This is a genomic window from Citrobacter sp. MGH100 (genome assembly GCF_001034465.1).
Classification (GTDB): domain Bacteria; phylum Pseudomonadota; class Gammaproteobacteria; order Enterobacterales; family Enterobacteriaceae; genus Citrobacter; species Citrobacter youngae.
This window is the reverse complement of sequence record NZ_KQ089800.1, coordinates 1-57,671: the sequence shown is the minus strand read 5'-3', so window position 1 is coordinate 57,671 and position 57,671 is coordinate 1. Positions and strand designations below refer to the sequence as shown.

Genomic DNA, 57,671 nt, shown 5'->3' with positions numbered 1-57,671 from the left:
TCTGCATGCGCTTATTAACCTCTGTTCCCGGCGCTTACAGAAGCCGTTTGAGTGTCGTGACATCCACTTCCTGCGCCTGTATTTACAATATTGCCTGCTACAGCACCACGCGGGGATCACCCCGGAATTTAACCCACTCCAGCAACGGTGGGCGCAATCCTGCGCTGAGTATCCGCTCGCCGAGGAAATTGGCCGCCACTGGCAGCGCCACGTCATGCAACGTGCGCCGCTGGGCGAATCGCTGTTTATGGCGTTGTTATTCTCAATGATTCGCATCCCCGATCCTATCCGCGATAATCACCAGCAGGATCGCCGCTTGCGCCTTGCTATTGCGCGGCTGGTGCTGCGTTTTCGCGAGTATGGCAACGTGCGCTTCAGCGACGAGCAAGGGCTGCACGACCAGCTTTATATTCACCTTGCCCAGGCGCTTAACCGTAGCTTGTTTGCCATTGGCATTGATAACACGCTACCGGAGGAGTTCAGCCGACTTTACCCCCGGCTGGTACGTACCACCCGTGAGGCAATACACGGCTTCGAAGCGGAATATGACGTGCAGTTTTCAGAAGAAGAGATCGGCCTGGTTGCGGTTATTTTCGGTGCCTGGCTGATGCAGGAAAAGGATTTGCACGAGAAGCAGATTATCCTGCTGACCGGTAGTAACGAACAACTTGAAGCGCATATAGAGCAACAACTGCGCGAACTGACGCTGCTGCCGCTCAACGTAAAGCATATGCCGATGCAGGATTTTCAAAAAGGAGGTGCGCCGCGCGGGGTAACGCTGATTATTACGCCATACACCACGCCGCTACCGCTGTTTTCTCCCCCGCTGATTCATGCGGATCTGGCGCTTACGCCGCATCAACAGCAGCAGATCCGCAAAATCCTCGAATCATAACATCGCAGGCTGCGCCGCCACCTTCGGGCGCAGAAAGATTGCCGGGAGCGCCACCAGCGCCATCACCCAGAATACGCCGCTGCCCAGATTCTGGTACAGGTATCCTGCGAATACGGTCATGATGGCAATGCTGCCGCCCATCGCCACCGCCGAGTACACCGCCTGGAGACGAATCACTTCGCTGCCCTGTCGCGCAGCAATGTAGCGCATCGCCGCCAGGTGGCAGACGGTAAACGTGCCGCAATGCAGGATTTGCACTACAATCAGCCACGGCAGCTCTGTGCTCCAGCCCATCAGCCCCCAACGCGCAACGCCGCAAACGGCGGAAAGCAGCAGAAGATCGCGAGCGCTAAAGCGGCGGAACAGCTTGTGGCTGAGCGCAAAAATAATCACTTCCGCCACCACGCCTAATGACCATAAATAGCCCACCGCCGAAGCGGAATAACCGGCAGACTGCCAGTAAATGGCGCTGAAACCGTAATAAGCGGCATGTGCGCCCTGCAGCAGACTCACGCAGGCCAGAAAACGCCAGCTTTGGGTTATTAGCGCGCGCCAGGCGGGCCATCCCGCGCTCTCCTGCTGACGGTTCTCCCCCGCTGGCTGTACGCTTGGGCGGATCATCATCCCCAGCAGCATTGATGCAACGCCAAGCGATAGCAGGACCAGGATAATCCGATAGTCGAACAGGCTCACCAGTTTGCCGGTCAACGCAGAGCCGATCACAAAGGCCACGGATCCCCACAGCCGTACCCGACCGTAATCCATGGTTATCTGTTTTTGCCAGGTGTTGGCCAGTGCGTCGGTCAGCGGCACCAGCGGCGAGAAAAACAGGTTAAAGCCGACCATCACCACCATCAACCACGCCACGTTGGTCCCCGCCCAGAAGGCCAGCGCAAACACCAACGTCAACAGGGCCAGAATACGTAACGCTGAGATCAGCCGAGAGGGATCGCTTACGCGCGGCGCAATCAGCAAGCTACCGAGAAAACGGGCAATCAGCCCCGCGCCCAGCAGTAAACCGATGGTTTCCGGCGTCAGCCCTAACCCTTCGAGCCAGACGCTCCAGAAAGGCAGAAAGATACCGTAGCTAAAAAAGTAGGTGAAATAACCGAGCGCCAGCCAGCGCGTGGAATGCAAAGCCATGAATCCCTCCCGTTTGGAGGCGATAGTCTGGCGACAAACGCAGGCTGGCGCAAGAGAGCACTAACAGGCAGATAACATGATTTTTGCCCTATTCGACGCTAATTTGCATCGCAAAATGGCAGCGTTCTTCTTGCGCTAAAACCTGCAATCCCGGCTGCCCCTGCATGTTGTGGGCATTCACCGGATGCGTTTGCGGCTCCAGGCACAGGAACTCCTCACCCGACATTCTGAACAGCATCAACCACGGAGTTTGCGCTAAAATCGTGACTTTCATCACATCCCGCTGAATAACGGCCCGCCCGCTCCAGCCGGAATAGCCGACATTCAGCCAGCTATCCTCACCGTATTGCGCATGCATGAAATCCGCCGCTGAAGGGATATCGCGTTGCCATTCCAGCGGCAGATGCTGTTCCCCCTCCGGCCAGTAACCGCTGGCGGTGAACTGCACCGTACTGCGTTTATCAAAGGCGAAAAACGGATGAAATCCACAGCCATAGATCATCGGCTGCTCACCGCAATGGGTAAGCGTCAACGAGGCGTGTAGACTCGTGGTTTCCAGTTGATAGCAAAGCTGCGCCGTATAGTCATAGCCACAGGGATGCCAACTGCGCAACTGCAGCAGACAACCGCTTTGGGTGACGGTGATAACCTGCCAGCGTTGCAGCCAGCCGTCACCGTGCAGGAAAAAGCTGTCGTCTGCGCCATGTCGAGGTAACACGACCTCTTCACCGCGCAGCATAAAACGATTTCCCGCCACCCGATTCGCGACCGGCATCATCGGGAACAAGCCGCAATCACCAGGCTGCTGACCATGACCTTCGCGTAAAATGGCCTGTTGATGTTGTAACGAAACCAGGCTTAATAGAGAACCGCCCTGCGGATCGACGCACATCCGCAGATGTGCGTTTTGTAGCGTCAACAGACCCTCCATTAGCGGGCGCTTCGCGGTTGGGTTGATGCACCGACTTTCGTATGCTGCGCCGCCAGCTGTTCTTCCAGTGCTTCCAGCGTCACGCCTTTGGTTTCCGGTACATTACGCAGAACATAGATGAAGCCCATCGCGCAAATCACACCGTATAGCAGGAAGCTTCCCGACGCGCCCAGACTCGCATTGAGCAGCGGGAAGGTATAGGTCAGCAGGAAACAAGCAATCCACAGCGCCAACGTCCCCAGCGACATTGCCAGCCCGCGCACGCGGTTGGGAAAAATTTCTGATAGCAGCACCCAGGTCACCGGCGCCAGCGTCAGAGCATAAATCGCGATTGCCGCCAGCACCAGAACCAGAACCGGCCAGCCCATAATGCCCAACCCGTACGCCCCGGCAATCAGTACGTAGATAACCGTCAATCCTGACGCGCCGAACAGCATCAGTTTACGACGGCCAATTTTGTCCACTAACGGCAGAGCGGCAAGGGTAAAGACCAGATTGATGATCCCTGTCGCCACGATCGATTTTAACGTACCGTTGATGTCGAATCCGGCAGAGGCGAAGATCTCCTGCGCATAGTTGAAAATAACGTTGATCCCACACCACTGCTGGAACACTGCCAGCACCATGCCAATAATCACGATCGGTTTGATCTGCGGTTGTAACAGCGTTGACCACGCGACCTTGTGATTATCTTTTTGCAGCGTATGTTCAATCTCTTTCAGCGTTTGCCCGGCATATTCCGCCGAACCAATGCGCTGCAGCATGGCACGCGCACGATCGGCTTTGCCCGCTTTCACCAACCAGCGCGGCGATTCAGGTACAAAGAACATCAGCACCAGGAAAATTACCGCAGGCACTAATTCAGCACCAAACATCCAGCGCCAGCCTGTCTGACCGTTCCAGCTTTCAACAATTGCCTGCTGCGTAGCGCCTGTAGCAACAGGTTCGGCAATCATCAGGTTGATAAGCTGCGCCGCCAGCACGCCAATGACGATGGTGAGCTGGTTAACGGCCACAAAGCGACCACGCTTTTCAGCGGGGCTAACCTCGGCGATATACAGTGGGCTTAGCGCAGACGCCAGACCAATACCCACACCGCCAACGATGCGATAAATAATAAACATATCGAAGTTACTGGCGACGGCGGTTCCCCAGGCGGAAGCGCTAAAGAGGATCGCTGAGAGAATCAGCGGCATTTTTCGGCCAAATTTATCGGCGCACCAGCCGGAAATCAGCGCGCCAAAGATACAACCAACCAGCGCGGAACTCATCGCCCAGCCGGATTGCGCCGGATCGGTAATCGAGAAATATGCTTCATAGAAGGGTTTTGCCCCGCCGATCACTACCCAGTCATAGCCAAACAGTAAACCTCCGCAGGCCGCAACCAGGCAGATAGTCCAGACGTAACCAATCTTCAAATGTGTCTGCGCGTTATTCATTATGATTCCTCTTTCAGGGAAACGCAGGGTACAGTAGGTTTCGGGTGAGGTTACCCCCACCCGTTTCGGGTGTTACTGGAAAAGCCTTACGTTAATGGCGTGACGCAGCAGTAATGCCTTGTCATGTGCCGGATTGAGTTGCAGGAGTTCATCAAGTTCACGCTGACAGGCGGCGCTATTTCCTAGCCCCAGATGCCCGAGCGCATTGATAAACAGGCAGTGTTGCTGGTGTTTTGCTTGTGCTGAGGTATCCAGCACCACCAGGTCGGGTAGCGATACGGCAAAGAAATCGACATCCGGCACGTTGTCGTGATGCGACTCAACCCATTGCAGGAAGCTATTGAACAGAGCGTCCGCCTCTGCATCATCGCCAAGTTTTCTCTGCGCCATACCCTGCCAGAAGAGATAGTCCACTGGCTGGTCGTTATAGTAACGTCCGGCATCCAGTGAGCTTCCGCCGCGCGTCGCACGGGAGAAGTAGCGCTGAGATTCTTCGAAATGGCCTTGCAGCTGCGCGCAATACCCCAGCAAATACCAGATGTCGTTATCCGTTTGCCCTGGCAAACGGCCTTCCCCGAGGTTTTGCGGATAGTGCAGCGCCTGTTGCAGTTGCGTAATAGCAGTTTGCGGGTCGCCGGACTGCACGGCAGCCAGCGCGCGATGTAATTGATTAAGCAGATATTGCCCGGTGGCTTTACCTTCACCGCCTTCCCACGGATGGAACACCCGCTCACGTAATACTGCGGCGGCATCGTCATAGCGCCCCAACCCATTCCACAAGCTGAGCAGTTCCACCGTCAGATCATCACGCAGGAAGACAATCTCTTTGCTGGCTTCCAGCCGCTGCAGGCGCTGTTCAGCCGGTTGTGCCATCAGCTTGTTGAGATAGTCGAGTTCAAACAGGAAACGGGCATTTTGCGGCTCCAGCGCCACGGCCTGCGACAGATACTGTTTCGCCTGCTGCGCATCGTGCAGTTTGTTCCAGGCGTAGATCCCCAGTAAACGATGCGCCGGAGCGAAATCCGCTTCCTGCGCAAGCGTGAACTGCCAGCAGGAAACCGCCTCGGCATAACGCCGTTTGCTGTACCAGAAACAGCCGAGTAAATAGCGGGCAAAAGCGCTTTGCTCAAGAGTTTGCAGCATCTGCACTTCATCCAGCGTATTGGGGAAACGCACGCGGTTTTGCAGACACTCACGAGCACGTTCAATGAAGGGTTGTGGATTATCGCTCAGCGAGGCGCGCCACAGCATCGGCAGCGTTTCCTGGCTGTCGAGCAGTTCCAGCACGCCACGGGCAGCATCCTTTTGCCCCAAAGAGGTCAGCCAGCCTGCCAGTTCACACGCGTTGGTCCCGCGACGCCCGGTAATCGAGATCAGCGCAAGCGCTGTCGCCTCGTCCTGGCAGATAGCCCAGCGCGCATAGTGCAGGGTATAGCTCAGCGGATAATCCACCAGCTGTTGGCGAATGTAGTCCAGCGCTTGCGCATTGCGATCAAGCTTTGCCAGCGCCAGCGCTTTCAGTCCCATCGCCAGGTTATTACTGCCGTTAAAGCGCAGGCTCTGCTCCACCTTTTCCAACGCGCCAGCGTAGTCCTGACGCTTCATCGCCAAACGCGCTAACGACCAGAAAGCCGCATCCCGGCAGTTGCCGCTCCAGCTGGCCTTATAATAATTATCCCACGCGCTGTCATCATTGCCCTGACGTTCCTGTGCGGCGGCCAGCAGCATACTCGCCTCGCCATCACGCGGATTTTTATTGAGCTTATGCGCCCGCTCCAGCGCCTTGCCGGCACATTGTGCCGCCAGCGTCCAGTCGGCGCGGTTTAGCGCCAGCGTCCCCAGGGCCACATTATTGCGGTAATCCAGCGGATCAACGTCCAGCGCGCGGCGATAATAATCTTCGGCATAGCGACTGGCATGGTTGTATTGCTCCAGATGCTGACCAATAAAATAGAGTTCATCGGTATTAGAAAGCGCTTCTGGCAGCGCTGGCGCGACGGCCGCCGATGGCAGCGGTAATTCTTGCGCGATGTGCTCTTCGTACTGCAAAAGCGTAGTGCCATCAGCGCCAGTGACCGTCATCGTTACCCGCGCATGGTTATCGTCAGACACATCAGCCAGCCAGCTTTGTCCGGGCTCCAGGGTCAACGTATGCTCATAGAACGGTTGTCCATCGGCAGAAAGCGTAATCTGCACGTCGTGCAGCGGCGCAATCGCATAAACGCCGACAGAAAGCTGGCTATGCTCACGTACCAGGCGCAGTGCCAGCTGCGTGCTAGCGTTTTGCACCATGCCCAGTTCGCTGTAAGGCAGGAAATTTTGTACGAAGACTTTTTCTTCATACGGCGCAAGCCAGGTGAAATCCGGCTGGTTGTCGGTAAAGACCCCGGTCATCAGTTCAATATACGGACCGTTATCATCGGTAAGGTTACGATCCCAGGCAACGCCAAAGTCGCCATAGCCCCAGGTCCACTGTTTTTTCCCTGGCGAAACGTGGTGATCGGCCACATGTAGCAGCCCGCCTCGCTCACCGTGATGCCACGCGCCGACAAAATCATAATCTGATTTTTCAGCCATATAGGAGGTCGGTACCGGCACGTTTTTGTAGCGCGAGATATCCACGCCAGCCGAGTAGTCCACTTTATAGTATGTGCCGGTGGCAATGGGAAACGCAGAAACATCGCGCTTACCGTGGTCGAATACTGCGGTCACATCCGGCGGAAACACGCTCTGGTGATCGTCGCCACCCTTCACCGCTGGATTCGCCCACCATAAAAAATGGCGCGGCGTGGCGTTACCGTTAAACACCTTCCCGGTTATCTCGATCAGGGCGCGATCCGGATACAGCGTAAATCCGGTCATCACCTGTAAACCGCGCATAGGTTCTACCTCACCCATCCATACGGTATATTCGCCGTGTTCACCCTGTTGCTGCGTAAAATCCACCGGCATAAAAGTGGTTGGGCGATGATGCTGCGGCCAGTTAAATTCAATGCCACCAGAGATCCACGGCCCAAGCAAACCAACCAGAGCGGGCTTCACCACTTCGTTGTAGTAGACAAAATCGCGCTGCTTTACTTTGTCATACGCACGATGAATACGCCCGCCTAACTCCGGCAACAGCATGACGCGAATGAAGTCATTCTCCATCCACACCGCCTGATAGTCGCGCATTTCACGTTTGCCGGTCAGCGTATCAATCACGCCATACGGATACACCGCGCCAGAAGATCCCTGGTAAACCCGCTTTTCCAGAAACATTGGGTTGGCATCTTCTTCACCCGCCGCCCACGTTGGGAGGGTGATCGTTTCTTGCCAGACTTTAACTGAACCGTACATGCCGCTCTCCACTCAATAAGCAAAAGTAAAAATTCAACTTGATGCTATTCTGCGGCAGTTAAGTGGCGCTAAAATGCGCAATGCTCACGCAATATAGTTAAGGGAGTTAAGTGAATGCAGCGTTCGGGGTTCAACAACGCCAGGGTTCGTCAGGCGAATAAGCAGATCTTTTTGTCGCACCTGTGGCGGGAAAAGCAGCTCAGCAAGTCACAGCTGGCGCAGCTCACCAGTCTGTCGATCCCGGCGGTCAGCAATATCCTCGAAGAGCTGATGGATGAGGGGAGAATCAGTCATTCGCGAGAAACCTTAAGCCAGCGCGGTTTGAGCAGCGGCAGCTATCATTTGCCAGAAAAAGGCGCATGGACGCTATGTATCAACGTCACCCCTACCAGTATCACCAGCCAACTGGCGGACGCACGGCTGGTTGCCATCGGTGACTGGTGTCATGAGGTCATTAAGCCGGAAACCCCCAAAGCGCTGCTGTCGGCCCTGGCTGCACACTGGCGGGAATACCGTCGACAATTTCCCGAGGTCACGATTAATCTGGCGCTCGGCGTTCACGGCCAGGTTGATCCGATCACCGGCGCATCAAAAACCATGCCTCAGGCCCCGTGGAAAACACCGGTGGAAATAAAATATCTGCTGGAAGAGATGCTCGGCGTACAGGTCCGCCTGGACAATGACTGCGTGATGCTGGCGCTGGCCGAAAAATGGCAAAACCCAGCGGCTAACGGTGATTTTTGCGTGATTAACGTTGATTACGGTATCGGCTCATCGTTTGTGATTAACGACAATATCTGGCGCGGTAGTCTGTATGGCAGCGGCCAGATTGGACACACCATCGTTCATCCCGATGGAATTGCCTGTGACTGCGGTCGCTATGGCTGTCTGGAAACGGTAGCGTCATTAAGCGCGTTGAAAAAACAGGCCCGCGTGTGGATGAAATCGCAGCCGACGTCCCTTTACGATCCGGAAACGCTCACCACCGACCAGCTTATTACTGCCTGGCAGAACGGTGATGTTCGTATTCAGGCCTGGGCCGAGCATGCCGCCAGCGCCATAGGGCTTAGTTTATATAACTTCCTGAATATACTGAATATTAATCAGATATGGTTGTACGGTCGTAGCTGCGCTTTTGGCGATAGCTGGCTCAATACCTTGGTGCAGCAAACTGGGTTTAACCCGTTTGATCACGGTGATAACCCGCGCGCCAGAGCGACTCAGATAAGCTTCGGCCAGCTCAATCGTGCCCAGCAACTCATGGGAATTGGCTATCTGTATGTCGAGTCACAGCTCAGCGAGTTGTAACCATTACACCGTCAGACTCACGGCCAAACGTTCATGAACCGTGGCGATAAAATCGGTCAGTGCCGGTTTGCGCGATCCCTTTTTCCACGCCATCAGCAACGCGATGGTCGGGACATCACCAATAATTGGCCGAAAAACCACCTGTCCGGTATTAAAATTATTCATATAACCGGGTATCAAAGTCACCCCCAACCCCATGCCGACCAGGTTCATGGTCACCAGAATGTTGGTTGCCACTTGCACAATGTTAGGCTGGCTTTTCTGCTGCTGAAACCAGTTTTTGACAATCTTCGCTAATACGCCGGAATAAGCGGGATCGGTGCTGACAAAATTGACACCGTTCAGTTGCTGTGCCGATATCGCCTGTTCACTGGCTAACGGATGGTTAACCGGTAGCACTACCACCAGCGGCTCATGAATGAGCTCCAGATACTCCAGTTCCGGGCTGTAAACCGGATGGCGCATTAAGCCCACATCCAACTCTCCACTGAGGATCTTCTCTTCCTGCTCGGTGGTGATCAGACTCACCAGTTCAATGTGTGTATCCGGTTGTTTTAAACGAAACAAAGGCAGCACCTTAGGCAGCAGATTCACCTCTGCTGAAGGAACAAAACCAATCGTAAAATGATTATCTTCCTGCACCGTTTTACGGGCGCGAATTTTCGCGTTCTCTGCCTGTTCGAGGATAGCCAGCGCATCCTGTAAAAAGCACTCTCCTGCCGCCGTCAGCGCAACTTTTCGCTTATCGCGCACCAGTAACGGAACGCCCACGCAGGTTTCCAGATCGCGGATCTGACTGCTTAACGACGGCTGGGAGGTATGCAACTTTTCTGCCGCTCGGGTGAAATTCAGCGCCTGCGCCACCGCGACAAAATAGCGTAAGTGCCTCAGTTCCATGCCCTGCTCCTTGTTATCGAAAAAATGTCTCAACTGGTAGAAATTTACTATTTCACAGATTGATAACTAACCAGCAACATCCTTAGGGCACATAAAAAGAAGGTCAATACATCTTAGCTTTCAGGATTAAAAAATATGACCACACCCTCAAATTTAGACATCTACCAACTGATCGACACGCAAAACGGTCGCGTTACCCCACGGATTTATACCGACCCTGAAATTTACCAACTGGAGCTGGAACGCATCTTCGGGCGCTGCTGGCTATTTCTCGCCCACGAAAGCCAAATCCCCAAACCCGGTGATTTTTTTAACACCTACATGGGCGAGGATGCGGTTGTGGTGGTTCGCCAGAAAGACGGCAGCATCAAAGCGTTTCTCAACCAGTGTCGCCACCGTGCGATGCGCGTCAGCTACGCCGACTGCGGCAATACCCGCGCCTTCACCTGCCCGTATCACGGCTGGTCGTACGGCATTAACGGCGAGCTGATCGACGTCCCGCTGGAGCCGCGCGCTTATCCGCAAGGTTTATGCAAATCGCATTGGGGACTGAACGAAGTGCCTGGCGTCGAGAGCTATAAAGGGCTGATTTTCGGCAACTGGGATACCAGCGCACCAAACCTGCGCGATTATCTCGGCGACATCGCCTGGTATCTCGACGGCGTGCTCGACCGCCGTGAAGGTGGCACCGAAATCGTCGGAGGCGTCCAGAAGTGGACCATCGACTGCAACTGGAAATTCCCCGCCGAACAGTTTGCCAGCGACCAGTATCACGCGCTGTTCAGCCATGCCTCTGCGGTGCAGGTGCTGGGGGCGAAAGACGACGGCAGCGATAAGCGCCTCGGCGACGGTCAGACCGCCCGCCCGGTGTGGGAAACCGCCAAAGATGCACTACAGTTCGGCCAGGACGGCCACGGCAGCGGCTTCTTCTTTACCGAGAAACCGGACGCCAACGTGTGGGTCGACGGTGAAGTCTCCAGCTACTACCGCGACACCTACGCGGAAGCCGAAGAGCGTTTGGGCAAGGTTCGCGCCCTGCGTCTGGCTGGTCACAACAACATCTTCCCCACGCTTTCCTGGCTCAACGGTACCGCCACGCTGCGCGTCTGGCACCCGCGCGGGCCGGATCGGGTTGAAGTGTGGGCGTTCTGTATTACCGATAAAGCCGCCTCTGATGAAGTGAAAGCCGCGTTTGAAAACAGCGCCACGCGGGCTTTTGGCCCCGCCGGGTTCCTGGAGCAGGACGACTCGGAAAACTGGTGTGAAATTCAAAAACTGCTGAAAGGTCATCGCGCACGCAACACGAAATTGTGTCTGGAAATGGGGCTTGGCCAGGAGAAGCGTCGTGAAGACGGCATTCCGGGGATCACTAACTACATCTTTTCGGAAACTGCGGCGCGCGGTATGTACCAGCGCTGGGCCGATTTGCTCAGCAGCGAAAGCTGGCAGGACGTGCACGAGAAAACCGCCGCGTACCAGCAGGAGGTGATGAAATGAGCGCGTTAGTTTCTCTTGAGCTGCATCATCGCATCAGCCAGTTTCTGTATGAAGAAGCGCGTCTGCTGGACGACTGGCAGTTTCGCGACTGGCTGGCGCAGCTGGATGACGACATTCGCTACACCATGCGTACCACGGTCAATGCTCAGACCCGCGACCGTCGCAAAGGCGTACAACCGCCGACGACGTGGATTTTCAACGACAACAAAGACCAGCTCGAACGCCGCATCGCACGGCTGGAAACCGGCATGGCCTGGGCAGAAGAGCCGCCTTCCCGCACCCGCCACCTTATTAGCAACCTGCAGGTCAGTGAAACCGACGTGCCCGACGTCTTCGCCGTGCGCCTCAACTATCTGCTGTATCGCGCGCAAAAAGAGCGGGACGAGACGTTTTACGTCGGCATGCGCGTGGATAAAGTCCGTCGTTTGCCGGGCAACGAGTGGCGCTTACTGGCGCGCGAGATCGTGCTGGATCAGGCGGTTATTACCTCCCATAACCTGAGTGTACTGTTCTGATGAGTCGTATTTATGCCTGCCCCGTAGGGGATTTGCCGGAGGGTGAAGCCCTCCGGCTCGACACCTCGCCCGTCATCGCGCTGTTCAATGTTGGCGGCGAGTTTTATGCCATTAACGATCGCTGTAGCCACGGCAACGCCTCGATGTCGGAAGGTTATCTGGAAGACGATGCCACCGTGGAATGCCCGCTGCATGCGGCCAGTTTTTGTCTGAAAACCGGCAAAGCGCTATGCCTGCCCGCCACCGATCCGCTAACCACCTACGCAGTATATGTGGACGGTAGCGATGTATTTGTTGATATTCCAGAGGACACCCGATGAGCGATTTACGCGATAACGTGGTTTTTATTACCGGCGGCGGTTCCGGCCTCGGCCTGGCGCTGGTCGAGCGCTTTATTGAAGAAGGCGCGAAGGTCGCTACGCTCGAACTGTCGCCAGCCAAAGTCGCCAGCCTGCGCCAGTGTTTTGGCGAACATGTATTGGCGGTAGAGGGCAACGTCACCTGCTACGCCGACTATCAGCGTGCGGTCGATCAGATCCTCACCGTGTTTGGCAAGCTGGACTGTTTTATTGGCAATGCGGGCATCTGGGATCACAACGCAACGCTGGTGAACACCTCCGCTGAAGCGCTGGAGAGCGGCTTTCACGAGTTATTTAACGTCAATGTGCTGGGTTATCTGCTGGGGGCGAAAGCCTGTGCCCCGGCGCTGATCGCCAGCGAAGGCAGCATCATCTTTACCCTGTCAAACGCTGCCTGGTATCCCGGCGGCGGCGGGCCGCTGTACACCGCCAGTAAGCACGCTGCTACCGGGCTGATTCGCCAGTTGGCCTACGAGCTGGCGCCTAAAGTGCGGGTGAACGGCGTCGGTCCGTGCGGTATGGCCACCGATCTGCGCGGCCCACAGGCGCTGGGGCAAAGCGATACCTCAATTATGCAGTCACTGACGCCGGAAAAAATCGCCGCTATTTTGCCGCTACAGTTCTTCCCCGACCCAGCCGACTTTACCGGGCCATACGTGATGCTGGCGTCGCGTCGCAACAACCGCACCTTAAGCGGCGTGATGATCAATGCCGATGCCGGGCTGGGTATTCGCGGTATTCGCCACGTCGCCGCTGGTCTGGATCTCTGAGGAGGCGTTATGCACAACAAAATTATTGCTATCGTCGGCGGTGGACAGGCCGCAGCGATGGCGGCGGTAGCACTGCGCCAGCAAGGGTTTGACGGCGAGATACATCTGTTCTCCAATGAGCCGCATCAGCCGTACGAACGCCCGCCATTGTCCAAAGCCATGCTGCTGGACGACGCCCCGCAGCTACAGCCGGTGCTAAACACGGCCTGGTGGCAGGAAAAAAATGTTCATCTGCATCTGAACGTGACTATCCAGACGCTCGGCCGCCAAACGCATCAGTTGGTGCTGGCTGACGGCCAGGTTTATCCGTGGGATCAGCTATTGATTGCCACCGGTGCCGCGGCCCGTCCTCTTCCGCTGCTGGATAAACTGGGCGATCGCTGCTTTACCCTGCGCCACGTTGACGACGCGACTCGTCTGCGAGACGCTTTACTCCCCGGTAAATCGATTGTGATAGTCGGTGCGGGCACCATTGGTCTGGAACTGGCGGCCAGCGCGACCCAGCGCGGCTGCCGGGTAACCGTAGTGGAGCAGGCGCCAACGGTGATGGGCCGCAATGCGCCTGCTCCGGTGCGCGACTACCTGCTTGCCCGCCACCAGCAGGCGGGCGTACGGGTGTTACTCAACAGCGCCATTGAACACGCCGAAGCGGGAGAGTTTCTCTCGCTGACGCTGCAAAACGGCGAGACGCTGCTGGCCGATGCGATGGTTTACGGCATCGGTATCGTGGCGAATGATACGCTGGCCCACGACGCTGGTCTGGAGACGGCTAACGGTATTATCGTTGATAGCGCCTGCACCACCGCCGACCCGGACATTTTCGCCGCCGGTGACGTTGCGCTGACGCATCAGCCCGACGGTTCGTTGGCGCGTGTAGAAAGCTGGGAAAATGCCAATATCCAGGCACAAATTGCCGCTGCCGCAATGCTTAATTCGCCGTTGCCGGAGAAGACACCAGGCTGGTTCTGGACTGACCAATACCAGGATAATTTGCAGTTTATTGGCGAAATGCAGGGAGATAGCTGGCTTGTACGCGGCGATGCTGATGCGCAGAAAGCGATATGGTTTAACCTGCAGGATGGCGTGATTGTCGGCGCAGTAACGTTGAATCAGGGCCGAGAAATACGTTTACTGAGAAAATGGATTCAGGCAAAGAAAAAGCCACCCATGGCGGCTTTAGTCGATGAAACAATCTTGCTTAAGTCGATATAACTGCCGGATGGCACTTCGTTTATCCGGCCTACATGTGAGTTACCTGTAGGCCGGATAAGGTGTTTACACCGTCATCCGGCAATCAGTATGGCTTACGCGTAAACCGGGAAGCGTGCGCAGATATCCAGAACTTTACCTTTGACGCGCTCGATTACGGCTTCGTCATTGATGTTGTCCAGCACATCACACATCCAGCCAGCCAGCTCTTTCGCTTCCGCTTCTTTGAAGCCACGGCGAGTGATTGCCGGAGAACCGATACGGATACCGGAAGTCACAAACGGGCTCTTCGGATCGTTCGGTACGCTGTTTTTGTTAACGGTGATGTTAGCACGGCCCAGCGCGGCATCAGCTTCTTTACCGGTCAGGTTTTTATCAACCAGATCCAGCAGGAACAGGTGGTTTTCAGTCCCGCCAGAAACCACTTTGTAGCCACGGTTCAGGAACACTTCCACCATCGCTTTGGCGTTTTTAGCAACCTGCTGCTGGTAAACCTTGAACTCAGGCTCCATCGCTTCTTTCAGCGCTACAGCTTTCGCCGCGATCACGTGCATCAGCGGGCCGCCCTGCGCGCTTGGGAACACCGCAGAGTTCAGTTTTTTGTACAGCTCTTCGTCACCGCCTTTCGCCAGGATCAGGCCGCCGCGCGGACCCGCCAGAGTTTTGTGGGTGGTGGTGGTCACAACGTGTGCGTGTGGAACCGGGTTCGGATAAACGCCTGCGGCAATCAGCCCCGCAACGTGCGCCATATCGACGAACAGGTATGCACCGATGCTGTCAGCGATTTCACGCATTTTTGCCCAGTCAACAACGCCGGAGTAAGCAGAGAAGCCACCGATGATCATCTTCGGTTTGTGCTCTTTGGCCTGCTTCGCCATGTCTTCGTAGTCAATTTTGCCGGACTCATCAATACCGTAAGGGATGATGTTGTACAGTTTGCCGGAGAAGTTAACCGGGGAGCCGTGAGTCAGGTGGCCGCCTTGTGCCAGGTTCATACCCAGAACGGTATCGCCCGGTTGCAGCAGAGCGGTGTAAACAGCGAAGTTAGCCTGAGAACCAGAGTGCGGCTGTACGTTAGCGTAGTCAGCGCCAAACAGCTCTTTGGCACGATCGATAGCCAGTTGCTCAACGATATCAACGTACTCGCAACCGCCGTAGTAGCGCTTGCCCGGATAACCTTCAGCATATTTGTTGGTCAGCTGAGAACCCTGCGCCTGCATAACACGCGGGCTGGTGTAGTTTTCGGAGGCGATCAGTTCGATGTGCTCTTCCTGACGTACTTTTTCCTGCTCCATAGCCTGCCACAGTTCGGCATCATAATCGGCAATGTTCATTTCACGCTTTAACATCCGCATCTCCTGACTCAGCTAACAATAGAATTTCGGCCTAAAAAGGCAGTCCCGTTGGACTTCGGCCAACAGTATAACCGAATCATTCTTCGATAACAGGTCTTGACAAAGGATTTTACGCAAACGATTACCTTCACGGCACGCAAGGCTTTGGAGAACAAAGGTCTGCTGAATTTCAACGGATTTCTTTTCAGGTTTGTGATGCAGATTTTTCACGATGTAACCTTTACAACGCAAAGTTACAAAGAACCATTTACAATGCAGGGGTATTTTTTATAAGATGTATTTGACATACATCATTAAAGTCTCAGATAAAGGAAGACCGTATGCTTGACGCACAAACCATCGCTACAGTGAAAGCCACCATTCCCCTGCTGGTTGAAACAGGTCCGAAGCTGACCGCCCATTTCTACGATCGCATGTTTACGCATAACCCAGAGCTGAAAGAAATTTTCAACATGAGTAACCAGCGTAATGGCGATCAGCGCGAGGCGCTGTTTAACGCGATTGCCGCGTATGCCAGCAATATCGAAAACCTGCCGGCGCTGTTGCCAGCGGTTGAGAAAATCGCGCAAAAGCATACCAGCTTCCAGATTAAACCAGAGCAGTACAACATCGTGGGTGGTCATTTGCTGGCAACGCTGGACGAAATGTTCAGCCCAGGCCAGGAAGTCCTGGATGCGTGGGGTAAAGCGTATGGCGTACTGGCGAACGTTTTCATCAACCGTGAAGCACAAATCTATAGCGAAAATGCCAATAAAAATGGCGGCTGGGAAGGTACCCGTCCTTTCCGCATCGTGGCAAAAACGCCGCGAAGTACACTGATTACCAGCTTTGAGTTTGAGCCTGTCGACGGTGGCGCAGTAGCTGAATATCATCCGGGGCAATACCTGGGCGTCTGGCTGAAGCCGGAAGGTTTCCCGCATCAGGAAATTCGTCAGTACTCACTGACCCGTAAACCTGATGGCAAAGGCTATCGGATTGCCGTTAAGCGTGAAGACGGTGGTCAGGTTTCCACCTGGCTGCACAACCATGCAAATGTTGGCGACGTTGTTCACCTGGCCGCACCTGCGGGCGATTTCTTTATGGACGTCGCGACCGATACCCCTGTGTCTCTGATTTCCGCAGGCGTAGGTCAGACCCCAATGCTGGCAATGCTGGATACGCTGGCGAAAGCAAACCATACGGCGCAGGTTAACTGGTTCCATGCGGCTGAAAACGGTGATGTCCATGCCTTCGCTGATGAAGTAAATGAACTCGGCAAAACGCTGCCACGCTTTAGCGCACACACCTGGTATCGTGAGCCAACCGAAGCCGATCGCGCGAAAGGCGCGTTTGATAGTGTAGGTCTGATGGATTTGAACAAACTGGAAAGCGCAATCAGCGATCCGGCGATGCAGTTTTATCTGTGCGGTCCGGTTGGCTTTATGCAGTTCGCCGCAAAGCAACTGGTCGGCCTGGGCGTGAAAAACGAGAACATTCATTACGAATGCTTTGGCCCGCATAAAGTTCTGTAATTACGTTATGCCTGATGGCGCTGCGCTTATCAGGCCTACGAGATATTGTAGGCCGGATAAGGTGTTTACACCGCCATCCGGCAAGCAAGGCGCGGCTTAGATTGCCGCGTCGTCTTCTTCACCGGTACGAATACGAATAACGCGCGCGACATCAAAGACAAAAATCTTACCGTCGCCGATTTTGCCGGTCTGGGCAGTACGAATAATGGTGTCGACGCAGGTATCGACGATGTCGTCGGTAACCACAATTTCAATTTTTACCTTCGGCAGAAAATCCACCATATATTCCGCGCCACGGTACAGCTCGGTATGGCCTTTCTGACGGCCAAAGCCTTTCACTTCCGTTACCGTCATCCCGGTGATACCGACTTCCGCCAGCGCTTCGCGGACGTCGTCCAGCTTGAAGGGTTTAATAATCGCATCAATCTTTTTCATGCTATTCCTTGAAAAGGTCGCCTGTCTTTTGATCGAATAAAGCTAACATAATCCGCAGATTTATTCTTTGAAATCGTTTGCATCCAGCTCGTGTCGAGAAAGCAACTTATAGAATTCGGTGCGGTTGCGCCCCGCCATTCTTGCTGCGTGAGTCACATTGCCCTTGGTGATTTGCAGCAGCTTACGCAGATAGTTGAGCTCAAACTGGTTACGCGCCTCAACAAATGTCGGCAGCGCGGTGTTTTCCCCTTCCAGCGCCTGCTCCACCAGCGCGTCGCTGATCACTGGCGAAGAGGTCAACGCCACGCACTGCTCAATTACGTTGACCAACTGACGCACGTTGCCCGGCCAGCTGGCGGTCATTAACCGCTTCATGGCATCGGTTGAAAAGGCGCGTACGAACGGTTTGTGCCGTTCAGCAGACTGGCGCAGCAGATGGTTCGCCAGCAGCGGAATATCTTCCGTACGCTCGGCCAGCGCTGGGATCTTCAGACTCACCACGTTGAGGCGATAGTACAAATCCTCGCGAAATTCGCCCCGAGCCATCGCTTTGGGTAAATCGCGGTGGGTCGCAGAAACGATCCGCACATCAATGTCGATATCGCGGTTACTTCCCAGCGGTCTGACTTTTCGCTCCTGCAATACGCGCAACAATTTAACCTGCAACGGTGCTGGCATATCGCCAATCTCATCGAGAAACAGCGTCCCGCCTTCCGCAGCCTGAAACAGCCCTTCACGATTACTCACCGCGCCGGTAAAAGCGCCGCGCGCATGGCCAAACAGTTCAGACTCCAGCAGTTGTTCCGGCAACGCGCCACAGTTAATGGCAATAAAGGGCTTGTGGCTGCGCGGGCTGGCGTTGTGAATCGCCTGGGCAAACACCTCTTTCCCGGTGCCGCTCTGACCATTGATCAATACGCTGACATCCGATTGCGCGACCATCCGCGCCTGTTCTAACAAACGCAACATTAACGGGCTACGGGTAACAATTGATTCACGCCAGCTGTCATCGGTAGCAGGCGCGGACTGTTCCAGCGCACCGTCAATCGCTTTGTAGAGCGCATCTTTATCGACTGGCTTGGTGAGAAAGCTGAAAACACCCTGCTGCGTTGCCGCGACAGCATCAGGAATGGAGCCGTGCGCTGTCAGGATAATAACCGGCATCCCCGGCTGCACTTTCTGGATTTCAGTGAACAGTTGCATGCCGTCCATTTCATCCATGCGCAGGTCGCTAATGACCAGATCCACTTTTTCACGATTCAGTACCCGTAATCCTTCCTGCCCACTTTCTGCGGTTACGACGCTGTAACCTTCGCTGGTCAGCCGCATACCGAGCAATTTCAACAGCCCCGGATCGTCATCGACGAGCAGCAGATGCGCGGGCTTGCGGCTTATCATGGCATGGCCTCCCCATCATCGGGCGTCGTGAGTTTATCAGTACCGTGCAACGCATCGGGATTATAGCTGCCGGCAGGTTTACGGGTGGACAGTTGTCGTTCAATATCGGTCAGATTTTCCAGCTTACGGGTGGTGAGATCGAGCTGACTCTGCAAATGCTGTTGCTGCTGACGCAGCGTATCGAGATCGCTATCTGACGACTGCTGGAGCTTACTGTAACGCATGCGTTCTTCGGCAAGCTGTAACTGCAACATTTGGTTACGGAACCAGGCCTGATAAAGCGGTCGAAGCTGAGTCGGAATTTGTGGACTTAACGCGTCGAGACGCGTAACGACCTCCCGCCGTTCAGGCGGGGTAATACGGGCGTTATCGAGCAGGATCCCACGCTTAAAAGCGCCCTGCCAGGTATCCGTAAGTTGGCTACTGGCTTCACTGCGCGCCTGCACTGGCATCATGCGATCGGCGCAATCCATCGCCCGCAGCCAATACAACGGGTTGGTATCCGTGGACTGACCCGTTAGCGACCAGATATCCGTACATTCGGTGGCAAGGTAATCAGCGAGTTGATGCGGCGGGATTTTCTCCTGCGAAGGATCGCCGATAATGTGATTCACCGCATTTGGAACGCAGCCGACCAGCGCCAGGCATGGCAGACTTGCGAGTAAGACGCGGCGAATAAAATCTCGTTTAAGCATTCGGGCAACAACGTGTGGCATACTCACCAGACTTAGGTTCATTTTAGTGGTTTTTCGATGCAGATAGCGGCAGTTCTATGCGGAAACAAACGCTTTGCGCATGCTCATCAACCAGATACAGTTTTCCCCGCATACGGCGGATACAGTCTCTGGCGATGCTCAGCCCCAACCCGCTTCCTTTGACTGCCCCTTTTCGCTGATGGCTGCCCTGGAAAAAAGGCTCGAAGATCATCGCCTGTTCTGCTTCTGGAATCGGTGTGCCGGTATTTATGACATCAATATATACCGTTGAGCCATGCAAACTGCTGCGGATCCAAATGTTACCGGATTCAGCGCCATAGTGCACCGCATTGGAATAAAGATTGTCCAGCACGCTCATTAACAGCATGGGTTCGGCCAGACAAGCGTTCGCCGCCAGCGCAACATCAGTATGGATCATTTTGGCGCGAGCAGGCAGGCTATGTGCTGAAACCACGCTTTCCACCAGCGGCGCGATTTCTACAGTTTCAAGCTCAACCTCGTCATCCGCCAGCTTGCGGTTGTAATCAAGCAATTGCTCAATCAGCTTTTGCAGATTACGGCTGCTGTCATCCAGAATCCCGACTACCTCTTTTTGCTCCGGCGTTAACGGGCCAACTACCTGATCGGCTAACAATTCGGTACCTTCGCGCATGCTCGCAAGCGGTGTTTTCAGCTCATGGGAAAGATGGCGTAAAAACTGATGCCGTTGCGACTCAAGCCAGGAGAGACGTTCACTCAACCAGATAATGCGCTGCCCCACGGACCGCAGCTCCCGGGGCCCGGTAAATAATACGCTATCACCCAGCGAGCGCCCTTCCCCCAGACGGTTAATCATCCGCTCGATGCCCTTCACCGGACCGATGATCATTCGGGTAAACAGCAGCACCATCGCCAGACTAACGAGAAACAGCACCAGCGCCTGCCAGCCAAAGAACTGACCTCGTTCAGCAATTTCTTGTTGTAACTGCTGACCACGCGAAAAGACCACGGTACGTGTGGCCTGCACCATGTCGGTATTCGCATTAGCGAAGGCTTCCAGGCGGGCTGCCGCCTGGCTGTCAGGACCACTGTTATTACACTGCAATTGGGCGAGATCGTTGAGATCCTGCCGCAACGCCTGGTAGAGCTTGTTGTCCGGCAACACGCCCGCATGCGCATCCAGCATGTCGCTATAACGTTTACGCTGGCTCTGGTAAACCTTTGCCAGCGTCGGGTCATCCAGCACACAATACTGTCGGTAGCTACGTTCCATCTCCAGCGCGGCGTTGGTCATTGCCTCACTGCGTCGGGCATCAATGAGCGTGGTTCTGTTAGTCAGCGCCGCCTGCGCGCTCAGGGCGTTCAGGCTCTGCCACGCTTGCCAGGCCAGTACGAGCAAAGGGAGCAGGATCAGCAAAAATGCCAGTGTCACCAGCTGACGTAAGGATCGGGGGAAAACAGACCAGCGCTTCAAGGCGTTACTCTCAATGGACGGGAATAAGACGATGCTAACTGAGGGGAACGTCAGATACAACAAAGCCGGGATTAACCCGGCTTTGTCATGGAATAAGGCGGTGCCTAACTCGACGTTTCGCCCGAAGGTTGATATGAGCTTCGCTAATATCAGATGTTGGACGGCAGGCACCTTGTTGTGCGTCATTCGAAGTTTATGTAGCACGTCCCGAAGGGGCTGACATAAGAAGGTGAATGAGCCACTGGTTAATATTATGCAGCATCTGTGCCAATATTCAAAACACTTTATTAACACAATGATAAATATAAGAAATATGAATAATTGTGTAAAAATAAGAGCTGAGTGCTTTTTGTTCATTCTGTCGCTAATCAGCAACACTCGCTGTACTTAAAAACAAAATCATTATAAATCAAATCATTAAGTGTCTCTTTTTGGCGACAAACCAACCCTGCCAATGTCGGGATTTCCCGACACTTTAATTTTGTGGCATAAGCGCTGAGTTTATTGCCGGATGGCGGCGTAAACGCCTTATCCGGCCTGTGATATAAAAAAAGCCCCTCACGAAGAGGGGCTTGATGATTGCAGGCCAATTAACCGAGCTGTTTACGCGCATTACGGAAGATACGCATCCACGGGCTATCCTCGCCCCAGTTTTCCGGGTGCCAGGAGTTGCTCACGGTACGGAACACGCGTTCCGGGTGTGGCATCATAATGGTGACGCGACCATTTTCGGTGGTAACAGCAGTGATACCGTTTGGCGAACCGTTCGGGTTAGCCGGATAGGTTTCGGTCACCTTACCGAAGTTATCAACGTAGCGCAGTGCCACCAGCCCTTTGCTCTCCAGTCCTGCCAGATGTACATCGTCACGCACTTCTACGCGACCTTCGCCGTGAGAAACCGCGATTGGCATCTGTGACCCAACCATACCGGCAAGCAGCAGAGACGAGCTTTGTGTCACTTCGACCAGGCTGAAACGCGCTTCAAAGCGATCGGAGTGGTTACGCACAAAGCGTGGCCACAGATCGCTTCCTGGGATCAGCTCGCGCAGGTTAGACATCATCTGACAACCGTTACACACGCCGAGTGCCAGCGTTTGCGGGCGGTGGAAGAAGGTTTCGAACTCATCACGGACCCGATTGTTGAACAGAATCGACTTCGCCCAACCTTCGCCTGCGCCAAGCACATCACCGTAAGAGAAGCCACCACAGGCCACCAGCGCCTGGAAGTTGCCCAACCCGATGCGCCCACCCAGCAGATCGCTCATATGCACGTCGATAGCGTCAAAACCCGCACGGTGGAAAGCGGCCGCCATTTCTACGTGGGAGTTAACGCCCTGTTCGCGCAGCACGGCCACTTTTGGACGCGCACCGGTAGCGATATACGGAGCCGCAATATCTTCGTTGATGTCAAACGACAGTTTAACGTTGAGGCCAGGATCGGCATCGTTGGTTTTAGCGTTATGTTCCTGATCGGCGCACTCTGGATTGTCGCGCAGACGCTGCATCTGCCAGGTTGTTTCCGCCCACCACATACGCAGTGTAGTACGGCTTTCGCTGAACACCGCATGACCATCTGCTTCGACCACGAAGCGGTCGCCCTGCACGGCTTTACCCAGATAGTGCACGCAATCGGCCAGGCCATGTTGAGCCAGCAACGCCTCAACCGCGTCACGGTCAGCGGCGCGAACCTGAATGACAGCCCCCAACTCTTCATTAAACAGCGCCGCCAGATGATCATCGCCCAGAGTGCCGATGTCTGCTTCAACGCCGCAGTGACCGGTGAAGGCCATTTCCGCCAGCGTAACCAGCAGGCCGCCGTCGGAGCGGTCGTGGTAGGCCAGCAGCTTACGCTGTGCCACCAGCGCCTGAATGGCGTCGTAGAAGCCTTTCAGCTGCTCTACGTTACGCACATCGGCAGGCTTATCGCCCAGTTGACGGTAAACCTGCGCCAGCGCCGTCGCACCCAGCGCATTGTGGCCAAGGCCAAGATCAATCAGCAGCAGCGCATTGTCTTCAGTAGACAGTTGCGGGGTAATCGTGTGGCGCACATCTTCCACGCGGGCAAAGGCGGTGATCACCAGCGACAACGGCGAGGTCATTTCACGCTGTTCGTTGCCTTCCTGCCAGCGGGTTTTCATCGACATAGAGTCTTTGCCCACCGGAATGGTCAGGCCAAGCGCCGGACATAATTCTTCTCCAACGGCTTTTACCGCTTCGTACAGTCCGGCGTCTTCGCCAGGGTGACCCGCAGCCGCCATCCAGTTGGCCGACAGTTTAATGCGTTTGATATCGCCGATCTGCGTTGCCGCAATGTTGGTCAGTGCCTCACCGACCGCCAGACGCGCAGAGGCTGAGAAGTCGAGCAATGCGACTGGCGCGCGCTCGCCGAGAGACATCGCTTCGCCGTAGTAGCTATCAAGGCTTGCAGTAGTGACCGCGCAGTTGGCGACCGGGATCTGCCATGGCCCCACCATCTGATCGCGCGCCACCATACCGGTAACGGTACGGTCGCCGATAGTCACGAGGAACGTTTTTTCAGCAACAGTCGGCAGATGCAGCACACGGTTAACCGCATCTGCAATCGAGATTTCGCCACGATTCAGGGCATCGCCTTTGGCTTTCAGCGTCTGCACATCGCGGGTCATTTTCGGCGTTTTGCCCAACAACACATCGAGCGGCATGTCGATCGGCTGATTGTCGAAGTGGCTATCGCTCAGAGTCAGATGCTGTTCTTCGGTGGCTTCACCGATCACCGCATACGGCGCGCGCTCACGCTTACACAGTTCGTCAAACAGCGGCAATTGATCGGCGGCAACCGCCAGCACATAGCGCTCCTGGGATTCGTTACACCAGATTTCCAGCGGGCTCATACCCGGCTCGTCGCTGAGGATGTCACGCAGCTGGAACTTACCGCCGCGGCCGCCGTCGCTGACCAGCTCCGGCATGGCGTTAGACAGGCCGCCCGCACCAACGTCATGGATAAACAGAATCGGGTTGGCATCGCCCATCTGCCAGCAACGGTCGATAACTTCCTGGCAGCGACGTTCCATTTCCGGGTTGTCGCGCTGTACAGAAGCGAAATCAAGATCGGCATCAGACTGGCCGGAAGCCATGGATGATGCAGCCCCACCGCCAAGACCGATGTTCATCGCCGGACCGCCGAGGACGATCAGCTTGGCGCCAACGACGATCTCGCCCTTCTGCACGTGATCGGCACGGATATTGCCGATCCCGCCTGCCAGCATGATCGGTTTATGGTAACCGCGCAGCTCTTCGCCGTTATGGCTGTTGACCTTTTCTTCATAGGTGCGGAAGTAGCCCGTCAGCGCAGGGCGACCAAATTCGTTGTTAAACGCAGCACCACCCAGCGGGCCTTCGGTCATGATGTCGAGCGCGGTGACAATACGATCCGGCTTACCAAAGTCCTCTTCCCAAGGCTGTTCAAAGCCAGGAATACGCAGGTTGGAGACGGAGAAGCCTACCAGCCCGGCTTTCGGTTTCGCACCGCGCCCGGTTGCGCCTTCATCGCGAATTTCACCGCCAGAGCCGGTTGCCGCACCTGGCCACGGAGAGATAGCCGTCGGGTGGTTATGAGTTTCTACCTTCATCAGGATGTGGGCTGGTTCCTGATGGAAATCGTAGCGGCCAGTTTTGTGGTCGGCAAAATAGCGGCCCACTTCAGAACCTTCCATTACCGCGGCGTTGTCTTTATAGGCAGACAGCACGTGGTCCGGCGTGGTTTCGAAGGTATTCTTGATCATCTTGAACAGCGACTTAGGCTGTTGTTTACCATCGATAACCCAGTCGGCGTTAAAAATCTTGTGGCGGCAGTGCTCGGAGTTAGCCTGCGCGAACATGTACAGTTCAATGTCGTTCGGGTTGCGTCCCAGTTTGGTAAACGCATCCTGCAGATAGTCGATTTCGTCTTCCGCCAGCGCCAGGCCCAGACGCAGGTTAGCGTCGATCAGCGCCTGGCGTCCCTCACCAAGCAGATCAACGCTGGAAACCGGCGCAGGCTGGTGATGAACAAACAGTTTTTCAGCATCGCTCAGCGCAGAGAAAACCGTTTCCATCATGCGGTCGTGCAAAATATCGGCAACCGTCAGCCACTGCTCAGCGGTCAACGTGGAGGCCTCAACATACCAGGCAATGCCACGTTCCAGGCGGCTAATCTGTTGCAGGCCGCAGTTATGGGCAATATCAGTCGCTTTAGAAGACCACGGGGAAATGGTACCCGGGCGAGGCGTGACCAGCAGCAGTTTGCCTTCAGGGGCGTGGCTGTGAAGAGCAGGACCATATTTCAGCAGACGTGCAAGTTGCGCGCGCTCATCCTCATTCAATGGTGCATTCAGATCGGCAAAATGGACGTACTCGGCGTAAATATTGTGGACCTGGAGGTTGGCAGCCTGAAAACGTGCCAGCAGTTTGTTAATACGGAATGCAGACAGTGCAGGTGAACCACGCAGAATTTCCATCATAAGTCTCTCGTCTTCTAAGCTTTCGGTGTGCCCAAGTGGGGGAAACGGGCGTCATTATAAAGAATCTGGCGCGCCGACGAAACCGTTTGCGTCGAAATAAAATCACGGCCTCTTCTTATCATCAAATGCGGTCTGGTTTCTGAATAAGTTGCCAACTGGCGCAAGTTTAAGCAAAATGCCGCTCATTAATGACGACTTCACTTCTTAATCAATACCACAGCACGCAGAGACAACGTACGGTTCAGAGAATTAACTAATTGAAAAAATTAAAGATTAATTATCTGTTCATCGGTATTTTGACGCTGTTGTTGGCAGCGGCCCTCTGGCCATCTATCCCCTGGTTCGGTAAAGCCGACAATCGTATCGCCGCCATTCAGTCGCGGGGAGAGCTGCGCGTCAGTACCATCGACTCACCGCTCACTTACGCCACGCTTAATGGGAAAAAGTTTGGCCTGGATTACGAACTGACCAAAGCCTTCGCCAACTACCTGGGTGTGAAGCTGAAAATCACCGTACGCCAGAACATCAGCCAGCTTTTTGACGACCTGGATAACGGTAATGCCGATCTGTTAGCCGCTGGTCTGGTGTATAACAGCGAGCGCGTTAAGAATTACCAGCCAGGCCCGACCTACTATTCCGTATCGCAACAACTGGTGTATCGGGTTGGGCAATACCGCCCGCGTACGCTTGCCACCGTGAACGAAAACCAACTGACTATCGCCCCGGGGCATGTGGTGGTTAACGACCTCCAGCAGCTAAAAGAAAAAAAATACCCGGACCTGAGCTGGAAAGTTGATGAGAAAAAGGGCACCACTGAACTGCTTGATGATGTCATCGCCGGTAAGCTGGATTACACCATTGCCGATTCCGTTGCCATCAGCTTATATCAGCGCGTTCATCCTGAGCTGGCCGTGGCGCTGGACGTCTCTGACGAACAGCCGGTGACCTGGTTCAGTCGTCTGGACGATGACAATACACTGTCTGCTGCCCTGCTGGATTTCTTCAATACCATGAATGAAGACGGCTCGCTTGCGCGACTGGAAGAAAAGTACCTTGGGCATGGCGATGATTTTGACTATGTTGATACCCGCACCTTTTTGCGCGCCGTAGACAGCGTGTTGCCGGACCTCAAGCCGCTTTTTGAGAAGTATGCGCAGGAGATAGACTGGCGACTGCTCGCCGCAATATCCTATCAGGAGTCGCACTGGGACGCGCAGGCGACTTCCCCGACCGGTGTACGCGGGCTGATGATGCTGACCAAAAATACCGCCCAGAGTCTCGGGCTAACTGACCGTACCGATGCCGAGCAGAGCATCAGCGGCGGCGCGCGGTATTTGCAGGACATGATGAGCAAAGTGCCGGATACCGTCCCCGAAGGGGAACGTATCTGGTTTGCGCTTGCCGCCTACAACATGGGTTATGCGCACATGCTGGATGCGCGGGCGCTGACGGTGAAAACCAAAGGTAATCCGAACAGTTGGTCCGACGTAAAACAGCGTCTGCCGCTGCTCAGCCAAAAGCCGTATTACAACAAGTTGACCTATGGCTATGCGCGCGGTCACGAAGCCTACGCCTATGTGGAAAACATCCGTAAATACCAGATTAGCCTGGTGGGGTATCTGCAGGAGAAAGAAAAACAGGCGCAGGAAACGCAGCAACTGGCGCAGGATTACCCGGCTGTGTCACCGGCTGAGCTGTTAGGTAAAGATAAATTTCCGCTTTCAGCGTTTCTGACTCAGACGTCGTCAAACTATCTGTCGCACTCCCCTTCTCTGCTGTTTTCAGCACAGAAGAAAGAGGACAAGTAGTCTGATTGGTATTTACTGATTGGCAGATTTTTTCAACGCTTTGATTTCCTGCCGACGCATGCGAAAGAAATCACTGAGCAGCGTGGCGCATTCATCGCGTAACACCCCTTCGGTCACGTCAACCCGATGATTCATTCCAGGGTGATGCAGCACATCCATTAATGACCCGGCAGCGCCCGTTTTCGCATCGCGTGCGCCAAAAACCACCCGACCGATACGGCTATGGACCATCGCGCCTGCGCACATCACGCACGGCTCCAGTGTGACATACAACGTTGCATCCAGCAGACGGTAGTTTTGTAGCACCAGACCGCCCTGGCGCAACGCCATGATTTCAGCGTGGGCGGTAGGATCATGATGGCCAATCGGTCGGTTCCAGCCTTCGCCAATAACGCGGTTGTTGAGTACCAATACTGCACCCACCGGGACTTCACGCTCATCCCAGGCGCGCTTAGCTAACGTTAAAGCATGGCGCATCCAGTATTCGTGGTTAAATTCAACATCAGACAAAGGGGTAACTCCAGTAATAAAAAGCGGGCGCATTATACACAGACGCTATCGTTTACTCTATTCGAGTTGTTGTAGCTCTCCGCGCGGCGTGACGCGCCAGCGATGCTGGCAAAAAGAGAGCAGTGGATTGTCCTGCTTACTGTCGCTGTAGCCGCTGTAAAGAGACAGCGGTGCGCCAATCTGTCGTTCCAGTTGCGCGACTTTTTCATGCCCCAGACAGCGTAGCGGCAATACCCAGCCACCGTATCCCCGCGCCATTTGACTGGCGATCAGATTGACACGCGGTAGCCACGGCGTGTCGAAGTAAACCTGCTCGACCAGCGACTGCGGAGAACCGGTGATAAGCCAGATATCAGCATCGGAGCTTAACAGGTACGTCGTCAGACGCTGCTGCACGACAGGAAATGCCGTCACATGCCCGCGAAACCAGCGCACAAAATCGGCCTGATGTACCTTCAGACACGCCTCGCTGCGACCAAAGGTACAACCCCACAACAGCAGGCTCATGGGCCAGCGGGCGGCGCGCCCTTTAATTAACATTGCCAGCGCAATAATCGGCAACAGGGGCAGCACCAGCAACGCATTTAGCGGTTGGCGACGCAGCAGAAAACGTAAGAAACTGCCGAACATATCCTGCTGGTGTAACGTGCCATCCAAATCAAAAAAAACAACGCGACGCTGGTGACTGGTCAAACCTTATTCCTCTGGATCGTTGAACCCCAATAGCCAGGTAAACAGGAACCCGGCAATAACCGCTACCAGATAGCCTAACAGATAGAACATCACTTTTCCGGCAACAATCGTCAGTGCCAGCGGCAATCCCGAGATGCCAAAGGTGATGACCGTCGCCACCTTCCAGTAGCTGATCAGCGCCCCACCGACTGCACCACCGAGACAGGCACCGATAAACGGCTTGCCTAATGGCAATGTCACCCCAAAAATCAGCGGTTCACCAATGCCCAGCAATCCAACCGGCAGCGCGCTTTTAATCACTTTTTTCAGCCGTGCGTTACGGGTTTTCATCAGTACCGCAATAGCCGCACCGATTTGCCCCACTCCTGCCATCGCCAGAATAGGAAAGAGCGCGTTATAACCATGCGCCTGTACCAGTTCAACGTGGATCGGCACCAACCCCTGATGAAGTCCGGTGAGCACCAACGGCAGGAAAGTCCCAGCCAGCACGGCTCCCACCAGGAAACCGCCGCGATCGATAGCCCAGGATGCGCCGTGAGCAATCGATTCAGAAATCCAGCCGCCAAGCGGTTGCAGCGCCACAATAGCGATTGTCCCGGTAATAAGGGTGGTCAGCAGTGGATTGAGGATCAGTTCGAGAGACTCCGGCAGCACTTCGCGGAATTTGCGTTCGATCCAGCACATCAACGCCACCACCAGCAGCACTGCGATCACTCCACCGCGTCCCGGCTGCAATGCCTCGCCAAACAAGGTAATTTGCGCCAGTTGCGGGCTGGAGAGAATACCGGCCATCACCCCGCCCATCGCCAGCGAACCGCCAAATACTTTGGCGGTATTCACTCCGACCAGAATATTCATGATGGCAAACACGGCGCTGCCAAATATTCCCATCAGCCCAAGCATATTTGGATAGTGGGTCGCAAAATCCCCAACGATATCCGGTCGCTTAAGGATGTTAATGATGCCGGTAATCAAACCGGAGGCGATAAACGCCGGAATAAGCGGGATAAAAACGTTAGCCAGCTTGCGTAGCGCGTCACTCATCGGCGCTTTGTACTTCGCTTTGGCCTCTGATTTTGTTCGCTCAATATCCCCCACATTGGAACGTTCGCCGCCATCGGCAATCAGGGAACGCATGGCATCGACCACTTTCGCGGCTTTGCCGGGGCCGACAATGATCTGGTGCTGCGCCCCTTGCTTCACGTAGCCGCTAACGCCCGGCAGTTGCTTGAGTCGGGAAATATCGAGCTGAGCGTCATCCTGTACTTCCACTCTGACGCGGGTCATACAGTTTTCCAGGCGCAGAATATTTTTCTCTCCGCCCACGCCCAGCAGGATATCGCTGGCCAGCACCGCCGTCTTATCCATATACACCTCTTAGTGTTCTAACGCCGCGCGTAAAAAACCCTGGTGAGCGGCAAGCTTTTCGCGGGCTGCAGCGGCATCGAGCCCCGTGAGAGCCATCAGAATGGCGGGCTTAACATCAAAATCGGTCTGTTTCAGCAGAGCTTGCGCCTGGTCATACGCAATACCGGTAGCTTCCACGACCATGCGACAAGCCCGGTCTACCAGCTTAACGTTGGTCGCTTTCATATCCACCATCAGGTTCTGATACACCTTGCCAAACTTCACCATTGCGCCGGTAGAAATCATATTGAGTACCATTTTTTGCGCAGTACCGGACTTCAGTCGCGTTGACCCTGTCAGAGCCTCCGGGCCAACAACCAGTGATATGGCGATGTCCGCTTCACGCGCGATGGGGGAATCCGGATTACAGGAAATCGCCACCGTGGTGCAGCCAACGGAACGGGCATATTGCAAGCCGCCAATCACATACGGTGTACGCCCGGATGCAGCCAGACCCACCACCACATCCTGAGCCGTAAGGTTGAGCGAACGAAGATCATCTTCACCCAGCTGCGGGTTATCTTCTGCACCTTCAACGGCCTTCAGCAATGCGCCCGGCCCACCAGCAATCAGGCCAACAACCCGTCCATGCGGTACACCAAAAGTCGGTGGGCACTCAGACGCATCCAGTACGCCAAGACGCCCACTGGTCCCCGCCCCCATGTAGATAATCCGTCCACCCGCTTTTAACGCGTCAGCCGCTGCATCGACCGCAAGCGCAACTTCAGTCAGCGTTGCTTTTACAGCAACGGCTACCAGCGTATCCTGTTGATTAAAACGATGAACCAACTCAAGTGTGGATAACGCATCAAGATCCATGGTCTGAGGATTGCGGCTTTCTGACACTAACGCACCGAGATTCATTTTTTGTTCCTTAGGAATTTTTAATTCATAGTAATCCGTTATAATGGAATATAATATTCACCCAGGCGAGTGAAATTTTGTTTTGTAATCGCCATCACGTTTTCGCCAGGAGACAGCATGAACTGTTTGATTCGCATTCGTCAGCGTTACCCGGACCTCGCGCAAAGCGATAAAAAGCTTGCGGATTACCTCCTCGCACAGCCGGATACTGCGCGTCATCTCAGTTCACAGCAACTCGCCTTTGAAGCGGGCGTCAGCCAGTCCAGCGTGGTGAAGTTCGCGCAAAAGATGGGTTTCAAAGGATTTCCTGCACTCAAACTGGCGATCAGTGAAGCACTGGCCAGTAATCCCAATCCCCACTCTATCCCAGTGCATAATCAGATTCGCGGCGACGACCCTATGCGTCTGGTGGGTGAAAAACTGATTCAGGAGAACGTGGCGGCCATGCACGCCACACTGGATATCAACAGCGAAGAAAAGCTGATGGAAAGCGTCGCATTGTTACGCTCCGCCCGACGCATTGTCCTGACCGGAATTGGTGCATCGGGGTTGGTAGCACAGAATTTTGCCTGGAAACTGTTGAAAATAGGTTTTAACGCGGTAGTGGAACGCGATATGCACGCCCTGCTGGCAACGGTACAGGCGCTTTCGCCGGGCGATCTCCTGTTGGCGATTTCGTATACCGGAGAGCGCCGCGAGCTCAACCTGGCTGCGGATGAAACGTTGCGCACCGGCGCGAAAATCCTCGCCATCACTGGATTTACACCGAACGCCCTGCAACAGCGAGCAAGCCATTGCCTGTATACGATTGCCGAAGAACAAGCGACACGCAGCGCGGCAATTTCATCGACGCACGCGCAGATGATGCTCACGGATTTACTGTTTATGGCGCTGGTTCAGCAAGATTTAGAACATGCTCCGGAACGCATTCGCCACAGCGAAGCACTGGTAAAAAAACTGGTCTGAGCAAAGAATGCGCGTATAATGCCCGCCCGATTTGTGATGTTTTGAGAGTTTCCTGATGGCCCTGTTAATCACTAAAAAGTGTATCAATTGCGATATGTGCGAACCCGAATGCCCGAATGAGGCAATTTCGATGGGTGACAGCATTTACGAGATTAACAGCGACAAATGTACGGAATGCGTAGGCCATTACGACACGCCAACCTGCCAGAAGGTGTGCCCGATCCCCAATACTATTTTGAAAGATCCGGCACATGTCGAAACGGAAGAGCAATTGTGGGATAAGTTTGTGCTGATGCACCACGCCGATAAACTTTAACCGCGTCGCCATCCGGCAACGTGCAGAATCTAACTCTCGATAATCACCGTGGCGCAGGCGTAGTGACGCTCATCGGCCAGCGTCACATGCATATGCGCGACACCCAGTTTTTCCGCCAGTTTTAACGCCTCCCCCCATAACCGCAGACGCGGCTTACCGAGTTCATCGTTGAAGACTTCAAACTGATTAAACGCCAGCCCATTGCGAATACCCGTGCCAAAGGCTTTTGCTGCCGCCTCTTTGACCGCAAAGCGCTTTGCCAGAAAACGCACCGGCTGCTGATGCGTCTCCCAGATTGCCCATTCGTTGTCACTGAGCACGCGTCTTGCCAGACGGTCACCGGAACGGGAGATCACCGCTTCAATGCGGGCAATCTCCACGATATCCGTGCCTAATCCCAGAATAGCCATTAGCCACGCGCTTCCAGCATCAGGCGTTTCATTTCCACCACGGCGTCTTTCAGACCGCTCATCACCGCGCGTCCGATAATGGCATGGCCAATATTCAGCTCGTGCATTTCCGGGATCCGCGCAATGGCTTTAACGTTGTGATACGTCAGGCCGTGACCCGCATTCACCTTCAGGCCCAGGCTGGCAGCAAAAGTCGCCGCTTTAGCAATACGCGCCAGTTCGCTGGCCTGTTCCGCATCGGTTTTCGCATCGGCGTAACAGCCGGTGTGAATTTCAATAAACGGCGCGCCAACTTCCGCAGCGGCCTTAATCTGTTCTTCGTCAGCATCGATAAACAGCGAAACCAGAATACCTGCGTCCGCCAGGCGTTTGCAGGCATCGCGCATCTTGTCACGCTGACCGGCGACGTCCAGACCACCTTCAGTGGTAACTTCCTGACGTTTTTCCGGCACCAGGCAGCAAAAATGCGGCTTAGTCTCAACGGCAATCGCCAGCATCTCTTCGGTGACTGCCATTTCCAGATTCATGCGCGTATCCAGCGTCTGGCGCAGAATACGTACGTCACGGTCGGTGATATGGCGACGGTCTTCACGCAGGTGTACGGTAATACCGTCCGCGCCCGCCTGTTCAACGATAAACGCTGCCTGAACTGGGTCCGGATATGCGGTACCGCGTGCATTACGTAACGTGGCAATGTGGTCAATATTGACGCCTAACAGTAATTCAGCCATGACAATCCTCGTTAATCATTATTTGTTTTTACTGCGCGTTTTGGCATAAATTGCCGGAACAGTTCCCGGCTTTTTAACGGCTTACCACCAAGATACGGCTTTAACGCCATGCGGGTAAAGCGTTTCGCGGCGCGTAACGTATCGACATCAGGAAATTCACGCGACTCAAGTGCTTTGAGATGGCGTCCGGTAAAGGTGTTGTTATCAATAACGACGCTGGCAATAAACCCTTTTTCTTCCCGGTAACGATAGGTCATGGTGTCGTCTACCGGCTCGCCGCTGCCCGCACAATGGGTAAAATCGACGCCGTACCCCAGATGTCCAAGTAAGGCCAGCTCAAAGCGACGCAGCGCAGGCTCTGGCGAACCCGTCGCACCAGCCAGCGCCTGGATACAATTCAGATAATCGAAAAAGAGTTCAGAAAAACGGGTCTCGTACTCGAGTACGCGGGAGATAAGTTCGTTGATATACAAGCCGCTGTACAGCGTGATACCGCTAAGAGGGAGTGCCAGAGAAACGGCTTCAGCGCTACGCAGGGTTTTAACCTCACCGCGGCCGCCAAAGCGAAGCAACAACGGGGTAAAAGGCTGGAGCGCGCCTTTGAGATTAGAACGTTTGGAACGTGCGCCTTTAGCCACCAGGCGCACGCGACCCGACTCTTCCGTGAAGACGTCCAGCACGAGACTGGTTTCGCTCCAGGGGCGACTATGCAAGACAAAGGCTCGTTGCCATCCTTCCATATACTCGCCGTGTTTCAGAAGATGGGTTTAGACGTCGTCGCCGTAACCGAGGCTACGCAGCGCGCGTTCGTCATCGGCCCAGCCAGATTTCACTTTCACCCACAGTTCGAGGTGAACCGGCGCTTCGAACATCTCCTGCATGTCTTTACGCGCTTCGATGCCGATGGTTTTAATTTTGGCCCCTTTGTTGCCTATAACCATCTTCTTCTGCCCTTCACGTTCAACGAGGATCAGACCATTAATATCGTAACCACCGCGCTCATTGGAGATAAAACGCTCAATTTCCACGGTAACGGAGTACGGCAGTTCAGCCCCCAGAAAACGCATCAGCTTTTCACGGATGATTTCAGAGGCCATAAAGCGCTGAGAACGGTCGGTGATGTAATCTTCCGGGAAGTGATGAATAGCTTCCGGCAAATGCTTACGCACGATGCCCGCAACGGTATCAACATTCAGGCCGGTTTCGGCAGAAATCGGCACGATATCGAGGAAGTTCATCTGGCTTGCCAGGAACTGCAGGTGCGGCAGCAGATCGGCTTTTTCCTGAACGTTGTCTACTTTGTTCACGGCCAGAATTACCGGCGCTTTACCGTCGCGCAGCTTATTAAGCACCATTTCGTCGTCCGGCGTCCAGCGGGTGCCCTCGACAACGAAAATAACCAGTTCAACATCACCAATCGAGCTGCTGGCCGCTTTGTTCATCAGGCGGTTGATGGCACGTTTCTCTTCCATATGCAGGCCCGGGGTATCGACATAAATCGCCTGATACGCGCCTTCAGTATGGATGCCAACAATACGGTGACGTGTTGTCTGAGCCTTACGTGAGGTAATGGAAATCTTCTGCCCAAGCAGATTATTCAACAGGGTGGATTTGCCGACGTTCGGGCGACCGACAATGGCAATAAATCCGCAATAGGTTTTGTCGATGCTCATTCCAGCTCCAGTTTTTTTAACGCCTGTTCGGCGGCAGCCTGCTCAGCCTTACGACGGCTCGAACCTGTGCCAACCACCGGTTCACTCAGGCCGCTGACCTGGCAGTGGATAGTAAATTCTTGATCGTGTGCTTCACCACGAACCTGCACCACCAGATAAGACGGCAGCGGCAGGTGGCGACCCTGCAAATACTCCTGCAGGCGCGTTTTCGGATCTTTTTGTTTATCGCCTGGGCTAATTTCGTCCAGACGCGTTTGATACCAGTTCAGGATTAATTGCTCAACGGTTTGAATATCGCTGTCGAGGAAGACGCCGCCGATCAACGCTTCGACGGTATCGGCCAGAATTGATTCGCGACGAAAACCGCCGCTTTTCAGCTCGCCCGGTCCCAGGCGTAAACATTCACCGAGGTCAAATTCACGGGCTAATTCAGCCAGCGTATTTCCACGCACCAGCGTGGCGCGCATGCGGCTCATGTCACCTTCGTCCACTCGAGGGAAACGGTGATACAGCGCATTCGCAATAACAAAGCTCAAAATAGAGTCGCCTAAAAATTCTAAACGCTCGTTATGTTTGCTGCTGGCACTACGGTGAGTTAATGCCTGCTGCAACAGCTCCTGATGATTAAAAGTGTAGCCCAGCTTCCGTTGAAGCCGATTAATTACGATGGGATTCATGCGATACCAATAAATGAATGCGTCAACAATTCAGCACACGAAACAGACCTGATATACACCCGTCATTAGAGAGACCAATGCTGTTTCGTGTGCCGTGGCAACCTGACGGTGCCAACCTAAAACTTCGGGGGAATATTCTATACACAACGACAAGGGATGTCGTTAGTCTGAGGGAATTAATCCGAGAAATAATTCACGCTGTCGTTATTAAGACGACAGCATGAACCATTATCAGCAATTAGTGGATGCCGCCAATGCGGCTCAAACGAACACCGGTTGGCCACTCACCTTCTTGTTTGTCGAAACTCATCCAGATTGCGGTCGCTTTACCTACCAGATTCGCTTCCGGTACAAATCCCCAGTAACGGCTGTCCGCGCTGTTGTCACGGTTATCGCCCATCATGAAGTAATGCCCCGGTGGAACGATCCAGGTGGCTAACTGCTGACCCGGCTGACGGTAATACATCCCCACCTGATCCTGCGCGATTGGCACCATCAGAATGCGGTGAGTTACCTCACCCAGCGTTTCTTTACGCTCGGTCAGGCGAATACCGTTGTCTTTCGTTTCGTTCAGCGGAACTTCAAAGAAACCGCTGGTCGCTTCCCCGCCGTTGCGGCGAGCAAACGTCTGCACAAAATCACTTGGCTGAACATCAGAGTACGTTACCGGCAGCGCGTTTTCACAAGCCTGACCAGAACTGCATCCTGGCTGAATCGTCACCTCTTTCGCCACCGGATCGTACGTCACTTTGTCTCCCGGTAAACCGACAGCGCGTTTGATGTAGTCCAGACGCGGATCTTCCGGGTATTTAAATACCACGATATCACCGCGTTTCGGGTGGCCAGTTTCGATCAACGTTTTCTGATAAATCGGATCTTTAATTCCGTAGGCAAATTTCTCTACCAGAATAAAATCACCAATCAACAGTGTTGGCATCATCGAACCCGACGGGATCTGGAACGGTTCATAAATAAATGAACGCACCACCAGCACAATAGCCAGTACCGGGAAAACGGACGCACCGGTTTCCAGCCAACCCGGCTTAGGGGCAACTTTTTTCAGCGTTGCTTTATCCAGTGAATCGCCTGCAGCGGCCTGTGCCGCAGCCTGGCGCTCCCGGCGTTTTGGCGCGAAGACAAACTTATCTACGCACCATAAAATGCCCGTCACCAGTGTGGCAATCACCAGAATCAGGGCAAACATGTTCGCCATGCCAACTCCTTAAGATTATTTGCTGTCTTTACCGACATGCAGAATAGCGAGGAAGGCTTCCTGCGGCAGTTCGACGTTACCGATCTGCTTCATTCGCTTTTTACCCTCTTTCTGTTTTTGCAGCAGCTTTTTCTTACGGCTGATATCGCCACCGTAGCACTTAGCCAGAACGTTTTTACGCAGTTGCTTAACCGTTGAACGCGCAATGATGTGCGTACCAATGGCCGCCTGAATTGCGATATCGAACTGCTGGCGAGGGATCAGATCTTTCATCTTCTCGACCAGTTCACGGCCACGGCTCTGGGAGTTATCGCGGTGGGTAATCAGCGCCAGTGCATCGACGCGTTCGTTGTTGATGAGAACATCAACACGTACCATGTCGGAGGCCTGGAAACGTTTGAAGTTATAATCCAGCGACGCATAGCCGCGAGAAGTCGACTTCAGACGGTCGAAGAAGTCGAGGACCACTTCCGCCATTGGAATTTCATAGGTCAACGCAACCTGGTTACCGTGGTAAACCATGTTGGTCTGTACACCACGCTTCTCGATACACAGCGTAATAACGTTGCCGAGGTATGCCTGCGGCAGCAGCATATGACATTCAGCAATCGGCTCGCGCAGTTCGTAAATGTTATTCAGCGGCGGCAGTTTGGACGGGCTGTCGACGTAGATAGTCTCTTTCGCCGTGGTTTCCACTTCGTACACTACGGTCGGCGCAGTGGTGATCAGATCCAGATCGTATTCACGTTCCAGACGCTCCTGAATGATCTCCATGTGCAGCAGCCCCAGGAAGCCACAGCGGAAGCCGAAGCCCAGCGCGGTAGAACTTTCCGGTTCGTAGAACAGGGAAGCATCGTTGAGGCTCAGCTTACCAAGCGCATCACGGAAGTTTTCGTAGTCGTCGGAGCTGACCGGGAACAGACCCGCATATACCTGCGGCTTCACTTTTTTAAAGCCAGGCAGGGGTTTATCTGCCGGGTTACGAGCCAGCGTCAGGGTATCGCCTACCGGTGCGCCGAGGATGTCTTTAATGGCGCAAACTAACCAACCTACCTCGCCACACTTCAGTTCTGTACGGTCAACCTGTTTCGGCGTAAAGATACCCAGGCGATCTGCGTTGTAGACCTGACCGGTACTCATCACTTTGATTTTGTCGCCTTTACGCATGGTACCGTTTTTAATACGCACCAGCGAGACCACACCGAGATAATTGTCGAACCAGGAGTCGATGATAAGCGCCTGTAACGGGCCTTCCGGGTCGCCTTCTGGTGGCGGAATATCACGCACCAGACGTTCAAGAACGTCGGTCACGCCAACTCCGGTTTTCGCCGAGCAACGGACAGCGTCAGCCGCATCAATACCGACGATATCTTCAATCTCTTCCGCCACACGCTCTGGATCGGCGGCTGGCAGGTCAATTTTGTTCAGTACTGGCACTACTTCCAGATCCATTTCCATGGCGGTATAGCAGTTAGCCAGTGTTTGCGCTTCAACACCCTGCCCGGCATCAACGACCAGCAGTGCGCCTTCACAGGCGGCAAGCGAGCGTGAAACTTCATAAGAGAAGTCAACGTGGCCCGGGGTGTCGATAAAGTTAAGCTGGTAGGTTTCACCATCAGATGCTTTGAAATCGAGCGTCACGCTCTGCGCTTTGATAGTAATACCGCGCTCACGCTCAAGATCCATCGAGTCGAGAACCTGCGCTTCCATTTCACGGTCAGACAGGCCACCGCAGATCTGGATAATACGGTCAGACAGCGTCGATTTACCGTGGTCGATGTGAGCTATGATTGAAAAGTTACGTATGTTCTTCATATAGTGTAATTATTGTGCCTTACGCCTGCCTGGGCAGGCTCTGAGAAGTCGCTGTTCTGAGCTTAACGTCTGTTTTAGTGAAACGCCGCATTCTACACTACATCGCTGAGGCGAGGAAATGTTCATAGAGCAAGGATAGCGGGAACTGGAAACAACTTTGCAAAGTCAGTGAAACTTTTGCCGGATGGCGGCATAAACGCCTTATCCGGCCTACCTTTGCATCTGAGGACGCTGTAGGCCTGATAAGCGCAGCGCCATCAGGCAAAGATATCACTGCGGGGTTTCAACACGAATCAGATCGGGCGGGAGAGCTACGTTGAGAATAACCGGTTGCCAGGCTTCGCGCTCAGCAAGCTTACGGGAATATCCTCGCGCAATCAGGAATCCCCCCACACCGCCCAGTATCGCCCCGCTGAGTGCGGCGATATCGCTGCCAAACAGCACCTGAAACAGCGCAGCAAAAATAAAGAGTCCCGCCAGCGGAGACATATAAACCAGCATCGCCGAGCCTAACAGGCTCCCTTCGGCAATACCCAGTTCAACTTTCTGCCCAGGCGTCAGCGGTTCATCGCTGGGTACCACGATAGTATGCGTTGTTTGCGGCCCCAGTTTGTTCAGCACACGACTGCCGCATCCAGCCCGCGACGCGCAGCTGCTACACGATGCTTTAACATCGCAGCTGACCGTCGCCAGGCCATTTTGCCAGGAGACGACTGTTGCCCATTCTTTAATCATTGCGCGGCCCTGAACTTAATATTATCCGCGATACGCTTTGCCGTTTGCGGCGGGAGCTCGCCCACAATGGTGATTTCGGCATTATCCCGCACGGTAGTACTGACCGTTCGACGTCCGGTACGCAGCAGTTGATCGGCGCTGTTTTGCGACGCGCGGTTCACGTTCACAGAAAAACTGAACAGGCCATCAGAATACAGGCGCGATTCAATCGGCATGTTATCCATTGTCGGCAGCGGGCGTCGACTGCTGGAAACCTCGCTGAAGCCTTGCGGTAACCACGATGGACTCCAGTTGAAGTTCGTTTTCTCCCCCGCAGGAACTGACAGTAACGGCGGAAGGTTTGCTTTCGCCAGCGTCTGCATGCTGTCGCTAACCCCGTTATTGACGGTAAAGGCGATAACGCGGAATTGTTCAAGCGTTTCGCCATCCCGATCGAGGAGATCGACACGCATTGGCAGCTTGGTTTCGGTGTCCATCCAGACGATGTAGCTGTAACGCGTACCGTCACGCGCTACCACGCGGATAACTTCACAGAGTCGGTCGGCAATACGCGTGCGTCCTACCGCGATAAAATCATAGTAGGGTGCAAGACGTTTAAAATCGGTGTAAATCAGGGATGGCAGAGAATCAACAATATAGTCGCCATTCAGCGTGAACGGTTCGAGTCCTGGCTCAAAGTAACTGATTTCATTGCCACGTTGCACCACTTCCCGACGCGGTCCATCCATTTGCAACAACTGTGCAAGAGGGCGGTTGTCCTGGCGGGCATGGCGATAACGTAGGGATTCAACGCCCTGCTTATTGATGCTGACAAATGACAGCTCATAGGTGAGCGACTGGCTGGCCAGATTCATCTGCTGCAACAACGCCCCGGACGCAGGATTGGCCGAGGCGTTTACAGAGAAGAACAGGCTACCAGCCACAAGTGACATGGCAAACCAAAGTTGCTTCATTACTGCGATTGCGTTCCTAAAGTTTGAATTCCTGGCACCTGGACAGCGGCTTGCTGTGTTTGCGCCTGCTCAAACTGAAGCTGTTCGGAGTGCAGTCGACGTTGCAGTTCGTAATCCTGCAACATGGCATTAATACGACGACGCTGCTCCTGTACCTGCTGTTGCTGACCGCCGCTGGCAGTCGCGTCAGAAGGTACACCCAGGCTCACCGGACTGGCTTTACCCATCATCGGTAATGTATTAAATACCGGCGTTTCGGGCTGCTGGGACGTTTCAGATTGTCCATTATAGTGCTGGACGCCAACAATAACTGCAAGTGATACACACGCGGCCACACCCATTTGGGTAAGCTGCGCAGCCCACGGACGCATTTTCTTCCAGAATGGCATTTTTTGCCACTGATGCGGTGCTGGCTGGGCCTCAGGGATCAATGGCACCGCCTGACGTACTAGCTCATCTGCGATAGCAGCCATTACGCGGTCGGAAATATCGAAATGGAGAACGTCGGCGGTATCACCTCGCATGGAATCGCGAATCAGGTGATAACTCTCCCAGGTTTTTTGCATTTCCGGGTCATGAGCCAACTCTTTGAGCAACTCAGTGTCCAGCGTTTCGCCATCCATTAAAGCGGAAAGTTTTTCTTTCTGCATGCCTAATACCTTTTCCAGTATCCCGCTATCGTCAACGCCTGATAAGCGGTTGAACTTTATTATCAATAGCTTCCCTCGCTCGGAAGATACGTGAACGCACCGTACCCACCGGACAATCCATGATAGCGGCTATCTCTTCATAGCTCAGGCCATCCAGCTCCCGCAAGGTTATTGCCATGCGTAAATCTTCCGGGAGGGACTCAATAGTTCGGAAAACTATCTGTCTCAGTTCTTCTGACAACATTAAGTTCTCAGGGTTCGAAATTTCTTTCAGCGCACCGCCACTTTCGTAATTTTCTGCTTCTATCGCATCTATATCACTGGAAGGTGGACGACGCCCCTGAGCGACCAGGTAATTCTTCGCTGTATTGACTGCAATACGATACAGCCAGGTATAAAAAGCACTATCTCCCCGGAACGAGTCCAGCGCACGATAGGCCTTGATAAATGCTTCTTGTACAACATCGGGAACATCGCCCGACGGTACATAGCGGGAAACCAGACTCGCCACTTTATGCTGGTAGCGAACCACCAGTAAGTTAAAGGCTTTCTGATCTCCCTTCTGGACCCGTTCAACCAGGACCTGGTCCGTTAACTGCTCGCTCATCCGAGGTAAAGTCTCCCCAAACCAAATTTCCACGCGCTTTCGAAACGCCACTCCATAAGCTTCACTATGAGCAAGCAAAAGCTTAGAGTGCTCAAGTTTCGTAAAGTTCCGTTACGCATTTGTTTTTGTTTGTCATGTTGTAGACAGGTCTTATCTCTCATTATAAGTCTACATAACCCGATCAACGCACTATCTGTATAGAAATGCCCATTTCACCGCCAGCAGAGTAACCCAACAGCCACTTTATTTCACCTCATAATCTGATGCTAACGGCCTGCTTCACAAAATATTTTTGCTCTTTCACTCATCCACATACCCTTTCCCTGTGTTTAGCCATTGCAACACATTTGAAAATAAAACGTGCAGTATCGCGCAGTATGGTGCTATGGTGAACGAACACTGTTTAGTAAATTAAACAAAAATCATGAATACGACTCCCGAATTATCCTGTGACGTGCTGATCATTGGCAGCGGGGCTGCCGGACTCTCACTGGCGCTACGCCTGGCTGAAAAACATCAGGTCATTGTCCTGAGCAAAGGACCAGTTAGTGAAGGCTCGACATTTTATGCTCAGGGTGGCATCGCCGCTGTTTTCGATGAAACCGACAGCATTGACTCCCACGTTGAAGACACGCTGATTGCAGGGGCCGGTCTTTGCGATCGTCATGCCGTTGAGTTTGTAGCCAGTAACGCCCGCTCGTGTGTCCAGTGGCTAATTGATCAAGGCGTCTTATTTGATACTCAGGTTCAACCCAATGGCGAAGAGAGCTATCATCTGACCCGAGAAGGCGGCCATAGCCATCGACGAATCCTGCATGCGGCAGATGCCACTGGTAAAGAGGTCGAAACCACATTGGTCAGCCAGGCGCAAAGTCATCCGAATATTCGGGTACTGGAGCGCAGTAACGCCGTGGACCTGATTGTCTCTGATAAAATTGGTCTACCGGGGACGCGTCGGGTTGTCGGAGCCTGGATCTGGAATCGTAATAAAGAAGCCGTTGAGACCTGCCATGCGAAGTCGGTAGTGTTGGCCACTGGCGGCGCTTCTAAAGTGTATCAATACACCACCAATCCGGATATTTCTTCGGGCGACGGTATTGCGATGGCCTGGCGCGCAGGATGCCGCGTCGCCAATCTGGAATTTAACCAGTTTCACCCAACCGCGCTGTATCATCCACAGGCGCGCAATTTTCTGCTGACTGAAGCGCTGCGCGGCGAAGGCGCACACCTGAAACGCCCGGATGGCTCACGCTTTATGCCCGACTTTGACAAGCGCGGCGAGCTGGCCCCACGTGATATTGTCGCCCGTGCCATCGACCACGAAATGAAGCGCCTCGGCGCTGACTGTATGTTCCTCGACATCAGCCATAAGCCCGAAGAGTTTGTTCGCCAGCATTTCCCGATGATTTACGAAAAATTGCTGGGACTGGGCATCGATCTGACCAAAGAGCCGGTCCCCATCGTTCCTGCCGCGCACTATACCTGCGGCGGTGTGATGGTTGATGACTTTGGCCGCACTGATGTCGACGGTTTATACGCAATCGGCGAAGTGAGCTATACCGGCCTGCATGGCGCCAATCGCATGGCATCGAACTCGCTGCTGGAGTGTCTGGTGTATGGCTGGTCTGCGGCGGAAGATATTGACCGCAGAATGCCTTATGCCCGCGGGGTTAACTCGCTCCCGGGTTGGGATGAAAGCCGGGTAGAAAACCCGGATGAGTTGGTTGTCATTCAGCATAACTGGCATGAGCTGCGGCTGTTTATGTGGGATTACGTCGGCATCGTGCGCACCACTAAACGTCTGGAGCGCGCCCTGCGCCGTATCACCATGCTGCAACAGGAAATCGACGAGTATTACGCCCATTTCCGTGTGTCGAACAACCTACTGGAGCTGCGCAATCTGGTGCAGGTTGCCGAGCTGATTGTCCGCTGCGCGATGATGCGCAAAGAGAGTCGGGGCTTGCACTACACGCTGGATTATCCAGAACAGCTTCCAGAGGCGGGCCCGTCAATTCTCTCGCCGCTCAGTCATCACATAAACAGATAGAATGCCTGGGTCAACGCCGTATAACCTTCAGAGTAACGCTGGTCTGGCCCACGGATAACCAACCTGTCGCTAAAGCACTCCCCGGCCTGTGGGGAGAATGCCAGCAATACCCGATGCGGTAGACGGGCCTCGGTTTCTGCTACATCTGTGCGCAATCGCAGATGCCAGCCCATGCTAAGCGCCTGCTGAGTAAATGCGTTACCAATCTGCTCCGGTAGCACTACACAAAAAAAGCCTTCTTCCGTAATGCTGTCCGCCACCAGCGTAAGCAGTGCCTGATGATCGAGCGTGGTGGTGTAGCGTGCCTGCTCGCGCTGCGGCGTAGCACATTCAACGCCCTGTTCATAATAGGGTGGATTGCTGATTATCAAATCAAAACGCACGGTCTGGCGCGGTATCCACTGCTGGGCATCTTCCGTATGCACGTTCACACGATGCATCCACGGAGATTGCGCGATGTTCTCCTGCGCCTGCTGCGCGGCGTCGACATCAAGCTCCACGGCGTCAATGATGACGTTTTCATCAGTGCGCTGGGCCAGCATCAGCGCCAGCAGGCCGCTCCCGGTACCAATATCCAGGATCCGCTTTACGCCCGCAACGGGGGCCCAGGCCCCCAATAAAATACCGTCCGTTCCGACTTTCATTGCACAGCGATCGTGTGCCACAAAAAACTGCTTAAAAGTAAATCCATTACGTTTCAGTACGGATGTAGACTGGGGCATGAAGAACAACCTTCCTGGAAAAAAAACGATAACATAGGATAAAAACAATACCTGAGAAGGTATATCCATACAAACAGATGAAGATTGCAGCCGTAACGTCTATAATCAGCGCCCCACTCAGAGGTAGAACATGACTGTAACGACTTTTTCCGAACTTGAACTCGATGAAAGCCTTCTGGATGCCCTCCAGGAAAAAGGTTTCACTCGCCCGACCGCCATTCAGGCTGCCGCCATTCCGCCTGCGCTCGATGGCCGTGATGTACTCGGTTCTGCGCCGACAGGCACCGGTAAAACGGCGGCATATTTGCTGCCAGCGTTGCAGCACCTGCTCGACTTCCCACGCAAGAAATCTGGTCCGCCGCGCATTTTAATCCTGACGCCAACGCGCGAACTGGCGATGCAGGTTGCTGAACACGCCCGTGAGCTGGCGAAAAATACGCATCTGGATATCGCGACCATTACCGGCGGCGTGGCTTACATGAACCACATGGAAGTCTTTAGCGAAAACCAGGACATCGTGGTTGCCACCACGGGTCGTCTGCTGCAATACATTAAAGAAGAAAACTTCGACTGCCATGCGGTTGAGACGCTAATTCTCGATGAAGCAGACCGTATGCTGGACATGGGCTTTGCCCAGGACATCGAACATATCGCCGGTGAAACCCGCTGGCGTAAGCAAACGATGCTGTTCTCCGCCACCCTGGAAGGCGATGCGATCAAAGATTTTGCCGAGCGTCTGCTGGAAGATCCTGTCGAAGTCTCGGCAGATCCGTCCACCCGCGAACGCAAGAAGATCCATCAGTTTTACTACCGTGCCGATGATATCGAGCACAAAACTGCCCTGCTGATCCATCTGTTAAAACAGCCGGAAGCGACCCGCTCAATTGTCTTTGTACGCAAACGCGAACGTGTGCACGAGCTGGCTGGCTGGCTGCGCCAGGCAGGCATTAATAACTGCTATCTCGAAGGCGAGATGGTGCAGAACAAACGTAACGAAGCGATCAAACGCCTGACCGATGGTCGCGTGAACGTGCTGGTAGCCACCGACGTTGCCGCTCGCGGGATCGATATTCCTGACGTCAGCCATGTGTTTAACTTCGACATGCCGCGCAGTGGCGATGCCTATCTGCACCGCATTGGTCGTACCGGTCGTGCCGGGCGTAAAGGTACTGCGATCTCTTTGGTTGAAGCGCACGACCATCTGCTTCTCGGCAAAGCGAGCCGCTATATTGACGAGCCGCTGAAAGCACGCGTCATCGACGAACTGCGTCCAACCACGCGCGCGCCAAGTGAGAAATCCAACGGTAAGCCATCCAAGAAAGTGCTGGCGAAGCGCGCCGAGAAAAAAGCGAAAGAGAAAGAGAAGCCGCGGGTGAAAAAACGTCACCGCGACGCCAAAAATATCGGCAAACGTCGTAAGCCGAGCGGAGCTGCTACCCAGCAGTCCGACAAAGAGTAAACCGAATGCCGGGCCGTTTAGCCCGGCATTTTTTCATGCGCAGCAAAGCTCTCTGTAATGCATTCCATAAAAACCCGTATCGCCGGGCTAACGACTTTTCCGGCATGATGTGCGCACAATGCGGTAATCAATTCAGGCTTTTCACTGAACGGCAACTCGATTAATTCTCCTGAGTGTAATTCCTTCTCAACGGTAAACCGCGGTAAAAAACTGACACCAAGATTCGCAGAGACACACTGCTTGATGCTTTCGATACTCCATAGCTCAATAGTATTTTCCAGCGTTATCTGCCGCTTACGCAGCAGACTTTCAAAACGCTGTCTAAAAATACATTGCGGTTCATTAATGATAAAACTGCAGAGAATATGCTGATTATGCTGAGTGAAATCAACATCCTGAAGAGCCGGAGAGGCGACCAGCGCCAGTGACTGTTCACCCAGTGACAGCATCTCAAGCGCCTCATCATTCCCAACCCGATAAAACACCCCCAGATCAACCTCATCGTCCAGCAGGGCATCACGAATGACATAACAATTGAGCGACTGTAGGGACAACCGAACATTGGGAGCGCGTTGTTTAAAGCGCTGTAAAACCTGCGGCATTTTATAGGCCAGTAACGTTTCTCCGGTTGCGACGCGGAGATCGCCGCTCGGCTGCGCATCCTGATGTGCTGACTGTCGGATCGATGCCATCACACGCGTCAGGTCATGTATATGCGGCATCAGCCGTTTGCCCTCACTGGTGAGACACATCCGCCGGCCAATTTTTTCGAATAGCTGTACTGAGAGTTCTTGTTCAAGCTGTTGAATATGAAACGTTACGGTTGATTGCGTACAGCAAAGCTTTTGTGAAGCCCGAAGGAATGAGCCCTCTTCCACTACCGTTTTTAACGTAATAAACCGACGTAAATCCATCCTCACCAACCTATCGAAATTATCGAATTCAAAATGCAAAAACATTCATTTTTTTAAATCTTATATCTCGGGTACTGTCTGCTAAAACAGAGGAGATAACAAGTGACACCCATGCTTTTAAGTGCATTCTGGACCTATACACTGATTACTGCGCTAACACCCGGCCCGAATAATATCCTCGCGCTGAGTGCGGCGACATCACATGGCCTACGTCAAAGCACGCGTGTTCTGGCCGGAATGAGTCTGGGCTTTTTAATCGTCATGCTGCTGTGCGCCGGGATCTCGTTTTCGCTGGCCGTCCTGGATCCGGCTATTATTCATTGGCTGAGTTGGGCAGGGGCAGCCTACATTTTATGGCTGGCGCTGAAAATCGCCACCAGCCCAGCCTCAAACGATAGGCTGCAGGCGGAACCGATTAGCTTTTGGGCGAGTTTTGGTTTGCAGTTTGTGAACGTCAAAATCATTTTGTACGGCATTACCGCGTTATCCACATTTGTATTGCCATATACACAGGACGCGCACTGGTTGATTGGAGTGAGTATTCTGCTGGCGCTCATCGGCACCTTCGGGAATGCCTGTTGGGCGCTGGCGGGCCATCTTTTTCAGCGCATCTTTCGCCGTTACGGTCGGCAGTTGAATATCATTCTGGCATTACTGTTGGTGTATTGTGCGGTGAGGATTTTTTACTAACGGATACAAAAAAGCGGAAGACGCACTGGCGTCTTCCGCTTGTAGATTCTCTGCTGAGCGGGGTTATTCCCCCCGAGCCTTACAGGCTCTCAGTAAAGGTACGAGCAATAACGTCGCGCTGCTGCTCTGGGGTCAGAGAGTTGAAACGCACTGCATAACCAGAAACACGGATGGTCAGCTGCGGATATTTTTCCGGGTGCTTAACTGCATCTTCCAGTGTTTCACGACGCAAAACGTTAACGTTCAGGTGCTGACCACCTTCTACACGAACTTCTGGCTGTACATCTACCGGTACTTCACGGTATTCGATTTCGCCCAGTTTGCTGACGGCAACGACGTCATCAGCATTGAAACCTGCTTTCGCAACGATGCAGCGTGCTTCGCCTTTTTCGCTGTCCAGCAGCCAGAAAGAGTTCAGCAGGTCGTCGTTTGCAGCTTTAGTAATCTGGATACCTGTAATCATGTTGATGCCTCCCCGGCAAAATTATTTGATTTCGGTTGGCCTCATCCGGCCAATTGGTAAAACCATTGTTGCTTGAGTGTATATATACCCCTCACACACCCTTGAATCTTTGATTTAAATCAACAAAAACCACACATGAAAAGTGGTGATAGGTGGATTTTATTGTTTTACATCAACTTACGCCATGTACACAGCTAAACTTTTTACATAAATTTTCAACTATCTTTAAGAGGTAGCGCTTTGAGAAACGTACAGAATTTTGCGACGTCGACAGAAGCAGTTAAGCTAGGAGGATTGAAAATTCGCAGGAGAGCGAGATGGCCACCGAATTAACCTGGCACGATGTGCTGGCTGAAGAAAAACAGCAGCCTTATTTTGTTAACACACTGCATACTGTTGCCGGCGAGCGTCAGTCAGGAATGACAATCTATCCACCGCAAAAAGATGTGTTTAACGCGTTTCGTTTTACCGAGCTTGGTGACGTGAAAGTTGTCATCCTGGGTCAGGATCCTTACCACGGTCCAGGCCAGGCACACGGTCTCGCCTTCTCTGTACGCCCTGGTATCGCCACTCCGCCGTCACTACTGAACATGTATAAAGAGCTGGAAGCCACCATCCCGGGATTTACCCGTCCGACACATGGATACCTGGAAAGCTGGGCACGCCAGGGCGTATTGTTACTCAACACCGTTCTCACCGTTCGGGCGGGTCAGGCGCATTCGCATGCCAGTCTGGGATGGGAAACGTTTACTGATAAAGTCATCAGCCTGATTAACCAACATCGGGAAGGTGTGGTTTTCCTGCTCTGGGGTTCACATGCTCAGAAGAAAGGCGCGATTATTGATGCGCAGCGTCACCATGTGTTGAAAGCGCCACACCCATCACCGCTCTCTGCACATCGCGGTTTCTTTGGCTGCAATCACTTTGTACTGGCTAATGAATGGCTGGAACAACGAGGTGAAAAACCGATTGACTGGATGCCGGTATTACCCGCAGAAAGCGAGTAAAAAAATGCCAGCGATTCGCTGGCATTTTTATTATCAGGCTTTGTTCTGACGCCACCACTCCGCGAGCAGCACGCCGGTCGCAACAGAAACGTTAAGCGTTTCTACGTTGCCGGTACCGTCAATCGCCACGCACAAATCGTCGGCTGAGCATGCCGCTTCCGGCAGAGCTTCACGCTCACGCCCTAATACCAGCACCATTTTTTCCGGCAGCGTGGTCGTAAACAGCGGTTTACCTTTCACGCTTGAGGTCATCACTATCGTGTAACCCGCGTTACGGAAATCGTCCAGCACGTCGACAATACTGTCACCGGTAATCGGCTGAACGTGCTCAGCCCCCCCTTCAGCGGTACGGATAGCCGCACCCGATTCCAGCAGCGCCGCATCCTGCACCACCACGCCTTTCACACCGAAGTGTGCGCAGCTACGCATCATACCGCCCAGGTTATGCGGGTTGGCGATATCTTCCAGCGCCAGTACGCAATCCTGCGCACCCGCCTGACCAACCCACTGCTTAACGGTGGTACCGTTACGTTTTTTAATCAGGAAACAGACACCACCGTGGTGTTCAGTGCCGGAGGCCTTCGCCAGTTCGGCTTCGTCAACCACGTGGTAGGCTTTGCGGTTTGCCGCCATCCAGCGTAATGCTTCTTTAAAGCGCGGGGTGACGCTCTGAACAAACCAGGCGCGGACGATAGCGTCCGGACGACTCTGGAACAGAGCCTGACAGGCATTCTCACCGTAAACGCGAGTTTCTTCCGCGCGCTGGCGACGTAATACTTCCGGATCAATAAAGCTTTTGCCGCTGATACCGCCGTGATCGGCTTTTTCCGCTGCGTCATCACTCGGGGCGCGGGACACGGTACGCCATGGCGAATCTTCACGTTTACGATCGCGTTCAACATCGCGGTCACGACCACGTTCACGGCCTCGTTCGCTGTTCGGACCCTTTCTGTCATCACGGGCAGGGCGACGACCGCCTTCGGCTCGGGAAGTACCGGGGCGACCGCCGCCTTTACCAGTACGTGGATTTTGGGTGCGTTTATCCGAGTCATCGTCACTGCGGACGTACATCACTTTGACCTTGCCGTTTTTGTTCTTCAGTTCGTCGCTCATGTTTTTCTCCACCTGCTCTGCGCGAAGCGCGCAGATTACCCGATGTGCACGTCGTTAGCCATTATTTCATTTAAAAGCTAAGGACTATTGTACTCATTGAATAAAACGCATTGTTGTTTAGAACAGACTCCCCGATAATATGTAACATAATAGAAACATACTGGCGTTACTGCCGTGAAGTCCACTCCACTCATCCAGAGGTTAGTTATGAATACCGTTTGTACCAGCTGCCAGGCTATCAACCGCATCCCCGACGATCGTGTCCAGGAAGCGGCTAAATGCGGACGCTGTGGTCACGACCTGTTTGATGGGGAGGTGATCAATGCGACCGGTGAAACACTGGATAAACTGTTAAAAGACGATCTCCCGGTGGTGGTTGATTTTTGGGCCCCCTGGTGTGGTCCATGTCGTAACTTCGCCCCGATTTTTGAAGATGTCGCGGAAGAACGTAGCGGTAAAGTACGTTTTGTTAAAGTGAATACGGAAGCCGAACGTGAGCTCAGCGCCCGCTTCGGTATCCGCAGCATCCCGACCATCATGATCTTCAGAAAAGGTGAAATCGTCGACATGCTTAATGGCGCCGTACCTAAGGCTCCGTTTGATAGCTGGCTTAACGAATCATTATAAACTCTGCGGGGCACATCTTGTGCCCCGTTTTGTCCTCTGAGACAATAGCATTTTTCAACGTGCTTCCCGATGACCAATAACGCCGTTCTCCAGTTACGTGCCGAGCGTCTTGCGCGCGCCACGCGCCCTTTTCTTGCCCGAGGTAATCGCATCCGTCGCTGTCAGCGCTGCCTGCTGCCGCTGAAACTGTGCCTGTGTGAAACGCTGACGCCAACTCAGGCGAAAAGCCGTTTTTGCCTGGTGATGTTTGATACCGAACCGATGAAGCCCAGCAATACCGGGCGTTTAATTGCCGATATCCTGCCCGAAACAACGGCTTTTCAGTGGTCACGCACCGAGCCACCGCAGGCGCTGCTTGAACTGGTGAAAAATCCGGATTATCAGCCGATGGTCGTATTCCCGGCATCTTATGCCGACGAGGGGCGTGAGGTCATTTTCACACCACCAGCCGGTAAACCACCGCTATTCATTATGCTTGATGGCACCTGGCCAGAAGCACGCAAAATGTTCCGCAAAAGCCCGTACCTTGATAACCTGCCGGTGATCTCCGTCGATTTATCACGCCTCTCCGCTTATCATCTGCGCGAAGTCCATGCCGAGGGGCAATATTGCACTGCCGAAGTGGCAATTGCTTTACTGGATCTGGCAGGTGATACGCAGGCAGCCGAAGGATTAGGTGAGCACTTCACGCGCTTTAAAACACGCTACCTGGCAGGAAAAACTCAACATCAGGGAAGCGTCACAGCAGACTCAACAGAAAGCGTTTAAAATCATTCGGTCACTGGAGTCATTAAGGAAGCCGATATGAGTCAACGTGGTCTGGAAGCGCTACTGCGACCGAAATCCATTGCCGTGATTGGGGCGTCAATGAAGCCCAATCGAGCAGGATACCTGATGATGCGTAACCTGCTGGCAGGAGGGTTCAACGGCCCCGTTTTACCAGTGACCCCCGCCTGGAAAGCGGTGTTGGGCGTACTGGCGTGGCCCAATATCAACAGCCTGCCTTTTAGCCCCGATCTCGCTGTGTTGTGCACCAATGCCAGCCGTAACCTGGCATTACTCGAAGCGCTTGGCGAGAAAGGCTGTAAAACCTGCATTATTCTCTCAGCTCCCTCGGCGCAGCACGCGGAGCTGCTGGCCTGTGCATCACGCTACAACATACGTCTTCTGGGTCCCAACAGCCTGGGACTTCTCGCACCCTGGCAAGGACTTAACGCCAGCTTTTCCCCCGTCCCAATTAAGCGCGGCAAGCTGGCTTTCATCTCTCAATCCGCCGCCGTGTCCAATACCATACTTGACTGGGCACAGCAGAGAGAAATGGGCTTTTCTTACTTTATCGCGCTGGGTGATAGCCTGGATATCGACGTTGATGAGTTGCTGGATTACCTGGCACGCGACAGTAAAACCAGCGCGATATTGCTGTATCTCGAACATTTAAGTGATGCCCGGCGCTTTGTTTCCGCCGCCCGTAGCGCCTCGCGCAATAAACCTATTCTGGTGATTAAAAGCGGTCGCAGCCCTGCAGCGCAGCGTTTACTGCATACCAGTGCCGGAATGGACCCGGCCTGGGATGCGGCGATTCAACGCGCTGGTTTATTGCGCGTTCAGGACACTCATGAGCTTTTCTCGGCAGTCGAAACCCTGAGCCACATGCGTCCGCTACGTGGCGACAGGCTGATGATCATCAGCAATGGGGCCGCTCCCGCGGCGCTGGCATTAGATGAACTGTGGTCGCGAAACGGTAAGCTGGCCGCGCTGAGTGAAGAATCCTGCCAGAAATTACGCGATGCCCTACCTGCTCACGTGGATATCGCCAACCCACTGGATCTGCGTGATGATGCCAGCAGCGAACATTACGTCAAGACACTGGATATTTTACTCGCCAGTCAGGATTTCGACGCACTGATGGTGATTCACTCACCCAGCGCAGCCGCCCCCGGAACCGAAAGCGCGCAGGTGTTGATCGAAGCGGTAAAGCGCCATCCGCGCGGCAAGTTCGTCTCGTTGCTGACCAACTGGTGCGGCGAGTTTTCATCCCAGGAAGCCCGCAGGCTGTTTAGTGAAGCCGGATTACCCACCTATCGTACGCCGGAAGGTACCATTACGGCCTTCATGCATATGGTCGAATATCGGCGTAACCAGAAGCAACTGCGAGAAACACCAGCCCTACCCGATAGCCTGACCACTAACACCGCCGAAGCGCATAGTCTGTTACAGCAGGCGATTGCTGAGGGAGCGACATCGCTGGATACCCATGAAGTGCAGCCGATTTTACACGCCTATGGCTTACACACACTGCCGACATGGATCGCCAGCGACAGTGCAGAAGCCGTACACATCGCAGAACAAATCGGTTACCCAGTAGCACTGAAGCTGCGTTCTCCTGATATCCCGCATAAATCGGAAGTTCAGGGGGTAATGCTCTATCTGCGTACGGCAACAGAGGTGCAGCAGGCAGCCAATGCGATTTTTGATCGGGTAAAAATGGCCTGGCCGCAGGCGCGCATTCACGGTTTATTAGTACAAAGTATGGCAAATCGCGCTGGCGCTCAGGAACTGCGCGTCGTCGTTGAACACGACCCGGTATTTGGCCCGTTGATTATGCTGGGCGAAGGCGGGGTTGAGTGGCGTCCAGACGAGCAAGCCGTGGTGGCATTGCCGCCATTGAACATGAATCTGGCGCGTTATCTGGTGATCCAGGGGATCAAAAACAAAAAGATCCGCGCTCGCAGCGCACTACGGCCCTTAGATATTGCAGGTTTAAGCCAACTGTTGGTCCAGGTCTCCAACCTGATCGTCGATTGTCCGGAAATTCAGCGCTTGGATATCCATCCTCTACTGGCCTCTGCTGGGGAATTTACTGCACTGGACGTCACACTGGATATTGCCCCTTTCACGGGCGATAACGAAAGCAGGCTGGCGGTACGCCCTTATCCCCATCAGCTTGAAGAATGGGTGGAGTTGAAAAATGGCGATCGCTGCCTGTTCCGTCCCATTTTGCCGGAGGACGAGCCTCATCTGCAGCAGTTCATATCTCAGGTAACGAAAGAAGATCTTTATTATCGCTATTTCAGTGAGATAAACGAATTTACCCACGAAGATTTAGCCAATATGACACAGATCGACTACGATCGGGAAATGGCCTTTGTGGCAGTACGCTGTAAAGATAATCAGCAAGAGATCCTCGGCGTAACGAGGGCAATCTCGGATCCTGATAACGTTGACGCCGAGTTTGCCGTGCTGGTTCGTTCTGACCTCAAAGGGCTGGGCTTAGGTCGTCGGTTGATGGAAAAGTTGATTGCATACACCCGAGATCACGGACTTAGACGTTTAAATGGTATTACGATGCCAAACAATCGGGGGATGGTCGCCCTGGCCCGAAAACTCGGGTTTGATGTCGATGTCCAGCTCGAAGAGGGAATTGTTGGGCTAACGCTGAATCTGGCCCAATATGAGGAATCGTGAGTAAGGTACTGGAAATGTTGACCACATTAATGGGTACTGGTGGTATCATTGCCCGCTTATGTCGTCTGCAAAGCACAGAGGACCCTTCAATGAACAGAGAAGAAATGCACTGTGATGTTGTCAAAATTTAAGCGTAATAAACATCAACAACACCTTGCCCAACTACCTAAGATTTCTCAGTCAGTTGATGATGTAGATTTCTTTTATGCTCCCGCAAATTTCAGGGAGACTCTGCTGGAGAAAATAGCCAGCGCGACGCGACGGATCTGCATTATTGCGCTGTACCTGGAACAGGATGACGGCGGTAAAGGCATACTCGACGCGCTCTATGCGGCAAAGCGGCAGCGTCCTGAACTGGATATCCGGGTGCTTGTCGACTGGCATCGAGCCCAGCGTGGACGCATTGGTGTTGCGGCATCCAATACCAACGCTGACTGGTATTGCCGCATGGCGCAAGAAAATCCTGGTATCGATATCCCTGTCTACGGCGTGCCAATTAACACCCGTGAAGCGCTTGGTGTTCTGCATTTTAAAGGCTTTATCATTGATGATAGCGTCCTGTATAGCGGGGCCAGTCTGAACGATGTTTACTTACACCAACATGATAAATACCGCTATGACCGCTATCAGCTGATTCGCAACGCGAAGATGGCCGATATCATGTACGATTGGGTTACGCAGAACCTGATGAATGGGCGCGGCGTTAATCGTCTCGATGATATCCATCGTCCTAAAAGCCCGGAAATTAAAAATGATATCCGCCTGTACCGTCAGGAATTGCGCGATGCATCCTTCCATTTTCAGGGTGATGCGGATAACGAACAGCTTTCGGTCACGCCGCTGGTTGGGCTCGGAAAATCCAGTCTGTTAAATAAGACTATTTTCCACCTCATGCCCTGCGCGGAGCACAAACTCACCATTTGTACGCCTTATTTCAACCTACCAGCCATCCTGGTGCGCAATATCATTCAACTACTGCGTGAAGGGAAAAAGGTCGAAATCATTGTCGGTGATAAAACCGCCAACGACTTCTTCATTCCGGAAGATGAGCCATTCAAGATCATCGGTGCGCTGCCTTATCTGTATGAAATAAATCTGCGCCGTTTCCTGAGCAGACTGCAGTATTACGTGAATACCGACCAGTTGGTCGTGCGCTTATGGAAAGATGATGACAACACCTATCATCTGAAAGGCATGTGGGTTGATGATAAATGGATGCTGCTTACCGGCAATAATCTTAACCCCCGCGCCTGGCGGCTGGATTTGGAAAACGCCATTCTTATCCATGATCCCCAGCAGGAACTGACTCCTCAGCGTGATAAAGAGCTGGAGCTTATCCGCACGCACACCACCGTCGTGAAACACTATCGCGACCTGCAGAGCATTGCCGACTATCCAGTCAAAGTACGTAAGCTCATCCGTCGATTACGCCGTATTCGAATCGACAGATTAATCAGCCGTATTCTGTAATCAAGACCCCGTCCAGCGACGGGGTTTTTCCTATGGAGGCAACGATGCGTCTGTGTATTCTTGCCAGTGTTTTGCTTCTTTCCGGTTGTAGCCACATGGCTAACGACAGCTGGAGTGGGCAAGACAAAGCTCAACACTTTATCGCCTCGGCCATGCTTGCCGCAGCGGGGAACGAGTATGCACAGCATCAGGGAAACAATCGCGATCGTAGCGCAGCTATCGGTTTGATGTTCTCAGTCAGCCTGGGTGCATCAAAAGAGCTGTGGGATAGCCGCCCCGCTGGGAGCGGCTGGAGCTGGAAAGACTTTGCCTGGGATGTGGCGGGCGCATCAACCGGCTATACCGTTTGGCAACTGGCACACCATTAGAGGCGTAAACCTTTTCCCTTACTGTGTAACATCAGCGAAACCAGGAATGCGACCACCGCCATCACGGTGACATACCAGAAGAATGATGTCTCCATGCCGACAGACTTCAGGGATAACGCAACATATTCGGCTGAACCACCAAACAAAGCATTAGCCACCGCATAAGATAACCCAACCCCCAGAGCACGCACCTGCGCCGGGAACATTTCGGCCTTCAGAATACCGCTAATTGACGTATAGAAACTCACGATCAACAAGGCACACATCACCAGAGCAAACGCCATGTAAGGAGACGTCACGCTTTGCAACGCGGTCAAAATGGGAACAGTAAAAATCGCGGCTAACGCGCCAAAACACAGCATTGAAGTCCGTCGGCCTATTTTATCTGACAACGCACCGAACAGCGGTTGCACCAGCATAAACACGCACAATGCAGCTGTCATAATGCCGCTGGCCACGTTGGCATGCATACCAGCCGTATTAACCAGATATTTCTGCATGTAGGTCGTGAACGTATAAAAACACAGCGAGCCAGCAGCGGTGAATCCCAGTACCATAAGAAAGGCTCTGCGGTTACGCCACAGCCCTTTCAGAGAACCCGCTTCTTTCAACGCACGGACATCCTGTTTTGATGTTTCATCCAGTTGACGACGCAACCACAATGCCACAATAGCTAACACAGCACCCAGCGCAAACGGAATACGCCAGCCCCACGCTCTTAGCGCCGAGTCTTCTAACGTTTGCTGTAATATGACCACAACCAGCAATGCCAGTAACTGCCCGCCGATTAACGTCACATACTGGAATGAGGCATAAAAACCTTTCTTACCTTCAACGGCTACTTCACTCATATAGGTAGCGCTGGTTCCGTATTCCCCACCAACAGATAACCCCTGGAATAATCTGGCCAGCAGTAATAGCGCGGGAGCCCAGGTGCCGATGGTTTCATATCCCGGAAGACAAGCGATCACCAACGATCCCATGCACATCATACAAACAGACAACAGCATAGACTTTTTACGCCCGTGTTTATCCGCAATACGACCAAAAAGCCATCCCCCGATTGGCCGCATCAGAAAGCCTGCAGCAAAAACGCCGGCAGTTTGTAAGAGTTGCGTGGTGGTGTTTCCAGATGGAAAAAAGATATGAGCAAAGTAGAGAGAGCAGAAAGAGTAAATATAGAAATCAAACCATTCAACCAGATTCCCTGACGATGCACCAACAATTGCCCATATACGACGACGGGTGTCGCCATCTGCCAGCGCCCCGTTCTCAGTTACACTGCTATCAGCCATTAGAATTGTACCCCTGCCAGGATCTTATGAATCTATCAATGACGTTTCATGTCTGTTTTAGTAAATCAAATGTTATATAATTGTTATAATTTATTATGAGAGATAGATCACGATTTTAATTAGCAGGAAAAGGATTAAGAAATGTTCGAAGGAAGAGAACCAGGTTGACTGTCAGAATTGCCTGATGCGCTGCGCTTAATCCGGCAATGTGCACCCCGCACAGACGCAAAAAAGCCCATCCGTCAGGATGGGCTTCTTCGCTTTAATTAATGCCTGGCAGTTCCCTACTCTCGCATGGGGAGACCCCACACTACCATCGGCGCTACGGCGTTTCACTTCTGAGTTCGGCATGGGG

At 53.7% G+C, this 57,671-nt stretch carries 52 protein-coding genes, 1 rRNA gene and 1 pseudogene (1 of these 54 running past the window's edge); 21 read left to right on the top strand and 33 right to left on the bottom strand.

Annotation, left to right across the window (positions count from 1 at the left end):
- Positions 1 to 895, top strand: the 3' portion of a protein-coding gene (csiE, locus tag SK32_RS00255; protein ID WP_048210913.1) for a stationary phase inducible protein CsiE. The gene continues 383 nt to the left of window position 1, outside the view; only the last 895 of its 1,278 coding nucleotides appear in the window; its start codon lies beyond the left edge, outside the window; its stop codon occupies positions 893 to 895.
- On the opposite strand, the gene SK32_RS00250 is transcribed toward csiE, so the two are convergent.
- The 4 genes from SK32_RS00250 to SK32_RS00235 all read right to left on the bottom strand — a co-directional run bounded on the left by SK32_RS00250 (position 890) and on the right by SK32_RS00235 (position 7,747).
- Positions 890 to 2,038: a 3-phenylpropionate MFS transporter gene (locus SK32_RS00250; protein WP_048210912.1), complete on the bottom strand. Its 1,149-nt coding sequence runs from the start codon at positions 2,036 to 2,038 to the stop codon at positions 890 to 892. The two genes, csiE and SK32_RS00250, sit on opposite strands and share 6 nt — an antisense overlap.
- Positions 2,039 to 2,126: 88 nt before the next feature.
- Positions 2,127 to 2,969, bottom strand: a complete 843-nt coding sequence (locus SK32_RS00245; RefSeq protein ID WP_048210911.1) for an aldose 1-epimerase — start codon at positions 2,967 to 2,969, stop codon at positions 2,127 to 2,129.
- Positions 2,969 to 4,408 carry a sugar porter family MFS transporter gene (locus SK32_RS00240; protein ID WP_048210910.1) on the bottom strand — a complete coding sequence of 480 codons (1,440 nt, stop codon included), beginning with the start codon at positions 4,406 to 4,408 and terminating at the stop codon, positions 2,969 to 2,971. Before SK32_RS00240 ends, SK32_RS00245 begins: the two co-directional genes overlap by 1 nt.
- A gap of 72 nt (positions 4,409 to 4,480) precedes the next feature.
- Positions 4,481 to 7,747, bottom strand: coding sequence for a DUF5107 domain-containing protein (locus SK32_RS00235; protein WP_048210909.1), 3,267 nt, complete (start codon positions 7,745 to 7,747; stop codon positions 4,481 to 4,483).
- 114 nt (positions 7,748 to 7,861) lie between these two features.
- Here SK32_RS00235 and SK32_RS00230 point away from each other — a divergent pair, with 114 nt between their 5' ends.
- A complete protein-coding gene (locus SK32_RS00230; RefSeq protein WP_048210908.1) occupies positions 7,862 to 9,055 on the top strand; it encodes an ROK family transcriptional regulator in 1,194 nt (397 codons plus the stop codon).
- A 3-nt stretch (positions 9,056 to 9,058) separates the two neighbouring features.
- Here the strand turns inward: SK32_RS00230 and hcaR are convergent, their stop codons facing one another.
- Entirely contained in the window at positions 9,059 to 9,952 is an 894-nt protein-coding gene (gene hcaR, locus SK32_RS00225) for a DNA-binding transcriptional regulator HcaR (RefSeq protein WP_048210907.1), read from the bottom strand.
- Between the two features lie 135 nt (positions 9,953 to 10,087).
- Here hcaR and hcaE point away from each other — a divergent pair, with 135 nt between their 5' ends.
- Genes hcaE through hcaD form a run of 5 tightly spaced genes read left to right on the top strand, consistent with a single transcriptional unit; the run spans position 10,088 to position 14,305 of the window.
- A complete protein-coding gene (hcaE, locus tag SK32_RS00220) occupies positions 10,088 to 11,449 on the top strand; it encodes a 3-phenylpropionate/cinnamic acid dioxygenase subunit alpha (RefSeq protein WP_048210906.1) in 1,362 nt (453 codons plus the stop codon).
- Positions 11,446 to 11,964 (top strand): 3-phenylpropionate/cinnamic acid dioxygenase subunit beta, encoded by a 519-nt coding sequence (gene hcaF, locus SK32_RS00215; protein ID WP_048210905.1) that lies wholly within the window; start codon positions 11,446 to 11,448, stop codon positions 11,962 to 11,964. The genes hcaE and hcaF overlap by 4 nt, the downstream gene beginning before the upstream one ends.
- Positions 11,964 to 12,284 carry a 3-phenylpropionate/cinnamic acid dioxygenase ferredoxin subunit gene (gene hcaC, locus SK32_RS00210; protein ID WP_048210904.1) on the top strand — a complete coding sequence of 107 codons (321 nt, stop codon included), beginning with the start codon at positions 11,964 to 11,966 and terminating at the stop codon, positions 12,282 to 12,284. The genes hcaF and hcaC overlap by 1 nt, the downstream gene beginning before the upstream one ends.
- Entirely contained in the window at positions 12,281 to 13,093 is an 813-nt protein-coding gene (gene hcaB / locus SK32_RS00205) for a 3-phenylpropionate-dihydrodiol/cinnamic acid-dihydrodiol dehydrogenase (RefSeq protein WP_048210903.1), read from the top strand. The genes hcaC and hcaB overlap by 4 nt, the downstream gene beginning before the upstream one ends.
- 9 nt (positions 13,094 to 13,102) lie before the next feature.
- Positions 13,103 to 14,305 (top strand): phenylpropionate dioxygenase ferredoxin reductase subunit, encoded by a 1,203-nt coding sequence (gene hcaD, locus SK32_RS00200; RefSeq protein WP_048210902.1) that lies wholly within the window; start codon positions 13,103 to 13,105, stop codon positions 14,303 to 14,305.
- 92 nt (positions 14,306 to 14,397) lie between these two features.
- Here the strand turns inward: hcaD and glyA are convergent, their stop codons facing one another.
- On the bottom strand, positions 14,398 to 15,651 hold the full coding sequence (gene glyA / locus SK32_RS00195; RefSeq protein ID WP_003037627.1) for a serine hydroxymethyltransferase: 1,254 nt from the start codon (positions 15,649 to 15,651) through the stop codon (positions 14,398 to 14,400).
- Between the two features lie 326 nt (positions 15,652 to 15,977).
- Between glyA and hmpA the strand changes: the two genes are divergently transcribed.
- Together hmpA and SK32_RS26635 are read left to right on the top strand one after the other, a co-directional pair.
- Positions 15,978 to 17,168, top strand: coding sequence for an NO-inducible flavohemoprotein (gene hmpA, locus SK32_RS00190; protein WP_048210901.1), 1,191 nt, complete (start codon positions 15,978 to 15,980; stop codon positions 17,166 to 17,168).
- Between the two features lie 4 nt (positions 17,169 to 17,172).
- Positions 17,173 to 17,268, top strand: a pseudogene (locus SK32_RS26635) (hypothetical protein); the annotation flags it as partial.
- Here SK32_RS26635 and glnB read toward each other — a convergent pair.
- The 5 genes from glnB to purL form a co-directional block, all read right to left on the bottom strand.
- Positions 17,265 to 17,603: a nitrogen regulatory protein P-II gene (gene glnB / locus SK32_RS00185; protein ID WP_002914032.1), complete on the bottom strand. Its 339-nt coding sequence runs from the start codon at positions 17,601 to 17,603 to the stop codon at positions 17,265 to 17,267. The pseudogene SK32_RS26635 and the gene glnB overlap by 4 nt on opposite strands.
- 60 nt (positions 17,604 to 17,663) lie before the next feature.
- On the bottom strand, positions 17,664 to 18,998 hold the full coding sequence (glrR, locus tag SK32_RS00180; RefSeq protein WP_305764056.1) for a two-component system response regulator GlrR: 1,335 nt from the start codon (positions 18,996 to 18,998) through the stop codon (positions 17,664 to 17,666).
- Entirely contained in the window at positions 18,998 to 19,717 is a 720-nt protein-coding gene (gene qseG, locus SK32_RS00175) for a two-component system QseEF-associated lipoprotein QseG (protein WP_048210899.1), read from the bottom strand. The genes glrR and qseG overlap by 1 nt, the downstream gene beginning before the upstream one ends.
- Positions 19,718 to 19,739: 22 nt before the next feature.
- Positions 19,740 to 21,170 carry a two component system sensor histidine kinase QseE/GlrK gene (gene qseE / locus SK32_RS00170; RefSeq protein WP_115602391.1) on the bottom strand — a complete coding sequence of 477 codons (1,431 nt, stop codon included), beginning with the start codon at positions 21,168 to 21,170 and terminating at the stop codon, positions 19,740 to 19,742.
- 590 nt (positions 21,171 to 21,760) lie between these two features.
- A complete protein-coding gene (purL, locus tag SK32_RS00165) occupies positions 21,761 to 25,648 on the bottom strand; it encodes a phosphoribosylformylglycinamidine synthase (protein ID WP_048210897.1) in 3,888 nt (1,295 codons plus the stop codon).
- Positions 25,649 to 25,905: 257 nt separating this feature from the next.
- Between purL and mltF the strand changes: the two genes are divergently transcribed.
- Positions 25,906 to 27,456 carry a membrane-bound lytic murein transglycosylase MltF gene (gene mltF / locus SK32_RS00160; RefSeq protein WP_048210896.1) on the top strand — a complete coding sequence of 517 codons (1,551 nt, stop codon included), beginning with the start codon at positions 25,906 to 25,908 and terminating at the stop codon, positions 27,454 to 27,456.
- 12 nt (positions 27,457 to 27,468) lie between these two features.
- On the opposite strand, the gene tadA is transcribed toward mltF, so the two are convergent.
- From tadA to murQ, 4 genes are read right to left on the bottom strand one after another with little or no spacing between them, the layout of a single operon-like run.
- Complete coding sequence (gene tadA, locus SK32_RS00155) at positions 27,469 to 27,999, bottom strand: tRNA adenosine(34) deaminase TadA (protein ID WP_075551354.1); 531 nt, start codon at positions 27,997 to 27,999, stop codon at positions 27,469 to 27,471.
- A 24-nt stretch (positions 28,000 to 28,023) separates the two neighbouring features.
- Complete coding sequence (gene yfhb / locus SK32_RS00150; RefSeq protein WP_048210894.1) at positions 28,024 to 28,659, bottom strand: phosphatidylglycerophosphatase C; 636 nt, start codon at positions 28,657 to 28,659, stop codon at positions 28,024 to 28,026.
- A gap of 3 nt (positions 28,660 to 28,662) precedes the next feature.
- Positions 28,663 to 30,027, bottom strand: a complete 1,365-nt coding sequence (locus SK32_RS00145) for a PTS transporter subunit EIIC (protein WP_048210893.1) — start codon at positions 30,025 to 30,027, stop codon at positions 28,663 to 28,665.
- A 9-nt stretch (positions 30,028 to 30,036) separates the two neighbouring features.
- Entirely contained in the window at positions 30,037 to 30,930 is an 894-nt protein-coding gene (murQ, locus tag SK32_RS00140) for an N-acetylmuramic acid 6-phosphate etherase (protein ID WP_048210892.1), read from the bottom strand.
- A 117-nt stretch (positions 30,931 to 31,047) separates the two neighbouring features.
- Between murQ and SK32_RS00135 the strand changes: the two genes are divergently transcribed.
- On the top strand, positions 31,048 to 31,896 hold the full coding sequence (locus SK32_RS00135; protein ID WP_048210891.1) for a MurR/RpiR family transcriptional regulator: 849 nt from the start codon (positions 31,048 to 31,050) through the stop codon (positions 31,894 to 31,896).
- Positions 31,897 to 31,951: 55 nt separating this feature from the next.
- Positions 31,952 to 32,212: a YfhL family 4Fe-4S dicluster ferredoxin gene (locus SK32_RS00130; RefSeq protein WP_003037590.1), complete on the top strand. Its 261-nt coding sequence runs from the start codon at positions 31,952 to 31,954 to the stop codon at positions 32,210 to 32,212.
- 29 nt (positions 32,213 to 32,241) lie between these two features.
- Here the strand turns inward: SK32_RS00130 and acpS are convergent, their stop codons facing one another.
- From acpS to rseD, 12 genes are all read right to left on the bottom strand, one after another.
- Positions 32,242 to 32,622, bottom strand: a complete 381-nt coding sequence (gene acpS / locus SK32_RS00125) for a holo-ACP synthase (protein WP_003037588.1) — start codon at positions 32,620 to 32,622, stop codon at positions 32,242 to 32,244.
- Positions 32,622 to 33,353 (bottom strand): pyridoxine 5'-phosphate synthase, encoded by a 732-nt coding sequence (pdxJ, locus tag SK32_RS00120; RefSeq protein ID WP_003838383.1) that lies wholly within the window; start codon positions 33,351 to 33,353, stop codon positions 32,622 to 32,624. The genes acpS and pdxJ overlap by 1 nt, the downstream gene beginning before the upstream one ends.
- A gap of 11 nt (positions 33,354 to 33,364) precedes the next feature.
- Entirely contained in the window at positions 33,365 to 34,093 is a 729-nt protein-coding gene (recO, locus tag SK32_RS00115) for a DNA repair protein RecO (RefSeq protein WP_048210890.1), read from the bottom strand.
- 27 nt (positions 34,094 to 34,120) lie between these two features.
- Complete coding sequence (gene era / locus SK32_RS00110) at positions 34,121 to 35,026, bottom strand: GTPase Era (protein WP_048210889.1); 906 nt, start codon at positions 35,024 to 35,026, stop codon at positions 34,121 to 34,123.
- Complete coding sequence (gene rnc / locus SK32_RS00105; RefSeq protein WP_003037579.1) at positions 35,023 to 35,703, bottom strand: ribonuclease III; 681 nt, start codon at positions 35,701 to 35,703, stop codon at positions 35,023 to 35,025. Before rnc ends, era begins: the two co-directional genes overlap by 4 nt.
- Before the next feature lie 238 nt (positions 35,704 to 35,941).
- The gene (gene lepB, locus SK32_RS00100) at positions 35,942 to 36,916 is read right to left on the bottom strand and encodes a signal peptidase I (protein WP_048210888.1); all 975 of its coding nucleotides are present in this window, start codon (positions 36,914 to 36,916) and stop codon (positions 35,942 to 35,944) included.
- A 15-nt stretch (positions 36,917 to 36,931) separates the two neighbouring features.
- Positions 36,932 to 38,731 (bottom strand): translation elongation factor 4, encoded by a 1,800-nt coding sequence (gene lepA, locus SK32_RS00095; protein ID WP_005130327.1) that lies wholly within the window; start codon positions 38,729 to 38,731, stop codon positions 36,932 to 36,934.
- A gap of 270 nt (positions 38,732 to 39,001) precedes the next feature.
- A complete protein-coding gene (gene rseC, locus SK32_RS00090; protein WP_048210887.1) occupies positions 39,002 to 39,466 on the bottom strand; it encodes a SoxR-reducing system protein RseC in 465 nt (154 codons plus the stop codon).
- Complete coding sequence (rseB, locus tag SK32_RS00085) at positions 39,463 to 40,419, bottom strand: sigma-E factor regulatory protein RseB (protein WP_048210886.1); 957 nt, start codon at positions 40,417 to 40,419, stop codon at positions 39,463 to 39,465. Before rseB ends, rseC begins: the two co-directional genes overlap by 4 nt.
- The gene (gene rseA / locus SK32_RS00080; protein WP_048210885.1) at positions 40,419 to 41,069 is read right to left on the bottom strand and encodes an anti-sigma-E factor RseA; all 651 of its coding nucleotides are present in this window, start codon (positions 41,067 to 41,069) and stop codon (positions 40,419 to 40,421) included. Before rseA ends, rseB begins: the two co-directional genes overlap by 1 nt.
- Before the next feature lie 31 nt (positions 41,070 to 41,100).
- Positions 41,101 to 41,676, bottom strand: a complete 576-nt coding sequence (gene rpoE, locus SK32_RS00075; protein ID WP_003037573.1) for an RNA polymerase sigma factor RpoE — start codon at positions 41,674 to 41,676, stop codon at positions 41,101 to 41,103.
- Positions 41,673 to 41,837, bottom strand: coding sequence for a rpoE leader peptide RseD (rseD, locus tag SK32_RS25870; protein WP_124022090.1), 165 nt, complete (start codon positions 41,835 to 41,837; stop codon positions 41,673 to 41,675). The genes rpoE and rseD overlap by 4 nt, the downstream gene beginning before the upstream one ends.
- Before the next feature lie 263 nt (positions 41,838 to 42,100).
- Here rseD and nadB point away from each other — a divergent pair, with 263 nt between their 5' ends.
- Positions 42,101 to 43,723 (top strand): L-aspartate oxidase, encoded by a 1,623-nt coding sequence (gene nadB, locus SK32_RS00070; RefSeq protein WP_048210884.1) that lies wholly within the window; start codon positions 42,101 to 42,103, stop codon positions 43,721 to 43,723.
- Here nadB and trmN read toward each other — a convergent pair.
- On the bottom strand, positions 43,708 to 44,445 hold the full coding sequence (gene trmN / locus SK32_RS00065; protein ID WP_048210883.1) for a tRNA(1)(Val) (adenine(37)-N(6))-methyltransferase TrmN: 738 nt from the start codon (positions 44,443 to 44,445) through the stop codon (positions 43,708 to 43,710). The two genes, nadB and trmN, sit on opposite strands and share 16 nt — an antisense overlap.
- A 130-nt stretch (positions 44,446 to 44,575) precedes the next feature.
- Here trmN and srmB point away from each other — a divergent pair, with 130 nt between their 5' ends.
- A complete protein-coding gene (srmB, locus tag SK32_RS00060) occupies positions 44,576 to 45,904 on the top strand; it encodes an ATP-dependent RNA helicase SrmB (RefSeq protein ID WP_003037569.1) in 1,329 nt (442 codons plus the stop codon).
- Positions 45,905 to 45,921: 17 nt separating this feature from the next.
- On the opposite strand, the gene SK32_RS00055 is transcribed toward srmB, so the two are convergent.
- Positions 45,922 to 46,818, bottom strand: coding sequence for a LysR family transcriptional regulator (locus SK32_RS00055; protein ID WP_086523413.1), 897 nt, complete (start codon positions 46,816 to 46,818; stop codon positions 45,922 to 45,924).
- Between the two features lie 102 nt (positions 46,819 to 46,920).
- On the opposite strand from SK32_RS00055, the gene eamB reads away from it, so the two are divergent.
- On the top strand, positions 46,921 to 47,508 hold the full coding sequence (gene eamB / locus SK32_RS00050) for a cysteine/O-acetylserine transporter (RefSeq protein WP_048210881.1): 588 nt from the start codon (positions 46,921 to 46,923) through the stop codon (positions 47,506 to 47,508).
- A gap of 79 nt (positions 47,509 to 47,587) precedes the next feature.
- Here the strand turns inward: eamB and grcA are convergent, their stop codons facing one another.
- Positions 47,588 to 47,971, bottom strand: coding sequence for an autonomous glycyl radical cofactor GrcA (gene grcA / locus SK32_RS00045; protein WP_005121223.1), 384 nt, complete (start codon positions 47,969 to 47,971; stop codon positions 47,588 to 47,590).
- A gap of 317 nt (positions 47,972 to 48,288) precedes the next feature.
- On the opposite strand from grcA, the gene ung reads away from it, so the two are divergent.
- Positions 48,289 to 48,978, top strand: coding sequence for a uracil-DNA glycosylase (gene ung, locus SK32_RS00040; RefSeq protein ID WP_003037561.1), 690 nt, complete (start codon positions 48,289 to 48,291; stop codon positions 48,976 to 48,978).
- A 33-nt stretch (positions 48,979 to 49,011) separates the two neighbouring features.
- Here ung and SK32_RS00035 read toward each other — a convergent pair whose 3' ends face one another.
- On the bottom strand, positions 49,012 to 50,091 hold the full coding sequence (locus SK32_RS00035; protein WP_048210880.1) for a tRNA/rRNA methyltransferase: 1,080 nt from the start codon (positions 50,089 to 50,091) through the stop codon (positions 49,012 to 49,014).
- A 207-nt stretch (positions 50,092 to 50,298) separates the two neighbouring features.
- Between SK32_RS00035 and trxC the strand changes: the two genes are divergently transcribed.
- The 5 genes from trxC to SK32_RS00010 all read left to right on the top strand — a co-directional run bounded on the left by trxC (position 50,299) and on the right by SK32_RS00010 (position 56,021).
- On the top strand, positions 50,299 to 50,718 hold the full coding sequence (trxC, locus tag SK32_RS00030; RefSeq protein WP_003037559.1) for a thioredoxin TrxC: 420 nt from the start codon (positions 50,299 to 50,301) through the stop codon (positions 50,716 to 50,718).
- A gap of 69 nt (positions 50,719 to 50,787) precedes the next feature.
- On the top strand, positions 50,788 to 51,486 hold the full coding sequence (gene tapT, locus SK32_RS00025; protein ID WP_048210879.1) for a tRNA-uridine aminocarboxypropyltransferase: 699 nt from the start codon (positions 50,788 to 50,790) through the stop codon (positions 51,484 to 51,486).
- 36 nt (positions 51,487 to 51,522) lie between these two features.
- Entirely contained in the window at positions 51,523 to 54,183 is a 2,661-nt protein-coding gene (locus tag SK32_RS00020; RefSeq protein ID WP_048210878.1) for a bifunctional acetate--CoA ligase family protein/GNAT family N-acetyltransferase, read from the top strand.
- Between the two features lie 114 nt (positions 54,184 to 54,297).
- Positions 54,298 to 55,653 carry a CDP-diacylglycerol--serine O-phosphatidyltransferase gene (pssA, locus tag SK32_RS00015; RefSeq protein WP_048210877.1) on the top strand — a complete coding sequence of 452 codons (1,356 nt, stop codon included), beginning with the start codon at positions 54,298 to 54,300 and terminating at the stop codon, positions 55,651 to 55,653.
- A 44-nt stretch (positions 55,654 to 55,697) separates the two neighbouring features.
- Positions 55,698 to 56,021 carry a YfiM family lipoprotein gene (locus tag SK32_RS00010; protein ID WP_048210876.1) on the top strand — a complete coding sequence of 108 codons (324 nt, stop codon included), beginning with the start codon at positions 55,698 to 55,700 and terminating at the stop codon, positions 56,019 to 56,021.
- Here the strand turns inward: SK32_RS00010 and SK32_RS00005 are convergent.
- Both SK32_RS00005 and rrf read right to left on the bottom strand, forming a co-directional pair.
- Complete coding sequence (locus SK32_RS00005; protein WP_048210875.1) at positions 56,018 to 57,316, bottom strand: MFS transporter; 1,299 nt, start codon at positions 57,314 to 57,316, stop codon at positions 56,018 to 56,020. The two genes, SK32_RS00010 and SK32_RS00005, sit on opposite strands and share 4 nt — an antisense overlap.
- A 271-nt stretch (positions 57,317 to 57,587) precedes the next feature.
- A 5S ribosomal RNA gene (rrf, locus tag SK32_RS26630) occupies positions 57,588 to 57,671 on the bottom strand; the annotation flags it as partial.

Coding starts and splice junctions, on each gene's coding strand:
- SK32_RS00250 (WP_048210912.1), bottom strand. CDS start 2,038: ATGGCTTTGCATTCCACGCGCTGGCTGGCGCTCGGTTATTTCACCTAC.
- SK32_RS00245 (WP_048210911.1), bottom strand. CDS start 2,969: ATGGAGGGTCTGTTGACGCTACAAAACGCACATCTGCGGATGTGCGTC.
- SK32_RS00240 (WP_048210910.1), bottom strand. CDS start 4,408: ATGAATAACGCGCAGACACATTTGAAGATTGGTTACGTCTGGACTATC.
- SK32_RS00235 (WP_048210909.1), bottom strand. CDS start 7,747: ATGTACGGTTCAGTTAAAGTCTGGCAAGAAACGATCACCCTCCCAACG.
- SK32_RS00230 (WP_048210908.1), top strand. CDS start 7,862: ATGCAGCGTTCGGGGTTCAACAACGCCAGGGTTCGTCAGGCGAATAAG.
- hcaR (WP_048210907.1), bottom strand. CDS start 9,952: ATGGAACTGAGGCACTTACGCTATTTTGTCGCGGTGGCGCAGGCGCTG.
- hcaE (WP_048210906.1), top strand. CDS start 10,088: ATGACCACACCCTCAAATTTAGACATCTACCAACTGATCGACACGCAA.
- hcaF (WP_048210905.1), top strand. CDS start 11,446: ATGAGCGCGTTAGTTTCTCTTGAGCTGCATCATCGCATCAGCCAGTTT.
- hcaC (WP_048210904.1), top strand. CDS start 11,964: ATGAGTCGTATTTATGCCTGCCCCGTAGGGGATTTGCCGGAGGGTGAA.
- hcaB (WP_048210903.1), top strand. CDS start 12,281: ATGAGCGATTTACGCGATAACGTGGTTTTTATTACCGGCGGCGGTTCC.
- hcaD (WP_048210902.1), top strand. CDS start 13,103: ATGCACAACAAAATTATTGCTATCGTCGGCGGTGGACAGGCCGCAGCG.
- glyA (WP_003037627.1), bottom strand. CDS start 15,651: ATGTTAAAGCGTGAAATGAACATTGCCGATTATGATGCCGAACTGTGG.
- hmpA (WP_048210901.1), top strand. CDS start 15,978: ATGCTTGACGCACAAACCATCGCTACAGTGAAAGCCACCATTCCCCTG.
- glnB (WP_002914032.1), bottom strand. CDS start 17,603: ATGAAAAAGATTGATGCGATTATTAAACCCTTCAAGCTGGACGACGTC.
- qseG (WP_048210899.1), bottom strand. CDS start 19,717: ATGCCACACGTTGTTGCCCGAATGCTTAAACGAGATTTTATTCGCCGC.
- purL (WP_048210897.1), bottom strand. CDS start 25,648: ATGATGGAAATTCTGCGTGGTTCACCTGCACTGTCTGCATTCCGTATT.
- tadA (WP_075551354.1), bottom strand. CDS start 27,999: ATGCGCCCGCTTTTTATTACTGGAGTTACCCCTTTGTCTGATGTTGAA.
- SK32_RS00145 (WP_048210893.1), bottom strand. CDS start 30,027: ATGGATAAGACGGCGGTGCTGGCCAGCGATATCCTGCTGGGCGTGGGC.
- murQ (WP_048210892.1), bottom strand. CDS start 30,930: ATGAATCTCGGTGCGTTAGTGTCAGAAAGCCGCAATCCTCAGACCATG.
- SK32_RS00135 (WP_048210891.1), top strand. CDS start 31,048: ATGAACTGTTTGATTCGCATTCGTCAGCGTTACCCGGACCTCGCGCAA.
- SK32_RS00130 (WP_003037590.1), top strand. CDS start 31,952: ATGGCCCTGTTAATCACTAAAAAGTGTATCAATTGCGATATGTGCGAA.
- acpS (WP_003037588.1), bottom strand. CDS start 32,622: ATGGCTATTCTGGGATTAGGCACGGATATCGTGGAGATTGCCCGCATT.
- pdxJ (WP_003838383.1), bottom strand. CDS start 33,353: ATGGCTGAATTACTGTTAGGCGTCAATATTGACCACATTGCCACGTTA.
- recO (WP_048210890.1), bottom strand. CDS start 34,093: ATGGAAGGATGGCAACGAGCCTTTGTCTTGCATAGTCGCCCCTGGAGC.
- era (WP_048210889.1), bottom strand. CDS start 35,026: ATGAGCATCGACAAAACCTATTGCGGATTTATTGCCATTGTCGGTCGC.
- rnc (WP_003037579.1), bottom strand. CDS start 35,703: ATGAATCCCATCGTAATTAATCGGCTTCAACGGAAGCTGGGCTACACT.
- lepB (WP_048210888.1), bottom strand. CDS start 36,916: ATGGCGAACATGTTTGCCCTGATTCTGGTGATTGCCACACTGGTGACG.
- lepA (WP_005130327.1), bottom strand. CDS start 38,731: ATGAAGAACATACGTAACTTTTCAATCATAGCTCACATCGACCACGGT.
- rseC (WP_048210887.1), bottom strand. CDS start 39,466: ATGATTAAAGAATGGGCAACAGTCGTCTCCTGGCAAAATGGCCTGGCG.
- rseB (WP_048210886.1), bottom strand. CDS start 40,419: ATGAAGCAACTTTGGTTTGCCATGTCACTTGTGGCTGGTAGCCTGTTC.
- rseA (WP_048210885.1), bottom strand. CDS start 41,069: ATGCAGAAAGAAAAACTTTCCGCTTTAATGGATGGCGAAACGCTGGAC.
- rpoE (WP_003037573.1), bottom strand. CDS start 41,676: ATGAGCGAGCAGTTAACGGACCAGGTCCTGGTTGAACGGGTCCAGAAG.
- rseD (WP_124022090.1), bottom strand. CDS start 41,837: ATGAGAGATAAGACCTGTCTACAACATGACAAACAAAAACAAATGCGT.
- nadB (WP_048210884.1), top strand. CDS start 42,101: ATGAATACGACTCCCGAATTATCCTGTGACGTGCTGATCATTGGCAGC.
- trmN (WP_048210883.1), bottom strand. CDS start 44,445: ATGCCCCAGTCTACATCCGTACTGAAACGTAATGGATTTACTTTTAAG.
- srmB (WP_003037569.1), top strand. CDS start 44,576: ATGACTGTAACGACTTTTTCCGAACTTGAACTCGATGAAAGCCTTCTG.
- SK32_RS00055 (WP_086523413.1), bottom strand. CDS start 46,818: ATGGATTTACGTCGGTTTATTACGTTAAAAACGGTAGTGGAAGAGGGC.
- grcA (WP_005121223.1), bottom strand. CDS start 47,971: ATGATTACAGGTATCCAGATTACTAAAGCTGCAAACGACGACCTGCTG.
- ung (WP_003037561.1), top strand. CDS start 48,289: ATGGCCACCGAATTAACCTGGCACGATGTGCTGGCTGAAGAAAAACAG.
- SK32_RS00035 (WP_048210880.1), bottom strand. CDS start 50,091: ATGAGCGACGAACTGAAGAACAAAAACGGCAAGGTCAAAGTGATGTAC.
- trxC (WP_003037559.1), top strand. CDS start 50,299: ATGAATACCGTTTGTACCAGCTGCCAGGCTATCAACCGCATCCCCGAC.
- tapT (WP_048210879.1), top strand. CDS start 50,788: ATGACCAATAACGCCGTTCTCCAGTTACGTGCCGAGCGTCTTGCGCGC.
- SK32_RS00020 (WP_048210878.1), top strand. CDS start 51,523: ATGAGTCAACGTGGTCTGGAAGCGCTACTGCGACCGAAATCCATTGCC.
- pssA (WP_048210877.1), top strand. CDS start 54,298: ATGTTGTCAAAATTTAAGCGTAATAAACATCAACAACACCTTGCCCAA.
- SK32_RS00010 (WP_048210876.1), top strand. CDS start 55,698: ATGCGTCTGTGTATTCTTGCCAGTGTTTTGCTTCTTTCCGGTTGTAGC.
- SK32_RS00005 (WP_048210875.1), bottom strand. CDS start 57,316: ATGGCTGATAGCAGTGTAACTGAGAACGGGGCGCTGGCAGATGGCGAC.